General features: G+C 44.7%; 55 protein-coding genes and 2 tRNA genes (2 of these 57 only partly in view). 49 read left to right on the top strand and 8 right to left on the bottom strand.

The annotated features are described in order from the left end of the window. The 9 genes from DWW60_RS02300 to DWW60_RS02260 form a co-directional block, all read left to right on the top strand. Nucleotides 1-15, top strand: the 3' end of a protein-coding gene (locus tag DWW60_RS02300; protein ID WP_055144752.1) for a hypothetical protein. 396 nt of this gene lie to the left of the window's left edge; the window shows 15 of its 411 coding nt (coding positions 397-411); its start codon lies beyond the left edge, outside the window; the stop codon is at nt 13-15. Between the two features lie 20 nt (nt 16-35). Next, nucleotides 36-251, top strand: a complete 216-nt coding sequence (locus DWW60_RS02295) for a hypothetical protein (protein ID WP_055144749.1) — start codon at nt 36-38, stop codon at nt 249-251. A 25-nt stretch (nt 252-276) separates the two neighbouring features. Further along, nucleotides 277-450, top strand: coding sequence for a hypothetical protein (locus DWW60_RS13375; RefSeq protein WP_158565868.1), 174 nt, complete (start codon nt 277-279; stop codon nt 448-450). A gap of 40 nt (nt 451-490) precedes the next feature. Continuing rightward, a complete protein-coding gene (locus DWW60_RS02290; protein ID WP_055144743.1) occupies nt 491-928 on the top strand; it encodes a hypothetical protein in 438 nt (145 codons plus the stop codon). Nucleotides 929-953: 25 nt separating this feature from the next. Further along, complete coding sequence (locus tag DWW60_RS02285; protein WP_055144741.1) at nt 954-1,742, top strand: hypothetical protein; 789 nt, start codon at nt 954-956, stop codon at nt 1,740-1,742. Nucleotides 1,743-1,956: 214 nt separating this feature from the next. Further along, nucleotides 1,957-2,190, top strand: coding sequence for a hypothetical protein (locus tag DWW60_RS02275; RefSeq protein ID WP_055144735.1), 234 nt, complete (start codon nt 1,957-1,959; stop codon nt 2,188-2,190). Nucleotides 2,191-2,225: 35 nt separating this feature from the next. Continuing rightward, nucleotides 2,226-2,945 carry a PoNe immunity protein domain-containing protein gene (locus DWW60_RS02270; RefSeq protein WP_055144732.1) on the top strand — a complete coding sequence of 240 codons (720 nt, stop codon included), beginning with the start codon at nt 2,226-2,228 and terminating at the stop codon, nt 2,943-2,945. Nucleotides 2,946-3,000: 55 nt separating this feature from the next. Continuing rightward, on the top strand, nt 3,001-3,369 hold the full coding sequence (locus tag DWW60_RS02265) for a hypothetical protein (RefSeq protein ID WP_055144730.1): 369 nt from the start codon (nt 3,001-3,003) through the stop codon (nt 3,367-3,369). Nucleotides 3,370-3,398: 29 nt separating this feature from the next. Then, the gene (locus tag DWW60_RS02260; RefSeq protein WP_015534800.1) at nt 3,399-4,253 is read left to right on the top strand and encodes a DUF2262 domain-containing protein; all 855 of its coding nucleotides are present in this window, start codon (nt 3,399-3,401) and stop codon (nt 4,251-4,253) included. Nucleotides 4,254-4,518: 265 nt separating this feature from the next. Here DWW60_RS02260 and DWW60_RS02255 read toward each other — a convergent pair whose 3' ends face one another. Genes DWW60_RS02255 through DWW60_RS02245 form a run of 3 tightly spaced genes read right to left on the bottom strand, consistent with a single transcriptional unit; the run spans nt 4,519 to nt 7,445 of the window. Beyond that, entirely contained in the window at nt 4,519-5,517 is a 999-nt protein-coding gene (locus DWW60_RS02255) for a virulence RhuM family protein (RefSeq protein WP_055144727.1), read from the bottom strand. 13 nt (nt 5,518-5,530) lie between these two features. After that, on the bottom strand, nt 5,531-6,436 hold the full coding sequence (locus tag DWW60_RS02250) for a hypothetical protein (protein WP_055144724.1): 906 nt from the start codon (nt 6,434-6,436) through the stop codon (nt 5,531-5,533). Between the two features lie 55 nt (nt 6,437-6,491). Continuing rightward, nucleotides 6,492-7,445: a hypothetical protein gene (locus tag DWW60_RS02245; protein ID WP_117549080.1), complete on the bottom strand. Its 954-nt coding sequence runs from the start codon at nt 7,443-7,445 to the stop codon at nt 6,492-6,494. Nucleotides 7,446-7,703: 258 nt separating this feature from the next. On the opposite strand from DWW60_RS02245, the gene DWW60_RS02240 reads away from it, so the two are divergent. The 5 genes from DWW60_RS02240 (at nt 7,704) to DWW60_RS02220 (ending at nt 13,118) form a co-directional block, all read left to right on the top strand. Continuing rightward, nucleotides 7,704-7,883 (top strand): helix-turn-helix domain-containing protein, encoded by a 180-nt coding sequence (locus tag DWW60_RS02240; RefSeq protein ID WP_015534801.1) that lies wholly within the window; start codon nt 7,704-7,706, stop codon nt 7,881-7,883. Nucleotides 7,884-8,017: 134 nt separating this feature from the next. After that, nucleotides 8,018-9,160: a tyrosine-type recombinase/integrase gene (locus DWW60_RS02235; RefSeq protein ID WP_117549079.1), complete on the top strand. Its 1,143-nt coding sequence runs from the start codon at nt 8,018-8,020 to the stop codon at nt 9,158-9,160. Between the two features lie 79 nt (nt 9,161-9,239). Continuing rightward, nucleotides 9,240-9,914 carry an orotate phosphoribosyltransferase gene (gene pyrE, locus DWW60_RS02230; protein ID WP_055144715.1) on the top strand — a complete coding sequence of 225 codons (675 nt, stop codon included), beginning with the start codon at nt 9,240-9,242 and terminating at the stop codon, nt 9,912-9,914. Nucleotides 9,915-10,026: 112 nt separating this feature from the next. Further along, nucleotides 10,027-12,132 carry an LTA synthase family protein gene (locus tag DWW60_RS02225; protein WP_117874273.1) on the top strand — a complete coding sequence of 702 codons (2,106 nt, stop codon included), beginning with the start codon at nt 10,027-10,029 and terminating at the stop codon, nt 12,130-12,132. Nucleotides 12,133-12,245: 113 nt separating this feature from the next. Beyond that, entirely contained in the window at nt 12,246-13,118 is an 873-nt protein-coding gene (locus DWW60_RS02220; protein ID WP_015534804.1) for a methionyl aminopeptidase, read from the top strand. A 122-nt stretch (nt 13,119-13,240) separates the two neighbouring features. Here the strand turns inward: DWW60_RS02220 and htpG are convergent, their stop codons facing one another. Then, entirely contained in the window at nt 13,241-15,199 is a 1,959-nt protein-coding gene (gene htpG, locus DWW60_RS02215) for a molecular chaperone HtpG (protein ID WP_015534805.1), read from the bottom strand. Nucleotides 15,200-15,448: 249 nt separating this feature from the next. After that, entirely contained in the window at nt 15,449-15,946 is a 498-nt protein-coding gene (locus tag DWW60_RS02210; RefSeq protein ID WP_015534806.1) for a DUF5721 family protein, read from the bottom strand. Between the two features lie 182 nt (nt 15,947-16,128). Here DWW60_RS02210 and glgA point away from each other — a divergent pair, with 182 nt between their 5' ends. The 16 genes from glgA to DWW60_RS02130 all read left to right on the top strand — a co-directional run bounded on the left by glgA (nt 16,129) and on the right by DWW60_RS02130 (nt 34,478). Beyond that, entirely contained in the window at nt 16,129-17,565 is a 1,437-nt protein-coding gene (glgA, locus tag DWW60_RS02205) for a glycogen synthase GlgA (protein WP_015534807.1), read from the top strand. A gap of 94 nt (nt 17,566-17,659) precedes the next feature. Further along, nucleotides 17,660-19,405, top strand: a complete 1,746-nt coding sequence (locus tag DWW60_RS02200) for an Rqc2 family fibronectin-binding protein (RefSeq protein ID WP_117874328.1) — start codon at nt 17,660-17,662, stop codon at nt 19,403-19,405. 95 nt (nt 19,406-19,500) lie between these two features. Then, a complete protein-coding gene (locus tag DWW60_RS02195) occupies nt 19,501-20,379 on the top strand; it encodes a YicC/YloC family endoribonuclease (protein WP_022216788.1) in 879 nt (292 codons plus the stop codon). 27 nt (nt 20,380-20,406) lie between these two features. Next, entirely contained in the window at nt 20,407-21,045 is a 639-nt protein-coding gene (gene gmk, locus DWW60_RS02190; RefSeq protein ID WP_015534810.1) for a guanylate kinase, read from the top strand. Nucleotides 21,046-21,122: 77 nt separating this feature from the next. Continuing rightward, nucleotides 21,123-21,362, top strand: coding sequence for a DNA-directed RNA polymerase subunit omega (gene rpoZ / locus DWW60_RS02185; RefSeq protein ID WP_015534811.1), 240 nt, complete (start codon nt 21,123-21,125; stop codon nt 21,360-21,362). A 137-nt stretch (nt 21,363-21,499) separates the two neighbouring features. Then, nucleotides 21,500-23,053 (top strand): UDP-N-acetylmuramoyl-L-alanyl-D-glutamate--2,6-diaminopimelate ligase, encoded by a 1,554-nt coding sequence (locus DWW60_RS02180; protein ID WP_070097445.1) that lies wholly within the window; start codon nt 21,500-21,502, stop codon nt 23,051-23,053. Further along, on the top strand, nt 23,022-25,280 hold the full coding sequence (priA, locus tag DWW60_RS02175; protein ID WP_117874272.1) for a replication restart helicase PriA: 2,259 nt from the start codon (nt 23,022-23,024) through the stop codon (nt 25,278-25,280). The genes DWW60_RS02180 and priA overlap by 32 nt, the downstream gene beginning before the upstream one ends. Nucleotides 25,281-25,300: 20 nt before the next feature. After that, nucleotides 25,301-25,768 carry a peptide deformylase gene (gene def, locus DWW60_RS02170; RefSeq protein ID WP_015534815.1) on the top strand — a complete coding sequence of 156 codons (468 nt, stop codon included), beginning with the start codon at nt 25,301-25,303 and terminating at the stop codon, nt 25,766-25,768. A 34-nt stretch (nt 25,769-25,802) separates the two neighbouring features. Next, on the top strand, nt 25,803-26,729 hold the full coding sequence (gene fmt / locus DWW60_RS02165) for a methionyl-tRNA formyltransferase (RefSeq protein WP_117874271.1): 927 nt from the start codon (nt 25,803-25,805) through the stop codon (nt 26,727-26,729). 35 nt (nt 26,730-26,764) lie between these two features. Continuing rightward, entirely contained in the window at nt 26,765-28,102 is a 1,338-nt protein-coding gene (gene rsmB / locus DWW60_RS02160; RefSeq protein ID WP_022216783.1) for a 16S rRNA (cytosine(967)-C(5))-methyltransferase RsmB, read from the top strand. Nucleotides 28,103-28,132: 30 nt separating this feature from the next. After that, entirely contained in the window at nt 28,133-29,209 is a 1,077-nt protein-coding gene (rlmN, locus tag DWW60_RS02155) for a 23S rRNA (adenine(2503)-C(2))-methyltransferase RlmN (RefSeq protein WP_015534818.1), read from the top strand. An 83-nt stretch (nt 29,210-29,292) separates the two neighbouring features. Further along, on the top strand, nt 29,293-30,027 hold the full coding sequence (locus tag DWW60_RS02150) for a Stp1/IreP family PP2C-type Ser/Thr phosphatase (RefSeq protein ID WP_015534819.1): 735 nt from the start codon (nt 29,293-29,295) through the stop codon (nt 30,025-30,027). Nucleotides 30,028-30,033: 6 nt separating this feature from the next. Next, nucleotides 30,034-32,244, top strand: coding sequence for a Stk1 family PASTA domain-containing Ser/Thr kinase (gene pknB / locus DWW60_RS02145; protein WP_117874270.1), 2,211 nt, complete (start codon nt 30,034-30,036; stop codon nt 32,242-32,244). A gap of 14 nt (nt 32,245-32,258) precedes the next feature. After that, nucleotides 32,259-33,131, top strand: coding sequence for a ribosome small subunit-dependent GTPase A (rsgA, locus tag DWW60_RS02140; RefSeq protein ID WP_117549456.1), 873 nt, complete (start codon nt 32,259-32,261; stop codon nt 33,129-33,131). Continuing rightward, on the top strand, nt 33,131-33,793 hold the full coding sequence (rpe, locus tag DWW60_RS02135; RefSeq protein WP_117549067.1) for a ribulose-phosphate 3-epimerase: 663 nt from the start codon (nt 33,131-33,133) through the stop codon (nt 33,791-33,793). The genes rsgA and rpe overlap by 1 nt, the downstream gene beginning before the upstream one ends. Nucleotides 33,794-33,815: 22 nt before the next feature. After that, nucleotides 33,816-34,478 carry a thiamine diphosphokinase gene (locus DWW60_RS02130; protein ID WP_015534822.1) on the top strand — a complete coding sequence of 221 codons (663 nt, stop codon included), beginning with the start codon at nt 33,816-33,818 and terminating at the stop codon, nt 34,476-34,478. A gap of 110 nt (nt 34,479-34,588) precedes the next feature. Here the strand turns inward: DWW60_RS02130 and DWW60_RS02125 are convergent, their stop codons facing one another. Beyond that, a complete protein-coding gene (locus tag DWW60_RS02125; protein ID WP_242992612.1) occupies nt 34,589-36,613 on the bottom strand; it encodes a Na/Pi cotransporter family protein in 2,025 nt (674 codons plus the stop codon). A 272-nt stretch (nt 36,614-36,885) separates the two neighbouring features. Between DWW60_RS02125 and DWW60_RS02120 the strand changes: the two genes are divergently transcribed. Continuing rightward, nucleotides 36,886-38,334: a hypothetical protein gene (locus DWW60_RS02120; protein WP_055224119.1), complete on the top strand. Its 1,449-nt coding sequence runs from the start codon at nt 36,886-36,888 to the stop codon at nt 38,332-38,334. 15 nt (nt 38,335-38,349) lie between these two features. Continuing rightward, on the top strand, nt 38,350-38,805 hold the full coding sequence (locus DWW60_RS02115; RefSeq protein ID WP_015534824.1) for a 23S rRNA (pseudouridine(1915)-N(3))-methyltransferase RlmH: 456 nt from the start codon (nt 38,350-38,352) through the stop codon (nt 38,803-38,805). 6 nt (nt 38,806-38,811) lie between these two features. Here the strand turns inward: DWW60_RS02115 and DWW60_RS02110 are convergent, their stop codons facing one another. Then, nucleotides 38,812-39,210, bottom strand: coding sequence for a 23S rRNA (pseudouridine(1915)-N(3))-methyltransferase RlmH (locus DWW60_RS02110; RefSeq protein ID WP_015534825.1), 399 nt, complete (start codon nt 39,208-39,210; stop codon nt 38,812-38,814). Between the two features lie 122 nt (nt 39,211-39,332). On the opposite strand from DWW60_RS02110, the gene DWW60_RS02105 reads away from it, so the two are divergent. The 12 genes from DWW60_RS02105 (at nt 39,333) to DWW60_RS02050 (ending at nt 53,510) form a co-directional block, all read left to right on the top strand. After that, entirely contained in the window at nt 39,333-40,145 is an 813-nt protein-coding gene (locus DWW60_RS02105; RefSeq protein ID WP_117874269.1) for a Cof-type HAD-IIB family hydrolase, read from the top strand. A 120-nt stretch (nt 40,146-40,265) separates the two neighbouring features. Beyond that, the gene (locus DWW60_RS02100; RefSeq protein ID WP_117874268.1) at nt 40,266-41,678 is read left to right on the top strand and encodes an LCP family protein; all 1,413 of its coding nucleotides are present in this window, start codon (nt 40,266-40,268) and stop codon (nt 41,676-41,678) included. A gap of 250 nt (nt 41,679-41,928) precedes the next feature. Continuing rightward, on the top strand, nt 41,929-42,627 hold the full coding sequence (gene pyrH, locus DWW60_RS02095; protein ID WP_055145001.1) for a UMP kinase: 699 nt from the start codon (nt 41,929-41,931) through the stop codon (nt 42,625-42,627). A 45-nt stretch (nt 42,628-42,672) separates the two neighbouring features. Then, a complete protein-coding gene (frr, locus tag DWW60_RS02090) occupies nt 42,673-43,218 on the top strand; it encodes a ribosome recycling factor (protein ID WP_015534829.1) in 546 nt (181 codons plus the stop codon). Nucleotides 43,219-43,263: 45 nt separating this feature from the next. Then, nucleotides 43,264-43,992, top strand: a complete 729-nt coding sequence (locus DWW60_RS02085) for an isoprenyl transferase (protein ID WP_055224115.1) — start codon at nt 43,264-43,266, stop codon at nt 43,990-43,992. Between the two features lie 21 nt (nt 43,993-44,013). Further along, nucleotides 44,014-44,811, top strand: coding sequence for a phosphatidate cytidylyltransferase (locus tag DWW60_RS02080; RefSeq protein WP_055224113.1), 798 nt, complete (start codon nt 44,014-44,016; stop codon nt 44,809-44,811). Nucleotides 44,812-44,903: 92 nt separating this feature from the next. After that, nucleotides 44,904-46,046, top strand: coding sequence for a 1-deoxy-D-xylulose-5-phosphate reductoisomerase (dxr, locus tag DWW60_RS02075; protein WP_117874267.1), 1,143 nt, complete (start codon nt 44,904-44,906; stop codon nt 46,044-46,046). A gap of 1 nt (nt 46,047) precedes the next feature. Next, nucleotides 46,048-47,145 carry a M50 family metallopeptidase gene (locus tag DWW60_RS02070; protein WP_117874266.1) on the top strand — a complete coding sequence of 366 codons (1,098 nt, stop codon included), beginning with the start codon at nt 46,048-46,050 and terminating at the stop codon, nt 47,143-47,145. Between the two features lie 58 nt (nt 47,146-47,203). Beyond that, nucleotides 47,204-48,253, top strand: coding sequence for a flavodoxin-dependent (E)-4-hydroxy-3-methylbut-2-enyl-diphosphate synthase (ispG, locus tag DWW60_RS02065; RefSeq protein WP_022216771.1), 1,050 nt, complete (start codon nt 47,204-47,206; stop codon nt 48,251-48,253). Nucleotides 48,254-48,300: 47 nt separating this feature from the next. Further along, nucleotides 48,301-53,196, top strand: coding sequence for a PolC-type DNA polymerase III (locus DWW60_RS02060; RefSeq protein ID WP_117874265.1), 4,896 nt, complete (start codon nt 48,301-48,303; stop codon nt 53,194-53,196). Between the two features lie 130 nt (nt 53,197-53,326). Next, a tRNA-Glu gene (locus tag DWW60_RS02055) sits at nt 53,327-53,398 on the top strand. 40 nt (nt 53,399-53,438) lie between these two features. Continuing rightward, a tRNA-Glu gene (locus DWW60_RS02050) sits at nt 53,439-53,510 on the top strand. Nucleotides 53,511-53,576: 66 nt separating this feature from the next. On the opposite strand, the gene DWW60_RS02045 is transcribed toward DWW60_RS02050, so the two are convergent. Further along, the gene (locus tag DWW60_RS02045) at nt 53,577-54,809 is read right to left on the bottom strand and encodes a peptidoglycan-binding domain-containing protein (RefSeq protein WP_117874264.1); all 1,233 of its coding nucleotides are present in this window, start codon (nt 54,807-54,809) and stop codon (nt 53,577-53,579) included. A gap of 99 nt (nt 54,810-54,908) precedes the next feature. Here DWW60_RS02045 and DWW60_RS02040 point away from each other — a divergent pair, with 99 nt between their 5' ends. From DWW60_RS02040 to DWW60_RS02020, 5 genes are all read left to right on the top strand, one after another. Further along, nucleotides 54,909-55,547 carry a precorrin-2 dehydrogenase/sirohydrochlorin ferrochelatase family protein gene (locus DWW60_RS02040; protein WP_055280010.1) on the top strand — a complete coding sequence of 213 codons (639 nt, stop codon included), beginning with the start codon at nt 54,909-54,911 and terminating at the stop codon, nt 55,545-55,547. Nucleotides 55,548-55,731: 184 nt separating this feature from the next. Further along, a complete protein-coding gene (gene rimP, locus DWW60_RS02035; RefSeq protein WP_055144996.1) occupies nt 55,732-56,154 on the top strand; it encodes a ribosome maturation factor RimP in 423 nt (140 codons plus the stop codon). Between the two features lie 12 nt (nt 56,155-56,166). Then, nucleotides 56,167-57,348, top strand: coding sequence for a transcription termination factor NusA (gene nusA, locus DWW60_RS02030; RefSeq protein WP_055144675.1), 1,182 nt, complete (start codon nt 56,167-56,169; stop codon nt 57,346-57,348). Between the two features lie 49 nt (nt 57,349-57,397). After that, nucleotides 57,398-57,667 (top strand): RNase P modulator RnpM, encoded by a 270-nt coding sequence (gene rnpM, locus DWW60_RS02025; protein ID WP_055144672.1) that lies wholly within the window; start codon nt 57,398-57,400, stop codon nt 57,665-57,667. After that, nucleotides 57,651-57,671: the start of a L7Ae/L30e/S12e/Gadd45 family ribosomal protein gene (locus DWW60_RS02020; protein ID WP_082418050.1), read on the top strand. The gene runs 309 nt beyond the window's last position; 21 of the gene's 330 nt are visible here — the first part of the coding sequence; its start codon is at nt 57,651-57,653; its stop codon lies off the right edge, out of view. The genes rnpM and DWW60_RS02020 overlap by 17 nt, the downstream gene beginning before the upstream one ends.

Below are 57,671 nucleotides of genomic sequence, written 5' to 3'. Positions count from 1 at the left end.
AAAAAAATGGTTTAATAGGATTGGTGGTTTTGAGTATGGTTGCAAAGAAAGGGAAAAGAAAAATAGAATATGAAGGAAATATATTCTATTGGTTTGTGCGTGCTGATGATAATGGAAGATTAAGAATTCACATTTTGTCAGAAGATAAGAAGATAAATCTGGAATATCCACCGTTTGATTCGGAAGTACCTGTGACACCATCCTATATTAGAAGGCTATTGGATAATTATTTCATGAAAAGTATAAGGTGAGACTCATATACGAAGGGAGAATCTTATGAAAAAAGATAATGTGCCATTCCTTAAACCCGGATCGCCGTTTATTTTTGTTGAAAAACTTACAGAGGCTAATGTCCGCATGCTGGTGGAGGCATTAATGGAGGAAGATGCACAACTTATCCGTATGTATGGAGAGGATGTTTACTTGACGGATACAGAGAGAATGTTTTAATTCTATGTTTATAACATAGATGATAGTGGGTGGATTTAACATGGCGATATGGCAGTTTCAATGCAATATTATACCGGCAAGATTAAATTTTGATAGATTAAGTCATGATGAAATGATTTCGTGGAAAGGGATACCTCAACCACCGCATAATCTTAAGTTTCTTGAACAGGAGGATAGTTGGTCAAAAGACATTATCCAGTATGGAAAATCGGATGAAACGTGTATAGAGTTCATATACATTGATAACATATTAGATGAAATAAGCTGTCGATTGGATTTGCGAAGTCTTACGAAAACCAACTTAATTTCAGTGATTGAATATGTACAAGAAATCGGTGCAATGTTTCTTGTGGGAGATAAGATTTACTCACCACGAATGGAAGAGATAATTGGGGTTATGAAAAAATCAAGAGCAAATCGGTTTTGCAAAAATCCAGTGGAGTACATTTTATCTCAAAATGAAAAATTAGAAATTTAGCAACACAATGCCGGGAGGGATCGATATGTATTTGAAACTGAATAATTATGAATATAAAATCACTGCTGCTAATGTAGGTTTTGAGATGTCAGAAGATAACAAATCATTAATCATGTTTCTGGATATAGACGGAAGCTATGAGGGTGAAGATTTGGATTATGAGCTTAGAACCATTAGATTGTATCATAATAATGGTTTTCATATCGGAGTAAAAGAACCAAATAAATTAATAGGAAAAAGCTTTGAATGGAATGAGGCTTATAATAACAAGGGCGAAGAGGCAGGAACTTTGTATGTGCTAGAGCACGAGGATGTCACATCAGGAAAAATTGATATTTTAGATGTTACGCAGGATTTGATTAAGGTAAAATGGTCCGGTCAGGCGAATGTGTTTTGGAATGAGGAATGTGGAGAAAACGTTTCTTTTGAAGCAGAAGTAGAAGCAAAAGTGCCATCTGTTCCAAAGGTAAAGGTGATAAATGGCTTTAAGAAGACAAAATTAAAAATAGATAAAAATACAGAAATCGAGCTGTTGAATTTTTCGGATATGGTAATGGAAGCAGAAAGGTGCAAGGAGTCATATCTGAAAAATGATTCGAATGCATGGTCTACTTTTGATAAAGCATTAAAGCTGAAGCTTACATATATGAAAAAGGAATATTACGGAGAGGCTGTATATCAGGGCTCGGGAACGAAATGTTATACGGTATTTGATGACCAGTGCCCTTTAAATGTGCAAATTACAAAGACTTCCATGTGGATTGAGAACGAGGAATATAAGTTTTATATTTTGGTAGAGGCTAAAATTGAGTAATATGGTTGAACAAAAAATAGTAAGGATGTAAAAAAATGATTGTAGAATTTCATGGCATGAAGTGTCGCTGCAGCACATACCGAACAAATGGAGAAGATAAGAATATTTTAACGCTTTTGAATGCAAAGGATTGGGAGAAATCATTGCAATATGATTTTACGGAGCCGCAATACGGTTTGTGGTGTCATTTCTTGACGGAAGAGGAAATGATGCTGTGAAAAACAGTTCTGTCAGACCGACTTTTGAGTATAATGGACAGTATTATAGAGTGGATGAAGTTTGTTTTTCGGATAAACCATTTATTGTGATAGAGTATGGAACATATGATGAACTTATGAATAATGCTATGGAGGATGCAGAGCCTTTTCCGTATAACTTAACTGAGGAAGAGCTATTGAATGAGGTAAAATATTCGTTGGGAATAGAAGTATGTCCGGGAGAGTATTAAGAAAAATTTATTAGTCGGAATGAAGGGATAAAATTATGAATAGAATAAAAGATGATTTTAAGTCAAAGGAATACTATCAGAAAGAATTAGAAAATCTTGAAAAAAGAATTAATCGATATAAAGATAATCTTAACCAAGAGAATGCCTCAAGACTTCATATTGCAATAGGCTTAAAGCTATTATCTGTTATTTTGATTAAATATCAATTGGGGTATGAAATTGATGAGATAAAGCATGATGTTTTGGAATATATAGAAAATGATAAACAGAAGGTTCTGTACTGTGAAGGGAACCTAACATATGACGATGTGGCTAATTTACTCTCATTAGCATATTTGTTTGATGTTGATTCTGAGCAAGTGGATTTTATTAAAACAAAAATGGTTGAAGAAAAATACATAGATATTCGTCTGGATATTATCCGTAATCTATATTTTGAAGGAAAGTGTTATTCTTCCAAAGGTTTTTATTATAGGGATAAGGGGTATTTCGGAGATTTTAGTAAAGAAAATGGAGGGATTGTAGATGTTTACAATGCTCCTGATGCAGAAAGAACTGACTTGTTTTTAAGACATTTGAACACTGTAAAGGACAAGCATCACAGAAAGCTTGTAAAGTATTATGAGTCATTAGCGGAAGACAGATATACATATACCGGTGCTACTGATATTGTGCTGACAGCAGTTGCAAAAGCGCTAGCGCTTGATATGTCTGCACTATGCGATTCGAAATATATCGCCTCCGATTTATTGTAAGGAACTACAGGTTGGGTATGTTGCAGTGTTGTGATTTATGGATTGGAGTGATTAAATGTTCGGAATAGAATTTGGTAATCTTGCCTTTAATTGCGAGGTTTCAGAACAGACTTTATGTATAGTAGTTGCAGGAAAAAATGAAACATCAAGCATTGATGAATTTATTCAAAAAGCTTTGGACTATCAGATAAAGAATGATTTTTCTTGTGATGCTGAAGAATATAAAAACTGTGTTTTTGTAGATGCTACAGACGATGTTGTAAAATGGCTACATGAAATTATTGAGGGAATGAATCGAAAAGTATCCTTTGAAATAGGAGAACCCATAAAAACCTTAACAGGTACTATAACAGATTTTGACAATGCTTGGGTTATAGAAACAAAGGAAATGTTTTATTATATATTTTGGTGTACAACGGCATAAATAGATTTGATTATTGTGGAGGAGCGACTATGGATATACATGAAATCTATCAGGAAGATAATAAATTTGAGGGTGAGGAGAGCATATATTACGTTCTTGTTGGAAAAGGTGACTCGTCCAGATGGGACAAGAGTCACAAGTATTATATTATTACACGTTCTGCTGTTGCAATCTATGATATAAACGCTGCCAGTATGGTGAAGAAGATAAAGGTTATGACATGGCCTATACCTAACGAGGAACATGATGCACAGGAGAAAAACAGCGGATATTTTAACAGATTTAAAGAGGGTGTCATTTATAAGGTGGCAGGAAGATTACAGTATAGTTACTTCGGAGAACTTGCATTTCTGTACATCAGAGAGGTTTTGGAAGAAAATGCATCCGGAACAAAGCTTGATAAAAATCAGGAAAAGTATCTGGCACCAATTGTCTTAGAGGATGAGGTGCTGGGGAAATTAGTGTTAGAAAAATCGGAAGGTCTGTTTGAAGGTAAGTATGATTTTGCAGGTAATGACATCACAATTTATATTGAGGTAGAGTGGGACAGTAAGGCAACTTGGAAAAAGCCTTTGACTGTTGCCAGAGATTTTGCAGAGCATATTGCTTCAAAGGATGAGGTGTTTAGATCGTATATTGCATCTGATGAGGATCTGTATGATGCTGCATTGGAGTGCGTGGAAGAATATGAAGATGAATGCGAAATTCATTTTTCTACACCGGAAGAATTTGCAGACGCATTAAAGGGTCGAATGAAATATATATTTGTGAATCAGAATGGCTCTTATACTGTAGGATACGATGATGGTTATGTATTTGGTGGACATGAGATAGATGTGGATGTAAATTCTAAGGGTGAAATGGTGTGTGCCGAGATGAGATAAAACATAGGAGCATGAGAAATAAGATGAGTGAAAAATCTGTTTTTATAAACCATTGGTTATATTCAAAGCCTAATCCGGAACCAAATAAAGCTGGAAATGTTGTTAGACGTGATTAATTCCGAGATTCAGAAATTTAATGAATGCGGATTGGCTGAATGGAGCGGAATCTTGGATGAAGCGATTGCTAAATTTGATTTAGGAAATCCAAGAAGTTGATTTTGTTGCAAGCGGGCTGTTTAGGCCCGCCTGAAGTATTTTTGGGTATTTATTTCTTGTCGGAATCTGCAATCTCTTCCAATGTACCAATGCTTTTGATAAAGTCCTGTTCAACTGGGGAAATGGTGTTTTCCAAGCGGTTCTTGTACTTGGTGTATTCGGCATGAGCCTTATCAAGTGCCTGCTTGTGGCTGATGTGACCGCTACTGGTAAGAATATCACGGCGGGTCATTTTCAGGTAATCGTCAATGGTTTCCAGCCAGTCCTTCATATACATTGGTTCCTGATTGAGAGCGTGTACCTCGGCGATATCGAGATAGGCTGTAACTATCTTGTTTAAAGCATCCAATTCCTGCTGGGTAAGATAGTTTTTTGCAATTTCTACATCGGGGCGACGGATGGTGTCACTAGCCCATGAGGTAAGTCCCATATTATCTTTTTCAGCATCGGCACGCTGGTAAATAACTTCTGCAGCTGTGTGCTTGTGTGCTGCCCAGTGCATCTTATTCTGCACCTGCTTAAAGAATAGGATGGAGCTTTCTGCACTAGGATCGTAATCGATGCTGGTAGCATAGATTTCCAGAACTTTTCTCCAAAATACCTTTTCAGAGGAGCGGATGTCTCTGATACGGGCAAGCAATTCGTCAAAGTAATTGCCGCCGCCAAGTCTTTTTAAGCGGTCATCATCTAATGCAAATCCTTTTTTCATGTATTCTTTTAATATTCTCATAGCCCAGATACGGAACTGTGTACCACGGTGGGATTTTACACGATAGCCTACGGAGATGATTACATCGAGATTGTAGTAATCGACATTGTAGGTTTTTCCGTCGGCGGCAGTTGTTGCAAAATTTGCAACAACTGAAATGCGCTGTAATTCTCCCTCTTCAAAAATATTTTTGATGTGACGTGATATCGTTGATTTGTCACGCTGAAACAGCTCTGCCATTTGGTCAATGGAAAGCCACACAGTATCATCCTCAAAGGTAGTTTCTATTTTCGTCAAACCGTCTTCGGTTGTGTACATAATAATATTGGAATGATTCATATACGCAGTCCTCCTATGTTGGTGTATCGTTCTTTTTGGCTCTGCTTTTATACACATTGTATTGGTTTTTACACTGTGGTGAGCAGAATTCCATATTCGGTCTGGTGGCAACAAATGCTTTGCCGCAGTGCTTACATACCTTCATGGTGGAGTTTTCATCCGTCAGCATAAAGGAAAACATCATCTGTACACATAACAATAAGGAATTGAAGTCCCAGACAATGGTAGGGCGTTCCCGCAATTCTATGCGGTAGGTAGGTGCCACACCGCCGAAAGCAGCCATTCCCTGACGGTATAGGTTACGTTCATTCTTATCCAGTCTGTCGTAGTCCAGATAATAAAGAAAGCTGGAGAAGAAGGTAAATGCCCAGTCACGGAATACTTCCACAAGCCATTCATAGGGCTCGGCATATTCATTCTGAAAACTCATCATAACAGCCTGCGGCTTATTCTTCATGGTCATAATTAAAGCAATCATCTCTACGCAGTCAGTACTCCAACTTGATTCCACACTTTTCTTGCGAAAATCAATCTTGTCAAAAGGGAAAAAGTAGGACAGATACTTCTCTGTAGAGATGCTTCCTTCCTTGATAAAATGATTCTTTGGCAGATAGACTGCCTCATATGTAATAAAATCCGGTGTGGTAGGCAGGGCAGTCATTAGTCCCAGCATACCGTATTCGGATACAAAGCTCATAATGGCTTCTTTTAATTCAACTTCACTTGCCTTGTTCATGGCAGTAGTACCGATGTTAATTGCGGTCAGCACCAGCTTCTCATAATCCTTGATAGGATTGTAGATGGATGGCTTGGCATCCGCAGAAGGTGTAATATAACACTTTCCGTTTGCGGCTGTTCGCCATTCGTATTTATCATATTTCACCCAGTTGGAACTGGATTTCTGAAAGATATTCTTCATAGTAATTCCTTTCTGTGCAAAAACTATTACTATCATAGCACGTCTGTATGCATATTTAAACTTTTTTTTTACGATCCGATCGATTATTTTTCTTGCGTTTCTTGGTTTCTTCCTTTGCCTGGTTTTCCTGTTCTCTGGCAATTCTTCTTACCACTACACCGATTTCCTTTAGTAGAGCCAGCTTTTCTTTATCCAGTTTTTCCATAGTAGCCGGGATCTCTTCTTCATGTCTTAATAGGAAGTCCAGTTCTTCCATGGTAAGATTACCATTGGTAGAAGGAAAATCCTCTCCCTGCCTGTCCACCAGTATCATAAGAACCTTTTTCTCAATCTGACCAAGAATAGTAGAGCGGACACCACGGATATTTCTGTCGCTCTGATTACGTAAAGCAGCAAGCTGACTGGTAGTGAAATCTCTAAGATATAGGAAGTATATCAACTCCTTATGGTCGTCCTTTAAGTCATAAATAATCTTGGAATAGTCCTCATCGGAAAGGGAGTTGTGCATCTCAAAAGGACAGTTAGAGATAATGTCTATATAGTCCCCTTTCATAAGCTGTCGCCAGTAAGCATGATTGATGGGAGCCGGGATAACAATGGCAAGTGGTGCCACATCCTTCTTGCTGTCTAGGTTTTCTCTGCCGATTTCGTGATATCGCTCCTTGCGTTCTCTGTTGGAATCTAATAGGTCCCATTCCCTTATCACTTCCTCAAAATCCGAAACAGTGCGGGCACCGTCCTCCAGTCGCTTTAAAGCAATGGCACGAAGCTCCTTTTTTAACATGGTCTTATTGGGGTGCTCATCCTTCGGCTGGAAATTATCATCTTTTATGGGATGTAATTCCTGTTCCAAATCCATTTCATTAAAATGCTCTAATTCAATTTGTAATTCCTGCTGGGATGCCTCAAAGGTAATATCCTCATCTATGGAAAAGGCTCCGTCTTCGCTGTCGAAGTTATGAGAATATTCCCAGAAGTCCATCAATTCCTGATGTTTTCTAATGTTCATTTATCCGTAAAACCTGCCTTGTATATACATATTTAAAATTTTTTGCAACTTTTTTTAAAAACACTTCCGCAAAACCCCTTCTAAATCTCCTATAAGTGAGAGAGTAATAGTTTTTGATAAGAAACGATTACTTTTGAAAAGAAATGGTATGCGCATAACCATTATAACATGACACAAACAAATGTTCTGTATTTTTGGAGAAAAAACAGAAATTTATTTGTGTTTGGCTTAGAAATAGGATTTTGAGGAGGTAGAAGAATGAAGGATAAGGCTTTATTGACTGTAAAAGAGTTTTGCTCTTATTTGGGGATTGGTCAGACAAAGGCACGTGAGTTGTTGGCTGAAAATGCTGATGTATTCGCGGTTCGCATCGGAAACAGACTGTATGCTCACAAGGGCAAGCTGGATGAATGGCTTTTGAATCAGATTGGATGCTAGGAAATTTGATTCATAAAAAGACAATGAATTTATTAAATAACCATGAAACTAATTGAAAATTAAGTGTGTATATGCTACAATTGGGTGGACTGATGGTTCCTTTCAACGTATATACACGCTGGAAGGAGGCAGATATGGGTAAATCCATAAAAGGTAAAGAACTTGGTAAAGGCATTACACAGAGAAAGAGTGATGGACTTTATCAGGGACGATTTGTGAATCGTTTCGGCAAGACGCAGACCATATACGCAAGCAATCTGAATGAACTTCGTAAAAGGATGCGTGAGGAACAGTATGAGGATGAGAAGGCACTGAATGTTGTCACCAAGGATGTAACCCTTGATGAGTGGTATGAGATTTGGATGAATACCTGTAAGAAGAATTGCAGGAATTCCACTAGGGAATCCTATGCCACACATTATAAGCGGATACAGAAGGAGCTTGGGTGGCGTAAGCTGACATCATTGAACCTGATTATCATGCAGAATGCACTCAATGAGCTTGTTTCTGATAATGCCAGAAAGAACACGAAAAAGATTCTGGTGGATATGCTGGAAAAAGCAATCGACTCTGATTTACTTACAAAAAATGTTGCAAAGCAATTAAACACGGTGATTTCCAAGGAAGATAAGAAGGAAAGACGTGTACTGACAGTAAGTGAAGCAGAGTTGTTTTTAGGTGAGGCACAGAGTAGTTTCTACTATAATCTGTTTGTGCTTGCCATAGAAACCGGAATGCGTATTGGAGAGCTTTGTGGTGTTCAGTGGAAGGACATTGATTTTGACAAGAAGGTACTGTATGTGCGTCACACATTGTGCTATTTTCAAAAAGATGGTAAGTACATTTTTGAGATGCATGATGCAAAGACCAAGAATGGAAGACGAACGATTCCATTAACCACGAGGGCGTTGGAGGCATTGAAACGACAGCGCATTCAAAAACAGAAGATTCTCTTTAAGGGAATCGAAACAGAGGAACAGTACAGGGACTTGGTGTTTGTTACGAAAAACAACAGACCTACACAACAGTTCATAGTGCAGGAGGCAATCGGTGCCATTGTAAACCGGATTCGAAAAGAGCATCCTGACTATGAGATGTTTTCACCACATTGCTTAAGACATACTTTTGCAACCAGAGCAATTGAGAACGGAATGCAGCCAAAGACATTACAGAAGATTCTCGGACATGGCTCCTTGCAGATGACAATGGATTTGTATTGTCATGTGACAGAGGATACACTGTTTACAGAGATGATGAAGATGGAAAAGGCTGTGTAAGCTCAAAAGTGTGTAGTAAGGCTATTTTGAGAATAAGGGGTTCCCCGGAACCCCTGTAAATACAGGAGGTTTTATTAAAATGGAAGCATATAAGCAGGAATTTATCGAATTTATGATTGACTGTAACGTACTCAAGTTTGGAGATTTCGTTACAAAGAGTGGAAGAAAGACACCATTTTTTGTCAATACAGGCTTTTACAGAACAGGTGCTCAGCTCAAGAGACTTGGCGAGTATTATGCTGAGGCTATAAATGCAGAGTTTGGTCTGGACTTTGATGTGTTATTTGGTCCTGCATACAAGGGAATACCTCTCACAGTTGCGACAACTATGTCCATAGCAGAGATGTACGATGAGGACATCAAGTATTGCTCAAACAGAAAAGAGGTAAAGGATCACGGCGACAAGGGAATACTCCTTGGAAGTCCTATAGAGGATGGCGATAAGGTTGTCATCATCGAGGATGTCACAACAGCCGGAACATCTATTCAGGAGACACTTCCTATCATCAAGGCACAGGGCGACGTGGATGTCATGGGTCTTGTGGTTTCAGTAGACAGAATGGAGAGAGGCCAGGGCGAGAAGAGTGCGCTGACAGAGATCGAGGAGAACTACGGAATCAAGACAACAGCTATCGTAACAATGGCAGAGGTAGTGGAGCATCTTTACAACAGAGAGTATAAGGGAAGAGTTATCATAGATGACACCCTTAAGGCCGCTATCGACGCTTACTACGATCAGTACGGTGTAAAGTAGATATAATATATCTTAAAATATTGTAAAAAGTCTTAAAATATTATATAAAATAAAGATATGGAGTTAAGGGCCATATCTTTATTTTTTTTGTTTATATGGGAGATTTCAACGTATGATAAAGTTTTTTAAGGCGATGTTTGGGGATGTAAGGGAATATTTCAGAGAATGGTCGGGGTGGATACTGTTCACTGTGTTGATCCTGTATTATGAATTGCTGTTTCACGGCATGAATTTCAGCCTGGATGATGGAAACATAGCCGCTATAATAGCATTTGCGGTGGTGGTTGGAGGCGTGTTCGGCGTGCTGACAGGATTTTTTCCGCCGGTCATCAATAAGATACTTGCAACGCTGTTCACGTTGTTTACGGGTGTGATCTTCATCGCCCAGTACGTATATCATTCGGTCTTCAACAACTATCTGTCTGTTATTGGAACCATAAAATTCGGCAATCAGGCTGTGGACAATGCGGACACGGTCATATCCAATATAAAGGCACAGATAGTGGACGTTATTCTTCTGGCTGTCCCGGTGCTCATAATGATCGTGTGCATATGGACATTTATGGCATTTGACAGGAGAAGGTGGTGGGTGAACCTCATAGGTGCCGCCGGAACAGCTCTAGTGTATGCCACAACACTGTTTGTGATGTGGGCTGTGGACTCGGATGTGTACAGTCCGTACAATTTATACAAGGAATATACATCGGTTGATCTCTCTATTGAAAAGCTCGGCGTCATGGAGAGTTTTGTGGTGGATGTCAGAGAGGGTATCGCAGGCAAGAGCTCAGCACAGAGCAGGATAAACTTTGCCTCGGGTGGTGAGGTCGATATCGACTCACTTGCCTCCACAGAGAGCACAACGATGCAGGAGATTACCACCGAGACGGTGGATGTCGCGGAAGCGACCACAGAGGAGGTTGTGATCGACATATCCCCGAATGTCCTGGATCTGGATTTTGATGCCATAAATGACCTTGCGGGAAATGATGCGGTTTCATCGCTCAGCGAATATTTTGCAAATATACCCCCGACAAATAAGAATGAATATACAGGTATGTTCGAGGGCTATAATGTCATATGGATAACTGCGGAGGGGTTCTCAGGCTATGCGCTTGATTCCGGTCTGTTCCCTACACTGTCAAAACTTGCGGACGAGGGCTTTGTCTTTGAAAATTACTATCAGCCGCTATGGTACGGTTCAACATTAGGCGGAGAGTATGCAAACCTGATGGGAAGCCCGACTAAGAACGGTTCATACCTCAGTATGTGCAGGGCTGCCGACAATGAGAATGGCATGCTGTTTTCCATGGCGAATACGCTCAAGAGACTCGGCTATAGCTGTTACGGATTCCATGACAACGACTATACATATTATGACAGGAATATCACCCATCCGGCGCTGGGATACGAGTGGATAGCCAGCGGTAATGGGCTTGAGTACCAGACTGACGAGAACGGGCAGGACATGTGGCCTCAGTCGGATCTTGTCATGATGGAGGAGACATTTGACAAGTATACAGAGACGCAGCCGTTCCACCTGTACTACCTGACGGTCAGCGGTCATGTGCCATATGGATACGGTGCGGCAAATGCCATGGCGGAGAAGAACAAGGCTGTGGTCAGTGACCTTAACTATGTCCTGGATACGACGAAGGCATATCTGGCATCCCAGTACGAAATGGAAAAGATGCTTGAATATATGATGAAGAGACTTGAGAAGAAGGGGCTGCTAGACAATACTGTTATCGTCCTGGCGGGGGATCATGTACCGTATGACAATATGGACGTTGTGGATGAACTGGCAGGGGAGAACTTTGGAAACAGTCTTGAGGCGTACAGGAGCAGACTTGTCATATGGTCGGCGTCGATGGAGAAGCCGGTGAGAGTTGACAAGGTGTGCAGCAGTATAGATATCCTGCCGACCATGCTCAATCTCATGGGAGTGGATTATGATTCGAGGCTCATCATAGGAAGGGATATCCTGTCAGACAGTACAGGACTGGTGCTGTTCCCGGACAGAAGCTTTATAACGGATGCATTTGAATATAACGCAGTCACGGACACGCTGACATCCCACACGGGTGCGGAGGTATCGGATGACAGTTTCATTGCGATGCAGCTATATGTCGCGGATAAATTTACAGCAGCTGACAACATAACAGAGTCGGGGTATTATACATATGTTGCCAGGTATCTGGGGATAGACGAGGATAATTGACAATATTTATCATATTAAAATGTGGAATTATTCTCAAAAACGTATTATAGTATTTGTGGCTAATACCATAGGTATGTAATGAAAATATTATGCAATAAAGAAAGAGGTTAATTATGAAACTTGGTAGAAATGATATGTGCTGGTGCGGAAGTGGTAAGAAATACAAGACCTGTCACCTGGCTCTTGACGATAAGCTTGAGGATATGAAGAACAGAGGATTCAAGATCCCTACACATGCGATGATCAAGAACGCAGAGCAGATCGAGGGAATCAGGGAGGCTTCAAAGGTCAACACATCTGTGCTCGACTACATAACTCCATTTGTCAAGATAGGAGTGTCTACCAGAGAGCTGGATGACCTTATCTATAACTATACAAAGTCCATAGACGCTATTCCTGCATGTCTTGGATATGAGGGATATCCTAAGAGTGTGTGTATATCGGTAAATGATGTGGTATGCCACGGCATTCCAAGTGATGACATTATTCTCCAGGATGGAGATATAGTTAATATCGACTGTACAACAGAGTACAAGGGATATTTCGGAGACTCATCAAGAATGTTCATGCTGGGAAATGTTGATCCCGCATGGAAGAAGCTTGTAGAGGATACAAAGAAGGCTCTTGATATAGGTGTTGAGGTGTGCAGCAAGCCATATGTGACCATAGGAGATATAGGATATGCCATCAACAAATTTGCACAGGAGCAGGGCTATTCGGTTGTCCGTGAGATAGGCGGCCATGGAGTAGGTCTTGCAATTCATGAGGAGCCTTATGTAAGTCATATAGGACAGCCTGGCAAGGATTATGTGCTTGCTCCGGGAATGGTGTTTACCATTGAGCCTATGATCAACATGGGCGGCCCTGATGTATATCAGGATGCAGATGACGGCTGGACTATCTACACGGAGGATGGCTCACCATCGGCACAGTGGGAGTACACACTGGTTATGACAGAACATGGAGTGGAGATACTTGCCCACTAGGGAGTGGAATAGAATAAAAGAGCAGCAGCCTGATATGCTATCAAAGACATATCGGGCTGCTGCTTTTTGTTGTGTTAGTTATCCATTAAGATCTGCTGCCGTAAACCGGCAGACAGATTATATTACTTTGTAAGTATTCCAAGGATCTCGTTGCTTCTTGCGATGAACTTGGTCATTGCCTCTGCTGACAGTGGACGGTTGGCAAGTACGGCCAGATCATATAACTGGCAGCAGATCGTAGCTGTGTTGTCGCTGTCAGGGTTGTCCAGAACGTATTTAACAAGCTTGTTGTTGCTGTTCAGGATGAGTGTCTCTCCCTCGCCTTGACCGAACATTGATGGATCCATACCGGCCATGCCGTACATCTTCATCATTTCCTGCATACGTCTTGTCTCCTCAGGCTGGGTGAGGATAGAAGATGTATTCTCATCCTTCAGGGATTCAACCTTTACATTCAGGTTCTTCATGTCGAGAGCCTTCTCAAATGTAGCTGTGAGCTTATCCTTGTATTCCTTTGCAGTCTCCTCGGAGAGCTCCTCGCCGACAAAGTTGTCAGAGAGCTCAGCGTCTATTCTGTAGAAGTGAACATTCTCATTCTTCTGCTCAAGCAGTGTGATGAATGGGCTGTCGATGGTCTGTGTCATGATCAGCGCGTCCATGCCCTCAGCCTTGAACATATTGATGTACTGTGACTGAGCCTGCTCATCGGTTACATAGAATACCTTGTTCTCATACTTTTCCTTTCCTGCCTCAAGATACTCAGGGAGAGTTATATATTTGCCCTCGAGATTCTTGTATATACAGAAGTCCTTCATCTTGTCGAGAAACTTGAGATCCTTCAGACAACCAAACTTGATAAATGGGTTGATGTCATCCCAGTACTTCTCGTAGTCCTCTCTGTGTGTCTTGTACATGCCGGACAGCTTGTCTGCAACCTTCTTGGTGATGTAGTCTGAGATCTTCTTGACAAATCCGTCATTCTGAAGCGCACTACGTGATACGTTCAGTGGAAGATCAGGACAGTCGATACATCCCTTTAAGAGCATGAGAAACTCAGGAATTACTTCCTTGATATTGTCGGCGACGAATACCTGGTTGTTGTACAGCTTGATCGTTCCCTCAAGGTTGTCATACTGTGTATTGATCTTAGGGAAGTACAGGATACCTTTCAGGTTGAATGGGTAGTCCATGTTCAGGTGTATCCAGAACAGAGGCTCCTTGTAGTCGTGGAATACCTTTCTGTAGAACTCCTTGTATTCCTCGTCGGTGCAGTCGTTTGGATGCTTTGCCCACAGTGGGGTAGTGGTGTTGAGTGGCTTAGGAGCTTCAGGCTTCTTCTCCTCGGCCTTTGTATCGTCTGCGTCTGGGCCCTTGCTGTCCTCAGCATTATCTGCTGTGTCGCTGACTTCCTTTGCATCCACGTCTACAGTAGCATCCTTAGGATCTTCCTGTGGCTCGTCTGCGTTGGTGTAGTAGATCTCAACAGGCATGAACGAACAATACTTGTCGATGACCTCCTTGATCCTGTATTCATTTGCAAATTCATAGCTGTCCTCGTTCAGATAAAGGGTGATGGTAGTACCTCGGTCAGCCTTAATGCACTTCTTCATGGAGTATTCAAGGCCGTCCTCGCACTCCCAGTATACAGCGTCCTCGCCGTCCTTGTATGACTTTGTCTCGATGGTGACCTTGTCGGCAACCATGAATGCGGAGTAGAAGCCCAGTCCGAAGTGGCCGATGATCTGTTCCTCTGTTGCCTTGTCCTTGTACTGCTCAAGGAATGCCTCGGCTCCTGAGAAAGCAATCTGGTTGATATATTTCTCAACCTCCTCCTCAGTCATACCGATACCGTTATCGGTAAATGTGATGGTCTTGTCGTTGGCACTTGTGGTCACATCTATACGATATGGCTCATCCGGCTCGTCAAATTCGCCCATGAGAGACAGCTTCTTAAGCTTTGTCACGGCATCACAGCCGTTTGATATAAGCTCCCTGACAAATATATCGTGGTCTGAATACAGCCACTTCTTGATGACAGGGAAAATGTTTTCACTGTTGATCGATAAATTTCCGTTCTTCATAATTGTATACATCTCCTTAAAATATAATGGTTTTCAATGAAAGATGTGTCATCCCCGATCTGTGTTCAATCTTAATAGAAATGTACACTGACACATCAGGCTAAAAGGTATGATAAATCAGCTGGGAACTAAAGTCAAGAAAAAATTAGCACTCAGACAAAATGAGTGCTAACAGGGGCGGCGCGTAAAAAATCCGGCATCAGATGAGGTGCCGGATCTTCAAAAATCATATTAAATTTCTTCAAAAAATCAGCTTTCGGTGAAATATATTCCGGCAGTCTTCAGGAAATCCTTGATCTCCGCATCCCACACATGCTCAAGGGTCTTATCCATGGTGAATATGTTCTGGGTCGCCATGGATGTGAGTTGTATGCTCATGCCGTCATAGTAGACGTTCAAGGTGAGATTTGCCACATCGGATACCGGTATGGTGAGATGGTTCTTCTCAAGCATATCCATGATGTCCGGCTGGGAGAGCACGAGCACTATCTTGAAGCTCAGTGGCAGCTTCTTTCCTCTTATAACATTATATACATGTGGTTTTATGGACTCCCATGAGGCGTAGGATGTGGAAGCCATGAGCTCCAGCTCCTCCTTGTCATAGAAATCCTTGTTTACCCTTCCGTCAAAGCTGTATGTTATCCCGCTTTTTACAAATGCCTCCATGGCGAGAAAACGGTCAAATGTATTGTCCATCAGAAGCTTCTTCACGAAGTCCCTGGTCTCGGTGATGGTGATGTCTAACATTGAAAATCTCCTGTTTTCTGGATTGTGATCCAGCCGTATCTGCGTGCGGCTGCATGCTAAAAGTATATCAGCGGAATGTGGCAAATGCAACAATATAGATACACTGATTTATTGAATTATGGATACCCGTGTGATATAATGTACAAGGATTTAATGTCTAAATGTTATGGAGGGTTTATTTGATGAAGAAGGTTGCATATATAGCATCAGAGTGTGTGCCATTTATAAAGACGGGTGGTCTTGCGGATGTAGTTGGAACACTGCCAAAGATATTTGATAAGAACGAGTATGATGTGAGAGTCATCATGCCGAATTATCTCTGTATTCCGAACAAGTACAGGGAGAAGATGCAGTATATAACGCATTTTTATATGGACATCGGTTACAAGAATGATTATGTTGGCGTTATGTATCTGGAGTATGAGGGTGTCAAGGTATATTTCATAGATAACGAGTATTACTTTAACGGATTTACACCTTATGGTGATGTAAAGTGGGATATCGAGAAGTTCTGTTATTTCTCAAAGGCAGCGCTTTCGATCCTTCCATCGATCGGTTTCCAGCCGGATATACTTCACTGTCATGACTGGCAGGCAGGACTTGTGCCTGTATATCTCAAGACTCTGTTTGCAGGAGATATGTTCTATACAAGCATGAAGTCTGTTATGACTATTCATAATCTCCAGTTCCAGGGCAAGTGGGATATAAAGACCATTCAGGAGTATTCAGGACTCCCTGATTATGTATTTACACCGGACAAGCTGGAGATCCAGAAGGATGCTTCCATGCTTAAGGGCGGACTTGTATATGCAGATAAGATAACAACGGTAAGCAACACATATGCCAAGGAGATACAGACTCCATATTATGGAGAGGGACTTGACGGGCTCTTAAGTGCCAGATGGCAGTCACTCTGGGGCATTGTCAACGGTATAGATTACGAGGTATGGAATCCTGCAACAGATCCACAGGTATATAAGAACTACAGCGTGGATAACTTCAGACAGCTCAAGAAGATCAACAAGATCGAACTGCAGAAGGAATGTGGACTTCCTCAGGATGAGAATCAGTTTGTAATAGGAATCATATCCAGACTCACAGACCAGAAGGGTCTTGATCTGGTTGACAGGATCATGAACGATATATGCTGTGACGGAGTACAGTTCATCGTCCTCGGAACCGGTGACGGCAAGTACGAGAACATGTTCAAGTATTATCAGGGAATACATCCTGCAAAGGTATCAGCGAACATCTATTATTCAGATGAGAGATCTCATAAGATGTATGCAGGCTGCGATGTGATGCTCGTGCCTTCAAGATTTGAGCCATGTGGACTCACACAGCTCATGGCACTCAGATATGGCACAGTTCCAGTAGTAAGAGAGACAGGTGGTCTTGCAGATACTGTTGAGGCTTATAATCAGTTCGAGGGTACAGGAACAGGATTCTCATTTGCTAATTATGATGCATATGAGCTCCTCAATGCCATAAACTATGCAAAGGAAGTGTACTATAACAACAAAGAGGCATGGTATGGAATCCAGGAGCGTGGCATGAGACAGGATTACTCATGGTATAACTCGGCGAATATATATAAGGATCTCTACAATTCACTGTAGGATCAGGATAGCAGTAATGTGGTAGTAGATATGGAAGAGGCAGAGAATGAATTTGCATTTTCTGCCTTTTTTCAGGGATATAGGAGAGACAGATATGGCGTTTGACGGAATAGTGATATCCAATGTGGTAAGAGACATGAAGGAGAAACTCATCGACGGAAGGATATATAAGATATATCAGCCGGAGAAGGACGAGCTCAACATAGTAATAAAGAATAACAGGGAGAATTACAGGTTGCTCATGTCTGCGGATGCAAGCCTCCCGCTTATATACTTTCAGCAGTCCGCCAAGGAGAATCCTATGACAGCGCCGAATTTCTGTATGCTCCTCAGGAAGCATATCAACAACGGAAGGATAGTTGATGTGTATCAGCCGGGATTTGAGAGAATAGTTGTCATGGTCATCGAGCATCTGGACGAGCTTGGAGATCTAAAGAGAAAGAAACTCATCATAGAGATCATGGGTAAGCACAGCAATATCATATTTGCCACGGATGAGAATGTCATCATCGACAGCATAAAGCATATATCCCATATGGTGAGCTCAGTGAGGGAGGTTCTTCCGGGCAGGACTTATGAGTATCCTCCGGCGGGAGGAAAGGTATCCCCGCTTGAGATAGAGCGCGGGGACTTCATAGAGCGTGTGAGCTCGAGCCCTACGAATATCATAAAGGCGATATACCAGAACATAACCGGATTTTCACCGGTTGTGGCGAGTGAGATAACCTACAGGGCAGGACTTGACGGCAACATGCCTGTGGACAGCATGAGCGAGGCGGATGTCGCAAGGCTTTATGATGAATTTGCCGGGATAGTATCTGATATAAGGAACGGGAACTATACTCCTGAGATCATACTGGACGGTTACACTCCAGTGGAGTTCTCGTCGGTGCATCTGTCGATGTACAGCGACAAGGCCATAGAATCAAGGGACGACATTTCAAAGGTGCTTGATGAGTATTTCTACAGAAAGAGTGCGGTCACAAGGATAAGACAGAAGTCATCGGATCTTAGAAAGATCGTCTCGAATGCCATTGAGAGAACGAGCAAGAAGTACGACCTGCAGCTCGCTCAGTTAAAGGACACTGAATCCAGGGAAAAGTACCGTGTGTACGGAGAACTGATCAACACATATGGTTACAATATAGAACAGGGAGCGGACAGTTTTGAGGCTCTCAACTACTATACTAACGAGATGATAAAGATCCCGCTTGACAAGACCATATCTGTTATGGACAACTCCAAGAGATATTTTGCGAGATACAACAAGCTCAAGAGGACTTATGAGGCACTTACACAGCTCACTGTCGAGACGAAGAGTGAGCTGGAGCATCTTCAGTCGGTACAGACGTTCCTTGATATGGCGATAGATGAGAATTCACTGGCACAGGTCAAGGAGGAGCTCGTAGCCTGCGGATATGTAAAGGGACATTACGGACGCAAGGGCGACAGGAAAAAGGCAAAGTCAAAACCGCTGCACTACATATCCAGCGATGGATTCCATATGTATGTGGGCAAGAATAATATCCAGAACGATGAGCTCACATTTAAATTCGCAAATGGTGGGGATATGTGGTTCCATGCTAAGAAGATGCCGGGTTCCCATGTCATCGTGAGACTTGAGGGTGCGGGAGAACTTCCTGATTCTACATATGAGGAGGCGGCAAGACTTGCAGCGTATTATTCGTCTGGAAGGACGGCACCGAAGGTGGAGATAGACTATACCGAGCGCAGAAATATCAAAAAGCCTGCGGGGGCAAAGCCTGGATTTGTAATATATCATACGAATTACTCGATGATTGCAGAGCCGAGGATTGCGGGAATAGAGGAAGTACAATAAATAATTTGATTTTTAAACAGGTGTGAAGTATAATATATTATCTGTTATCAGGTAATTGAAAACAACATATAACCTGGGAATATTAGGAGACAGATATGGTAAAAAGCATGACAGGATTTGGCCGCAGCGAGAGGGTGACTGATGCATACAAGATAGTTGTAGAGATGAAGTCAGTCAATCACAGATTCTGCGACATCAATATAAAGCTCCCGAAGAAGATAAGTTTCTTTGAGACAAACATAAGAACATATCTCAAAAAATATATTGAGAGAGGAAAGGTTGACGTGTTCATCACATACGAGGATTTCTCGGATGACAATGTCAAGCTGAAGTACAACAAGGACGTTGCCGAGAAGTACATGGGATATTTCGAGGAGATGTCCAAGGATTTTGGAATTGAGAACAGCATAACACCTGCACAGCTTGGAGGCTTCCCTGACGTGTTCACGGTTGAGGAGCAGGCGGTCGACCAGGATGAGCTGTGGAAGATAATAGAGACATCCCTTGACGAGGCTGCGAAGATGTTCGTGCAGTCGAGGATAACAGAGGGAGAGAACCTTAAGAAGGACATGATCGACAAGCTTGACGGAATGAGAGCTGCCGTTGATTATATAGAGGAGATATCACCTGAACTTGTGGAGGAGTACAGACGCAAGCTCACGGACAAGATCACAGAAGTTCTTGACAATCCTGTTATAGATGAGAACAGGATCGCCACAGAGGTCGTTATATATGCGGACAAGATATGTGTGGACGAGGAGACTGTAAGGCTTAAGAGCCATATCAGCAGCACGAAGAAGATTCTGGAGGATGGCGGAAGCGTCGGCAGGAAGCTGGACTTCATCGCACAGGAGATGAACAGAGAGGCGAACACGATACTTTCAAAGGCCAATTCACTTGATGTGTCAGACAAGGCGATACAGCTCAAGACTGACATAGAGAAGGTCAGAGAGCAGATACAGAATCTGGAATAGAATACATAATTTTTAGAGGTAATGATGATGGCAGATAAGAATACAAAGCGTGGATCGCTCATAGTCATATCCGGTTTTTCAGGAGTTGGAAAGGGCACAGTTGTCAAGAGACTTGTGTCGGATTTTGGATATAACCTTTCAGTGTCGGCGACGACAAGATCACCGAGAGAGGGTGAGGTCGATGGAAGAGAGTATTATTTCATGGATCGCAAGGATTTTGAGAATCTCATTGACTACGGCGGATTTATCGAGTGGACACAGTATGTAGAGAATTATTATGGAACTCCAAAGAAGTATGTTGAGGAGAAGCTTGCTGATGGCAAGGACGTCATACTCGAGATAGAGGTCATGGGTGCACTCAATGTCAAGAAGCAGTTCCCTGATGCGCTTCTCATATTTATATCAGCTCCAAGCATAAGCGAGCTTAAGAGCAGACTGGCAGGAAGAGGAACAGAGTCGGAGGAGACCATAATCAAGAGACTCCGAAAGGCCACAGAGGAAGCTGAGGACATGGACAAGTACGACTACATCATAGTCAACGATGATCTGGACGAGTGTATACACACCGTGGATTCAGTCATCAGAAGCTATGGCTGCAGAAGAGATAATCAGCTTGGATATATAGCCGGAATAAAAGAAGAGCTTGCAGAGATAAAGAAACTCTGATAAATTAGACTGGATAACAGTGGACAGCAGTTTAGAAGAATATTTCAATAATCATATAAGAAAGGGGATATAATATCATGTTACATCCATCATACACAGACTTAATGTCAGTAGTAAATGCAGAGGTTGAGCCAGGTGAGCAGCCTGTAGTAAACAGCAGATATTCAATCGTTCTTGCAACAGCAAAGAGAGCAAGAGAGATCATTGATGGTCAGGAGCCTATGGTGGCAGCAGACCCAAAGAAGAAGCCATTATCCATCGCTGTAGATGAAGTTTACCATGGAAAGGTAAAGATCGTCGGAGCAGACGAGGATTAACAGACCGGAATATATAGCGGTAAGTGAGAAGAATGGAGGTTGGAGCTTTTAGCACAGCCTCCTATTTTTCTGATACACAACTGTGTCGGATGTGGCATATTCTAAATAAACAGGAATATGTCGACGGGAGGTGTATCATGAGGGCGTCAGATGTTCTAAAAGGCACGGTCTATGAGATCCTGGCAGGGGACATTGACTGTCAGATTACGGATCTGGCAGATGATTCCAGAGATGTCACACAGGGAACTCTTTTTGTGTGCCGGAGAGGTGCGAGAACAGATGGACATCGCTATATAGATGATGCCGTGGCAAGGGGCGCAGCGTGTATAGTCATGACAGATGATATCGGCATACCTGCGGAGCGGTCAGCCGGACGCTGGGGGGATACCGATGGTGTACTGATCGTGAGACTGTATGACTATCGCCACGGTATAGGAATGATATGTAATAATTTCTGGAATTTTCCGTCACGAAGTATGAAGGTTATAGGTGTGACCGGGACAAAGGGAAAGACCACGGTCGCATGTATGATAAAGTCTATGCTGGACAGATGGGGGCGTAGAACCGGTCTTGTGGGAACCATAGAGATCGATGACTGTATTCGGAAGATACCATCTGTGAACACCACTCCGGGAACGATATATCTCCATCGCAAGCTTGCAGACATGGTGGCAAATGGTGCGGAATACTGCGTCATGGAGGTATCGTCACAGGGGCTTATGCACAGCCGTGTGTCGGGGGTAGAATTTGATATATGCGTATATACAAATCTTGCTCCGGATCACATTGGGCGGAATGAACACCGCACATTTGCCGAGTATGGGAGATGGAAGAGAAGCCTGTTCTCAAAGTGTAAGACTGCGGTGATAAATGCAGATGACATGTATTCTGGGTGTATTGCTGCCGAGGCTGTGAATGCAGGGGCTGAAGTGGTATATTATGGTGTGAGGAATCACACTGCAGCCGGGGATGGCAATGTGTGTATGGCGGGAGCAATACACAGGCTCATTCTCCATAGAGTTATGGGGATAGGCTATGAGTGTGAGAGAACGGACGGGGAGAGCACTTACATGACTGTTGGCATACCGGGAGAGTTCAATGTGTACAATTCTCTTGCTGCGGTAACCACTTGCGGGATCATCGGGATACCGATGGAGGTAATGCAGGATTCGCAGTCGGATATGAAGGTGAGGGGCAGACTCGAGCCGGTGGAGATTCCGGGATACGCAAGGATATTCATCGATTATGCCCACAATGCCGTGAGCCTGGAAAATGTACTGACCACCCTCAGACAGTACAGGCCGAAGAGGCTTATATGTCTGTTCGGATGCGGCGGCAATAGATCAGCCGGGCGCAGAAAAGGCATGGGATTTGTGTCGGGCAGGCTGGCGGATATGACGGTCATAACAAGTGATAACCCGAGATTTGAATCCCCGGAGGCGATAATGACGGATATTGAGACCGGGGTTCTCGAGGGCGGAGGAGAATATGTAAAGATATGCAGCCGTCTGGATGCTATAAGATACGCTCTGGAGATTTCGGACAGGGATGATATAGTCCTTCTGGCCGGCAAAGGCCATGAGACATATCAGGATATAGAGGGACGCAGGACACAAATGGACGAGAGAGAAATGATACGGCAGATATTGGAGGAGAAAAATGCGGGGATTGTACGCAGATGTGATAATTGATATATCCCATGAGGCGATAGACAGAACATTTCAATATGCTATTCCTGACGATATTGCCGGCAGGATACAGATAGGAAGTCAGGTCAACATTCCATTTGGCAAGGGAAATAATCTGAGAAAAGGCTATGTCATAGGGATATCGGATTCCACGGAATATGATGAGAGCAGGATAAAGTCTATAGATTCTCTGTGCGAGGACGGCGTGGCAGCTCCGGGAAGGCTCCTTGCCCTTGCGGCGTGGATAAAGGAGAACTACGGCTCCACCATGATAAATGCCATCCAGACGGTGATGCCGGTGAAAAAAACGGTTAAGTCCGTGGTGGTCAGATATGTTGTCCTTTCATGCGAGGATGTGGACACATGGGAATACAGATATATGAAGAAGAATGCCAGGGCAAAGCTCAGGCTCCTCCGCGAGCTTATGGTGAGACATGAGCTCCCAATGACGGAGGCCACCGGGACTTTGAATGTGTCATATCAGGCGGTTAAGGCCATGGAGGACGAAGGTGTCGTTCGTATCGTTGAGGACAGCAGATACCGGGATGTGGTGTCTGACGCGGTGAGGCAGCAGGCATTTGAGGCTCCTGATATAGAGCTTAACAGTGACCAGCAGAGGATAGTCGATGATTTCGTAAGTGATGCAGATCAGGGTATACACAGGACATATCTTCTTCATGGCGTGACGGGAAGCGGCAAGACTGAGGTGTATGTGAGATGTATCCGTGAAGTCGTCCGCGCGGGCAGACAGGCGATCGTGCTGATACCTGAGATAGCACTCACGTATCAGACACTGACATATTTCTCCAGATACTTTGGTGACCGTGTAACCATGGTCAACTCAAAGCTCAGCAGCGGGGAGAAGTATGATCAGTTTGAGCGCGCAAGGAAGGGCGATGTGGATGTGGTGATAGGCCCGAGGTCTGCGCTGTTTACCCCATTTGAGAAGCTGGGACTTATAATAATAGATGAGGAGCATGAGAGCAGCTATAAGAGTGACAGCCCGCCAAAATATCACGCAAGGGAGACTGCCATAGAACGTGCAAGGCTTGAGGGGGCGAGTGTCATACTCGGTTCCGCAACTCCTTCTGTGGAGAGCTACAAGCGTGCACTGGCGGGTGAGTACAGGCTGTGGACCATGGACAGCCGTGTTGAGGGCAGAGCCATGGCAGAGACAAGCATAGTAGATCTCAGGGATGAACTCCACCGGGGCAACAGATCCATAATAAGCGACGAGCTTGCAAATGATATAGCGGACAGGCTCAGCAAGCGGGAACAGATCATGCTGTTCATCAACAAGCGGGGATATAACAGCTTTGTATCCTGCAGGAGCTGCGGAGAGGCAGTGAAATGCCCGCACTGTGACGTGTCCATGGCACTGCACTCTGGAAATAATACACAGAAGGGCGTGCTTGTGTGCCACTACTGCGGATTCAGAATGCCGGAGCCGGACAAATGTCCGGCGTGCGGTTCAAAGCTCATAGGAGGCTATGGAGTCGGAACCGAGAAGGTCGAGCAGGAGGTACACAGGTTGTTCCCGGAGGCCAGGACCTTAAGGATGGACAGGGATACGACCTCGAAGAAGAATTCTCATGAGCAGATACTTGAGAGCTTCGGAAGAGGCGATGCGGACATACTCATAGGAACCCAGATGATAGTCAAGGGACATGACTTTTCCAGAGTGACACTTGTGGGTGTGCTGCTGGCGGATCTCACACTGTTCAGCGGAGACTACAGAGCCGGTGAGAGGACATTTGACCTGCTGACCCAGGCTGCGGGAAGAGCCGGAAGAGGTGATGTGCCCGGAAAGGTTGTGATACAGACCTACAAGCCGGACAACTACGCCATAACTGCGGCAGCGTCCCAGGATTACAGGGCATTCTACGATATCGAGGAGGCGTACAGATCACTCATGAGGTATCCGCCGGAGTGGAATATGATGGTCATAATGGGCACGGGCATGGACGAAGAACAGCTTGCCAATATAATGGATAGGATGTATTCTCTTATAAGGGGAAAATATATAAATGCAGGACATCTGTCTGTGATCGGTCCTTCGGAACCGGCCATATCAAAGATAAAGGATGTGTACAGGCGGGTGTTGTATATAAAACACCGGGATTACAGGATGCTGGTGGATGTCAAGGATTATGTCGAGGAATGGCTTAAGGAGAACGGAGATAGCGATGTGAGCGTATTCTTTGACATGAATCCGGTAAATATGTATTAGTGAAAAGGAGATTTGTGGACATGGCGATAAGAAATATAAGATATGACGGAGATGACATACTCAGAAAGGTGTGCAGACCGGTTGAGAAGATGGATGACAGAACACTTACACTCATAGATGACATGTTTGATACCATGTATGAGGCAAATGGAGTTGGACTTGCCGCACCTCAGGTTGGAATACTCAAGAGGATAGTTGTTATTGATGTCGGCGATGACAATCCACTCTGTCTTATAAATCCTGTGATAACAGAATCAGACGGAGAGCAGACAGGTGAGGAGGGATGCCTCAGCCTTCCTGGAAAATTTGGAACAGTTACAAGACCTATGCATGTAATATGCAAGGCATTTGACGAGAATATGGAGGAGTTTACAGTCGAGGGAGAGGGACTTCTGGCGAGAGCTATCTGCCACGAGCTTGATCATCTTGACGGAAAGCTCTACAAGGATCTTGTCGAGGATGGCCTTCACGAGGTAGAGCAGAATTAAGAGATACTTAACCTATAACAAGGAGGACATGCAGATGAGAGTTATATATATGGGAACCCCTGATTTTGCCGTGCACGCACTTGTATCCATAGTGGAAGTGGGACATGACGTTGTGGCATGCTTTACGCAGCCGGACAAGGCAAAGGGAAGGAGCAAAAAGCTTCAACCGACACCGGTGAAGGTACAGGCAATGGAATATGATATTCCGGTATATCAGCCGGTGAAGCTCCGTGAGCAGGAGAACGTGGACATCATCAGAGAGTATGCACCTGATGTGATAGTTGTGGCAGCATATGGCCAGATACTTCCTGAGAGCATACTCAATATTCCGAAGTACGGATGTGTCAATATCCATGCATCGCTGCTCCCGAAGTACCGCGGTGCGGCGCCTATCGAGTGGGCGATCATTGACGGCGAGAAGGAGACCGGAGTCACCACCATGTACATGGCAAAGGGACTTGATACCGGAGATATGATAGAACATTCGATTGTGTCTATCGGTGACGATGACACTGGAGAGACATTGACGGACAAGCTTGCGGCAAGCGGTGCGCAGCTTATACTGTCAACCCTTGAAAAGCTTGAGAATGGAACTGCGGTCCGGACACCTCAGGATGACAGCCTGAGCTGTTACGCTTCCATGTTGAACAAGGGTATGGGAGATATAGATTTCAGTGAGCCGGCAGAGAAGATAGAGAGACTTGTGAGAGGCCTTCAGCCATGGCCTTGTGCATACACAAGGATAGGCGGCAAGAATGTCAAGATATATGGGGCAAAGGTAGTGAGCCGTGAGGATGGCATTGCACCTGGTGAGATAACCATGGTGACCAAGAAGACATTTGCCATAGCGTGTGGACAGGATGCACTCCAGATAACAAGATTGCAGCCTGAGGGCAAGAAGCCTATGGATGCGGTGGCGTTCCTTGCGGGCAATAAACTCACAGCTGGAGAGCACATCTGATCAAATATATCTGATGAAGAATGGACAGAGGTAGAATGGATACAAAGACTCGAGAGGTGGTTCTGACCACATTACTGGACATAGAGAAAAATCATACATTTTCAAATATAGCACTTGGAACGGCACTCCGGGCCAACCAGTTCATGAGCAAACAGGACAGGGCGTACATCACGAGAATGGTCGAGGGAGTCACAGAGCAGAGGATAAAGCTGGACTACATAATAAACCAGTTCTCCAAAACAAAGGTGAACAAGTGCAAGCCGCTCATAAGATGCGTCCTCAGGATGGGAACTTACGAGCTGTTCTTTATGGACTCTGTTCCGGATTCGGCTGCCTGCAACCTGTCGGTGAAGCTGGCGGTGGATCATGGATTTGGAAGCCTCAGAGGCTTTGTCAACGGAGTGCTCAGAAATATCGCAAGAAACAGGGATGGTATAAAATACCCTGATAAGAACACATCACCTTTGGAATATTATTCGGTTGAATATTCAGTTCCTGTGGAGCTTGTGGAGATACTGCTGCAGGACTATGACAGCGAAACGGTGGACAGGATACTCGGAAGCAGCTACGAAATGCGTCCGACATCCATAAGGGTGAATACAGACAGGATAAGCGTTGATGAAGTCGAGAGGAAGCTGGAGACCGCTGGAATAGAGACAGTGCGAGGAAGCCTGAATGACACATCACTTCTTATAAAGGGATATGATTATGTCAGAAGGATCCCAGGATTCATGGATGGAGAATTTGTTGTACAGGATCAGAGTTCGTGTCTGGCTGTAAGGGCAGCAGGTATACAGAATGGAGATCTGGTGGTGGATGTGTGTGCAGCACCGGGTGGCAAAACCATGTATGCCGCAAGTCTTGCGGGACAGACAGGAAGGGTTATCTCAAGGGATCTCACCGAGAACAAGACGGAGCTCATAGAGGAGAACGTGGACAGACTTGGACTGGCAAATGTCACTGTCGAGGCATGGGATGCGAGAGAACTTGATGAGAACCTTGTCGGAAAGGCTGATGTGGTAATAGCAGACCTTCCGTGTTCGGGACTTGGCATAATGGGCAGGAAGAACGATATCAAGTACAATGTGACAGGTGGCAGCATAGACGAGCTGGCACAGCTTCAAAGGGATATTCTTGACACTGTATCCAGATATGTGAAAACGGGTGGAACACTGGTGTATTCGACATGTACTATAGACAGCAGGGAGAATCAGAACAATGTTAAGTGGTTTGTGGAAAATCATGATTTTGAGACTGTGAGTATAGATGAGATCGTACCGGGGCACGGCGGCGATAAAGGATATGTAACTCTGTTACAGGGAGTAGATGAGTGTGATGGATTTTTCATATCGAAGTTCGTGCGTATAAAATAGATAGAACATGTATAAAAGATTGGACAGAGTATGGAAGTAAAGGATAGAGAAGATAAGGATATTAGACAGCCGGATCTGAAATCAATGAATATGGAAGAACTCAGGAACTGGGTCACCGGTGCCGGTCAGCCGGCATTCAGGGCGAAGCAGATATATCAGTGGTTTCATGTGAAGCTTGCGGACGGAACGGAGGAGATGACCAATCTGCCGAAAAGCCTCAGAGAGAAGATGGATGAATATGGAATATATGGTGTGAGCGTTGTCACCAGACTCATTTCAGAGGATGACGGCACAAATAAATTCCTGTTCAGACTCCATGATGGGAATGTAATAGAGAGCGTGCTCATGAAGTACAAGCATGGCAATTCCGTGTGCATATCATCCCAGGTGGGCTGCCGTATGGGCTGCAGGTTCTGTGCATCGACCATAGGCGGGCTGGTGAGGAATCTCACAGCGTCCGAGATGCTGTCACAGATATACAGCATCCAGAAGATAACAGGTGAGCGTGTGTCAAATGTGGTCGTGATGGGAACAGGAGAGCCGCTGGATAACTTTGACAATCTTGTCAGGTTCATAGAGATGCTGACGGACGAGAATGGACTGAACATAAGCCAGAGAAATGTCACAGTGTCGAGCTGCGGTTTAGTGCCTGAGATAAAGAGGCTTGCGGATATGGGGCTTTCCATTACATTTGCATTGTCGCTTCACGCGCCAAATGACGAGGACAGAAGGGCACTCATGCCGATAGCCAACAGATACAGCATTGCAGAGGTTCTGGACGCCTGTGATTATTACTTTGATAGGACGGGCAGGAGGATAACATTTGAGTATTCTCTTGTAAAAGGGCAGAATGACAGCCCTGAGAAGGCATGCGAGTTGGCGCGTCTCATAAGGGGAAGAAACTGCCATGTGAACCTCATCCCCGTAAATCCGATCAAGGAGAGGGATTACGAGAGGGCGGATAACAGCGCCATTGAGAATTTCAAAAATATTCTGGAGAGAAACCAGATAACAGCTACGGTGCGAAGAAGCATGGGGCGTGACATAGACGCAGCGTGCGGACAGCTCCGCCGTAAATATGAGGAGGAGAACAAGACGGATAAATAGTTCGTCTTGTTCTTTTTTATGTGTTGTGCTAAAATAGGCAAGGTGGCGTATCAGATAATATTTTAGGCTGATGGAGAGAATATATGAAATCATTTGGAATAACAGATGTTGGAAAAAAGCGTTCCATGAATCAGGACAGCATATTTTATACAGATGAGCCAATAGGGGCTATCAGCAATCTGTACATAGTTGCGGATGGCATGGGCGGTCATAAGGCCGGGGACGTTGCATCCAGAACGGCGATTGAAGCCGCAGTTGAATATATAAGTGAAAGCGAGATAAGCAATCCTGTATCGCTGCTCAAGAGGGCGATAATATATGCCAATGACAAGGTGTATAAGCTTGCGCTCAGCAATCCGGAGGATTACGCAGGTATGGGAACGACATTTGTAGCTGCAGTGATCGATGATGGAATCATGTATGTCGCGAATATAGGTGACAGTAGATTATATATAGTTAACAATGAGATAAGACAGGTCACACTTGATCACTCATTGGTTGAGGAGCTGATAAGGAATGGTCAGCTCGACAGGAATAAGGGACGGAATCATCCAGAGAAGAACATTATAACCCGAGCACTTGGAATAGGTGATGATGTGGTTCCGGATTTCTTTGAAGTAGAACTTTCAGCGGATGATAAGATCCTTCTATGTTCTGATGGTTTGTCGAACATGATAGAGGACGACGAGATTCGGGACATTGTATCAGAGTCGGATGATCTTAAGACAGTCGGTGAGAAGCTGGTGGAGAGAGCGAATTACTACGGCGGCAAGGACAATATATCTGCCGTTGTAGCTGCGATAGATTGGGAGGAATAAATTGGTATGTTAAATCCGGGAACGATGCTCAGCGGTCGTTATGAGATCATAGAATTGGTTGGATCTGGCGGTATGTCAGAGGTATATAAGGCAAAATGTCATGTGTTAAACAGATATGTTGCCATAAAGGTGCTTAAGCCTGAGTTCAGCTCAGACGTTAATTTTGTTACAAAGTTCAGGATAGAAGCCCAGTCTGCGGCGGGGCTGTCACATCCTAATATTGTGAATGTATACGATGTCGGTGAGGACAACGGAATATATTATATAGTAATGGAGCTTGTGGAGGGAACCACCCTCAAGGAATATATACAGGCCCACGGCAGAATAGAGCCTATGCAGGCGATCGATTTTGCCATACAGATAGCCCAGGGACTTCAGGCGGCCCATGAGCATCACACGATACACAGAGATATAAAGCCTCAGAACATCATCATGTCGAACAACGGCACGCTGAAGGTTACTGATTTCGGAATCGCAAGAGCCGCATCGTCAAGCACGACCACGACAAATGCGATGGGCAGTGTTCACTACATATCACCGGAGCAGGCAAGGGGCGGATTCTCAGATGAGAGAAGTGATATTTATTCACTAGGTATCACCATGTATGAGATGCTCACAGGACATGTTCCATTTGAAGGCGAGAACAATGTGGCTATAGCGCTGATGCACATTCAGGGCGAGATGGTATCACCTAGGGAGTATTACCCGGATATACCTACAAGCCTTGAGAAGATCATAAGAAAGTGTACACAGAAGAAGCCGGAGAGACGATATCTCACAGCAAATGCGCTTATAGCTGATCTCAACAGAGTAAAAGAGAATCCTAATATAGATTGTATAGTGGTGCCTAAGACCAGCGTTCCTACATCCCCTACCATTGAGATGACAAAGCAGGAGATGGAGATGATCAAGACCGGAAGACAGGTCGATAAGGCAGATACTACGGAGATTCCACCTGTAAGTCCGAGAACGTCAGAGATCAAGGCTAACGTGCCAGTTATGCCGCCGTCACAGTTCGACGATCTGTTCCCAGATGACGACGATGAAGAGGATGATACGGACGAGTCAGTGGCAGATGATGGAGAACAGGAGCAGGAATACGATGGAGAAGAGGAGCTTGATCCAAGACTTAAGAAGATAATCATGGTATCAAGTATTGCTATCGCGGTGGTTCTTGCCATACTTGCCATACTTCTCATAGGCAAGATAGCCGGCTGGAATATTCTGGGCGGTAAGGGTAAGACGGAGGAAAGCACCGATGTCATAACCACAGAGGGAACGAACGACACAACTGCACAGGAGACAGTACCTATGGTCAATGTAGTAGGTCTGTATAAGACTGCGGCTGAGGAGCAGATGAAGAAGAATGGCTTCACCAACTATACATTTGTGGAGAAGACAGATGCCACAGTTGAGAAGGGCTATGTAATATCACAGAGTATAGATGATGGAACATCCATAACAAAGGATACACAGATAACTATTTACGTGTCATCGGGCAAGGAAAAGACCAAGGTGCCGGATGTTTTCGGATATGAGGACAGTCAGGCCACAACATTGCTCGAGGAGGCAGGACTTAAGGTAACACATGGCTATGCGTACGATGATAATGTTGAGAAGGATCATGTAATATCCTCAGATCCTGTTGCCGGAACAGAGGTTGAGGAGGGCTCAACAGTCAAGATAATCATCAGTAACGGTAAGGAGACGAAGAAGATCGCAGTTCCTAACCTCAAGGGTATGTCTGAGGCAGATGCAGCAGATAAGCTTCAGGAGGTCAACCTGGTAGGCAATCCAAGCTATGAGTACAGCGATGATGTGAAGGAAGGCCAGGTAATATCACAGGATCCTGAGGTCAACACTGAGGTTGACGAGGGAACTACCGTGTCATATGTTGTCAGTAAGGGACCTCAGAAGGTTACATACTCTGTATCTTTCAGCGGTTCAATATCGAATATAGAGTTTGATTTTGATACATTTGGAAGTGTGACAGTTGACATCTCATACACAATAGGCAGACAGACATTCTCTGTATACAGCGGCAAGGCTGGTGCAGGAGACTTCCCTATCAATATAGATGGAGTTGAGGGTCCTACAGGACTTGAGAGCAACCAGGGATCATTCTCTGTGACCATCACGGATTCAGAGGGAATAGATGTCACATCAAGCTTTAACACGGGCGGTTTGTCCGCTACATTTACACAGGAGAGTAATTAGTAGTGGCAGAGATCATATCAGGAAAGATAATCAAAGGAATCGGTGGATTCTATTATATAGACGCCGAGGATGGACATTTGTACGAATGTAAGGCGAAGGGCATCTTCAGAAACAAAAAGATCAAGCCCCTTGTCGGAGATAATGTGAATATAGAGATACTTGATCCTGAGAACAATCTAGGTAATATCGTTGAGATATTGCCTAGATTTAACTCTTTAATAAGACCTGCTGTGGCAAATGTGGATCAGACGATCATAATATTTGCCGTGAGCGAGCCTGAGCCGAACTTTAACCTGCTTGACAGATTCCTTGTCAGCATGGAGAAAAGCGGTGTTGAGACTATCATTTGTTTTAACAAGACGGATCTTTCGCCGGACAATATGGAGGCTTGCAGATCATACAGCAAGAGCGGGTATGAGACAATCTTTATAAGCGCCAGGGAAGGCGAGGGCATAGACAGGCTCAGGGAGATCATAAAAGACCGCACAACGGTGTTTGCGGGGCCATCGGGAGTCGGCAAGTCGTCTACTCTCAATGCGATCAAGCCAGAGGCGGAGGCCCAGACAGGCGCTATAAGTGACAAGATAAAGCGTGGCAAGCACACCACGAGACATTCTGAGCTCATGCACATTGGCGGCAGGACATATATTATGGACACCCCGGGCTTTTCATCGCTCTATGTTGATTCCATAGAGGCGGAGGATCTCAAGGAGTATTTCCCGGATATTGCGGCATATACGGGAGAGTGCAGATTCAACATGTGCAATCATGTCAGTGAGCCGGATTGTCTGGTAAAGCAGGCGGTTGCGGACGGAGAGATAAGCCGTATAAGATACGAAGATTATGTAATGATATATAACGACTTAAAAGAAAAGAGGAAATGGTAATGATAATTCTTTCACCTTCATTATTGTCAGTTGATTTTGCACATATTGCGGACGGCATTGCGGAGCTTGACAGAGCGAAAGTTCCTGCGCTGCACCTTGACGTTATGGACGGTGCGTTTGTTCCGAACATATCATTTGGTGCGCCTGTCATAAAGTGTCTCAGAAAAGAGACGAACATGATATTTGACGTGCATCTCATGATAGAGGAGCCGGACAGATATCTTGAGGATTTCAAGAAGGCAGGTGCTGACTGGGTAACCGTACATGCAGAGAGCTGTAAGCATCTGCACAGAACCGTTGCCAGGATACATGAGCTTGGAATGAAGGCCGGAGTGGCACTCAATCCGGCAACTCCTGTATCAGTGCTTGACTATGTGATAGACGATCTGGATATGGTACTTGTTATGAGTGTCAATCCGGGATTCGGCGGACAGTCATTTATTCCTTCAGCACTCAGAAAGGTGGCTGAGGTCAGAAAAATGGCAGATGACAGAGGCCTTGAGCTCAATATAGAGGTGGATGGTGGAGTCAATCTGAAGAATGTGGGTGACGTCATAGAAGCCGGTGCAAATGTCATAGTTGCCGGTTCTGCGGTATTTGGCGGAGATGCTTATGAGAACAGCTGCAGCTTTCTCAAAGTATTTGAGAAATATGAGGCATAGATAATAAAGGGCAAATAGTGATATGAAGAGTTATATTATAATATCCGGAGGCAGAGTTGATCTGTATTCACTTCAGGAAATCATGGACAGACACCTTGAAAGCAGCAGAGTGATAGCTGTGGACAAGGGTATAGAGACCTGCAATAAGATAGGAATAGTACCAGATGTGATCGTGGGTGACTTCGATTCAGCCAGCAAGGTGACTGTGGGCGTGTACAGGAAGATGGCTAAAAAGATGCACTCCATACAGTTTGTTGATCTGGACACACACAAGGACTTCACGGATACTCATGTAGCCATCATGCATGCCATGGAGGAAGGTGCTACGGATATTTATATATCGGGGGCCACAGGAACAAGACTTGATCACACAATGGCAAACATAGGACTGCTCAAGGAGTGTGCAGATAAAGGCGTAAATGCGTATATAGAGGATGACCATAATGTAATAACCATGATAAATTCCAGTGCCGGAATAAGCCGGCTGGAGGGATACGATTATATATCTTTTATACCGTACGGTGGATGCGTCACGGGGGTAACACTTACAGGGTTTGAATACAACGTGGAGAATCGTACATTTGAGATAGGAGACAGCCTTGGAGTGAGCAACCGGGTTGTATCGGAGGATGCAAGGATAGAGATAGAAGATGGCTATATGATCGTCAATTACAGCCGTGACTGATATGGTTTAAAAGACCAGGCATATAAACTACAATATAAATATAACGAAAAAGCTCTGCACAGTGTATTATCTGTGCAGAGCTTTTTCACATAGCAGTTTGTTATATTCCTTTACTTTTTCTTGGAGTTCTTTTTACCCTTTTCAGGATATTTCTCATTTATCTTTTCTTTTATCTTTTCGTGCCTGTCGGCTACTTTGTTTTTTGCTGATGACTTTTTCTTCAGGTCGGACTTCTGGTTGTTCCTTGACTCATTCTTTTGCTCGTCGCCGGAAACCTTAGCTTTGTTATCAGGTTCATCAGGTGTTGTTAACTCACGGAGTTCGCGGATGCTTGCATCAAAGCCTTCTGTTATCGGATCGGCATACATGGATGAATAATATGCATACAGAGCCTTGTATTCCTCAGATGTCTTGTATCCGGTGATGTAGATGTGTCCGTGCATCTCGTCCATATGGATACCCCTGATCTTCTTGGCAATGTGAAGGCCGATGTTCTTACAGTGGCTTCCGATCCTGTCAAGACTTGTGAGAATGTCAACCAGTGCAAATCCTCCAGGGATACCACATTCGCCCATCTGAAGTCTCACAACGTGGTGATCCTTTATAAGCTCTGTTATCTCGCTGATGGTCTGTGCAAGTGGCTCTATTCTTGATATTGCCTGAAGATCGTCCTCCTTGAAGGCGTTCAGAGTCATATCAATAATATTGTTAGTCGCCTTGAGCGCTGTATGGATCTCCTTCATTCCCTGATCTGAGAAGTTTATCTTCTGATCTATTATATTTCTCGATACAACGAGAAGATTCTCACAGTGGTCACCAATCCTTTCCATATCACTCAGACTGTTCAGAAGCTCAGACACATCAAGTCGTTCGGATCTGGACATGTTGTTCTGTGATGTTACCTTGAGGAGGAAGTTGTTGAGTGAGCTCTCACATTTGTCTATGAAATCCTCATTCTCCTCGAGTTTGGCGGCATCTTCTTCATTGAAATCACTGATGAGTCTGCATGCTATTGCAAAGTTCTCTCTTATGCAGTCAGCCATGGCAAACATGACATTTCTTGCCTGTGAAATAGCGATGGAAGGGGTAGCGATAAGTCTCGGATCCAGTGTGGCGAGCTCTTTGTCGATCTTGGACTCCTCGTCGTCCCTGATGATCTTTCCTGTAAGTTTTGCCACCTGATTGGAGAATGGCAGAAGTATCAGGCTTATGATAAAGTTGAACAGGAAGTGGACGTTTGCAATGTTACCACGGTTTACGACCTTGTCCATGAAAGGCATGTCTATGAAAAGCTGAAGTCCGTATATGACAATAACAAAGAACACAGCTCCGAATATGTTAAAGAGAAGATATGAGAGAGAAACTCTCTTTGCCTTCTTGTTCGCACCGATTCCCCCGAGGATAATGGTCATACACTTACCGATGTTCTGACCGATAATGATAGGAATGGCTGTTCCGTATGTAACGACGCCTGTGGACGAAATGGCCTGGAGTATACCTACTGATGCAGATGAACTCTGTATGATGGCTGTGAGCACAAGTCCTATTAAAATACCAAGTAATGGGTTATTAAACGATGTGAACAGATTCTGGAAGCTCTCTGATTCCTTGAGTGGCGCAAATACACCCTCCATGGTATTCATGCCGAGAAAGAGGATTCCAAGACCAACAAGAATACTTGCAATATCACGTTTCTTGTTGTTATTTGTAAATAGTATGATAAATGCACCTATACATATAAGGATAGGAGCAAATGATGACGGTTTTAAAAGTTTAAGAAGAATATTAGTCTCCGCAAGATCTCCGAGACGAAGGATCTGTGCGGTCGCGGTACTACCGATGTTGGCACCAAACACGACAGGTATGGCCTGCCCAAGCTTCATGATTCCGGCATTTACAAAGCCGATGAGCATGATGGTCGTTGCTGCCGAACTCTGAATGATGGCTGTTACGGCTGTACCGAGTGTAAAACCCTTGATAGTTCCCGTGAACTGATTTTTTCCGGTTGTAAGTTTCTCAAGAACCTTTTCCAGACTGCCACCGGCGAGATTCTTCAGCGAGGCACCCATGAGATTCATTCCGAACAGAAATAAACCTACGCCTCCGAGCAATGTTAAAATAGAAAATAAATCCAAAATTATAGCCCTCCTGAGTAAAATGAATTTTACCTGTGTTTCTGACAGGTAAAAAATATGTAATAAATATGTAAAATCCCATACGATTCAGATTATAACACATCACTAGTTTTTGTACTATTGAAAAAATAATGCAATTGATGGTAACATTTCGGCAAATGTCACAATAAATATGATGGTGGCGGCAAAACTTCAACTGTGGTAGAATGAGCAGGGTATATTATATAAAAATGATAACGAAGATTCAGATAAAAGAATGGAGTGGCTGATACATGTCTGTTTTTAGTGATAAGAGAGTATTTGGAATCAAAAGGCAGAACTGTGGCGGTGTGTCCACCGCAGGGCAGGTATGCGCCAATGATGTAATATTGTGGGTCATATTTCTGCTGCCTATTAATATAGTAATACATGGTGCAGGACAGTGCCTTGTGGCCATGGGATTGTTCGTGGGCAATGTTGTCGGATGGATATTTCTGTCAAAGCGTATGAATTCGTATGCTGAGATATCCCCTAAAAAGATACACAATGCTCCGGAGCTGTTCGCAGCAAGATATGGGTCATGGAAGTTGAAAGATCTGGTGTCCGTCATATGGATAGTGACGCTTGGCCTGATACTGGTGTCTGTTCTCAAGGTTATCGTATCGGTTGTCGCCTATTTTATGGACATGCCGGAGAGCATAAGCCTTGCCATCATAGTGTCATTTCTCATCCTTGCCACCATACTGGTTGACAATAAGCTGATGGGAATAATCAAGACAATAGTGTTCATAATGGTTATAATCGTATGTCTGACGATGATCGGACTGGTATTTTACAGGATGGATGCGAGGGAGATACTTGACAATTACAGGAGATCAAGGCTTGCAGGGGGAACCAGCATTTATCTGAATATACTGTATTACGATGGCAAAACAGTGGATATAGGAAGTGCGATATCCATGACGGGAGTAGGACTTGGATGTATAGCCATGCCGCTGATGTACAAGGGTGTCTTAAATATCCGGGATAACAAGGAGCTCGATGTCGGAAGAATATGGGCTGTAATCTTTGAAGGGTTCACAATACTTTCAAGCTGTATACTGGCACTTCTGGTCGTACCGGTGCTCTATCCTGAGAAGGCATGGGCAAATATGAACTCATTCCAGGTGTACAACCTGATGCTCAAGAAGCTGCTTGGAACGGGAACCTATGCGTATGTGTTCAGATTTGCCGCGCTTATGGTGTTTATAGCGGCGGTTGTCGTAATGCTGGAATCGTTCATGAGAAATATATGCGAACATATAAGAGGGCTTGTTCCGGCAATCTCAAGAGCCGGTGGAATCGCAAAGCTTCTTATAGATATAGGTGTTGTTGTGCTGACCGGATGCTGCATTTTCCTGGTGGCAGAGTTTGTTGAATTCAACAGAGAGCATATGATCGCCGAAAACTGGGGATTGTGTGCGGCGGCACTTGCGGCTCCTCTTTTCTGTACACTGACGTACAGGCATGCGACCGGAAAAGGCATGTATGCTGGAATAATAGCAGGAATACTCACATTTGTTATGTGGAAATATCTCCCGTTTGTGAACGGAGGCAGCCTGGCGGCATACTCGGGTATCAGCGGTGACGTGGTTGGATTTGCAGTGAGTCTGCTGTTCACCATTGGAGTAAGTGTGTGCACGCAGAAAAATACAGAGGAAGAACTGAAGATATTTGACAGGATGAGGGCTGATCAGGCCTGATCTGAAGGAGTTCATATGATATACAGGATTGCCTGCGTCGGCAGGATAAAGGAACAGCATTTTACGCAGATGTTAAATGAATATAAGAAGGAGATCGACAAGAGAGGGCGTCTGGAGATATGCGAGGTTCCTGACGAGAGGATACCTCAGAAGGCTGGCGACAAGGTAAATGCCATGATCATTGAGGCCGAGGCGGACAGGCTGAGACATGTGATCGGGAGAGACGACTATGTTATCGCACTGTGTATAGAAGGAAAGAAGACGACCACGGAAGGACTTGCCGATCAGGTCCGCAGGGCATCGGAGCGCGGACATGACACGGTTACATTTGTGATAGGGGGATCTCTTGGACTTGCTGCAGATATAGTGAGGAGGGCTGATTACAGGATGAGCGTGTCGGATATGACATTTCCGCATCAGCTCATAAGGGTGACGCTGGCGGAGCAGCTTGCGATCATAAGCCGGAGCTGACAGGGATTATTTGTGGTAGGTTATGTTGTTCAGGATAGTGTATGCCCTGTAGGTCTGCTCGGACAGCAGGAGGGCAGTCATCTCGGCGGACGGCTGTACTGAACAGAGAGAGAAATTTTCCATATCAGCTGTGAGTGATTCATCGTACCCTATGTAGAAGTTTATCTTTGAGGTACCGCTTGAAGTCAGACTGTTGATGCGGGCTGCGTAGTCCTCAGATGAGATGGTATCGGAGCCGGATATGCAGTAGTTTGTGGTGTTTTTCCCTGAGGTGCATTTAATTTTCCCTGCAACACATACTATAGACAGAGTACAGTATGGAGAAAGTCTCTTGACGTACTCGGCGATGGCTTTCTGATACAAAGGGTTGATTTTTTTCTGATTAACGTATATGTTTATATCCATGTGATTTCTCCTAAAGTCAGAAATGGGCGGCAGGATGGCGTAACGGCATCCTAACTCTGACATTATATAGCATCAAGGAGAAAATATATAGCAAATTATGTTATAACATTATGGAGGATAAAATGAGTAAAAAATTACTGGCACTTGATATTGACGGAACGCTGACAAATACTCAGAAGGATATTACTCCGGCAACGCTGGAGAAAATAATAGAGGCACAGGAGAAGGGGCATATCGTTGCGATAGCATCGGGACGTCCACTGCCTGGAATAAGGAAGATAGCAGACACCATAGAGCTTGACAGATTTGGCGGATATGTGCTTGCTTTCAACGGCGGAAGGATCGTCGATTACAGTACCGGCGAGGTGGTATATCAGGCTGTGCTTGACAATGATGTGGTGAGGGATATATATGATTACTGTCTGAAAGCGGGCTGCGGAATGGTGACATACGATGGAGACCGAGTTATAACCGGAACTGATATAGACGGATACATGACATTTGAGGCAAGTATCAATCATATGGAGATCATGAGGATAGATAACTTCAGGGAATATATCGATTTTCCTCTCAACAAATGTCTTCTTACCGCAGATCCTGACAAGGCGGAGAAGATAGAGCAGGAGCTTGCAGAAAAGTTCGGTGATCAGCTTAACATATTCCGCTCGGAGCCATATTTTGTGGAGATCATGCCGCCAAATGTTCACAAGGCAACATCCCTTGAGAAGCTTCTTGAGGCCCTTGATATGGACAGAAAGGATCTTGTGGCGTGCGGTGACGGATATAATGACCTCACGATGATAGAGTATGCCGGGGTGGGAGTCGCCATGGCAAATGCACAGGACATAGTGAAGGAACATGCCGATTATATAACATTGTCAAATGACGAGGACGGACTTGTGCCGGTGGTGGACAAGTTTATCCTGGTTGACTGATCAAGTATAAAAAATGTGTGAATTATGTGTATCCCGTTGAATTGATGAGATATTTGTAGTAAAATGTATTGCTATATGAGTTAAATTTTGACAGATACATTCGATATTTAGGAGAAAAATATGGGAAATAAAATGAGTGGTCATGATGACGATGATATGAAGCGTGTTAAGGGCAGATATGCCGGAGAGATGCTTTTTGACGATGAAGATGATTACGATGACGATGCCGACGATTATTCAGATGATCATGGCAGAACCGGTATTGCAAAGGATGATTATTCCGACAGCGCATTTGGACCGGGCGCAGATGATGAAGCGGATGCGGCATCAGAAGAGGAAGCTTATACATCGGATGATGAATATTATGAAGATGAATATGCGGAAGAAGAGCAGGATATGAAGGATCAGAAGAGAAAGAAAAAGAACAGAGTATGGGGAATCATACTTGCAATCGAGGTTGTTGCAGCCATAGTCATAGGCGTTCTGTTTGTGAAGGCGTACATCAACAACACATATAACAAGATGCAGTACAAAGAGCTGAAGGACACTCATATAAATGAGGATCTGGATGAAGAAACAGTCAAGAAGATGACAGGATACACCAACATCGCATTGTTTGGTATAGATACCAGAGATGCAGGCATGGTTGACGAAGGAGTGCGTTCAGACAGTATAATCATCTGCAGCATCAACAATGATACACAGGAGGTCAAGCTTCTCTCACTGTACAGAGATACTTACCTTGAGCTCTGTAATGACAGCCAGTCATACGAGAAGGCGGCTCATGCATACGCATACGGCGGAGCACAGGGCGCTGTCAATATGATAAATAAGAACCTTGACCTGAATATAACAGATTACGTTGCAGTCAATTTCACAGCCCTCACAGAAGCCATCGATGCCCTGGGTGGAATTGATATAGAGCTGAAGGAGGAGGAGCTTTATAAGCTCAACCAGTGTATTGACGAGCAGATGGGTGTAAATGGTATTTATTCAGATTATGTATATGACACAGGTGTCGTTCATCTGAACGGTGTGCAGGCTACAGCATACTCCAGAATCAGAAGTACAGATGAGGGTGATATAACAAGAACATGGAGACAGAGAACAGTTATCTCTAAGATGATAGAGGCGGCAAAGACAGCAGGAATCTCCAAGCTGCTTGATTGTATCAACGTGGTTGTGGATGATGTTGCATCAAGCCTTACAGAGGAAGAGATCATTGATATGGCAAAATCCTGCTTCAACTACAAGCTGTCTACTACAACAGGATTCCCGTTTACCATCGCCAGTCCTACCATGGATGAGGTGAGCTATGTCGTTGCCTGTGATCTCGCAACGAATGCCACAGCACTTCACAGATTCCTGTTCGACGACATGAATTATACACCGTCAGCTACCGTACAGAATATAAGCTACAACATCATCAATGATTCAGGCTGTGAGAATCAGCTCGATCTTGATACATTTACAGTTCAGGATGATGTGGATTCCATTGTATCGACGGAGTCAGATTATTCTGATGGCTATTGATGATATCTGGGATCTGAAAGCAGGATGTCGGGTGACATATAACAGAAATAAGCATAACAGCAAGGCACATATCATATGCACGTGTACACAGTGATATGTGCCTTTCTTTTTTACTTTGAAATGTAAAGGGTATGTGCTATAATGAATCAGGTCGTCAGGCAGATGTCTGCATGGGTTATCATGCCAGGATATGACGATATATAATATGAATAATAAAATATGAACACAAAGGATGGATCGCGATATGAAGATGGACAGAATTCTGCTCAAGATGAGCGGTGAAGCTCTTGCCGGTGATAAGAAACATGGTTTTGACGAGGAGACAGTCAGAGATGTGTCCAATCAGGTAAAGCAGATAGTAGACAAGGGAATACAGGTATGTGTAGTAATAGGAGGAGGAAACTTCTGGAGAGGAAGAACCTCAGACAACATGGACAGAGTTAAGGCGGATTCCATAGGAATGTTGGCAACTGTCATGAACTGTATCTACACAGCGGACAGCTTCAGAAGCTGCGGAATAAAGACACACATCATGACACCATTTGTATGTGGTAATATGACTGAGCTTTTTGACAAGGACAAGGCAATCGCATATATGGAGCAGGGAGATGTCGTATTTTTTGCAGGTGGAATCGGCCATCCATATTTCTCAACAGATATGGCGACAGTGCTTATGGCAATAGAGGTTCAGGCAGATGTCATTCTTTCAGGTAAGGCCATCGATGGAGTATATGACAGTGATCCTAAGACCAATCCGAACGCTAAGAAGTATGACAGCATGAAGATGAGCGATATAGTAGACAACAAGCTCGGAGTAATAGATCTTGCCTCAGCAGTTCTTGCCATGGAGAACAAGATGCCTATGATGCTGTTTGGCCTGAATGATGAGAACAGCATAGTGAAAGCCGTTACAGGCGGTTTCACCGGAACATATGTGAATGCGGAATAAAAGGGAAAATAATAAGAAAAATATATAATCCAGGAGGAATGAATCATGTTAACACAGTACGAAGAGAAGATGCAGAAGTCAGTTGAGAATCTTGAGGCTGAGTATGCTACAATCAGAGCAGGAAGAGCGAACCCTAACATCCTCAACAAGATCAAGGTTGAGTATTATGGAGTTCCAACACCTATGCAGCAGCTTGCAAATATAACTGTTCCAGAGGCCAGAACACTGGTCATCGCACCATGGGAGCCATCACTTGTCAAGGAGATAGAGAAGGCTATCATGAATTCTGATCTTGGAATCACACCTAACAACGATGGAAGAAACATCATCCTCAACTTCCCAGAGCTCACAGAGGACAGAAGAAAAGAGCTCGTCAAGGATATCAAGAAGAAGGGTGAGGGCGCAAAGGTCGCTATAAGAAATATCAGACGTGATGCCAACGATGCCATCAAGAAGATGGAGAAGAACGGAGACATAAGCGAGGACGAGCTCAAGGACAACGAGGACAAGATCCAGAAGCTCACAGATAAGTACGTTGGTCAGATCGACAAGGCTGTTGAGTCAAAATCCAAGGAGATCATGACAGTATAATAATCATGGATATGATGTATCCCTCAAATGGAATGCGGAGAGAATATGAAGAGAGAAATTAACGGAGAATTACTTAATGTGCCGGAGCACGTGGCTGTGATCATGGATGGAAATGGCAGATGGGCAAAGAAGAGATTTCTTCCCAGAAACTATGGACACGCAGAGGGTGCGAAGGCTCTAGAGGCTATATGTGAAAATTGCGATAAGCTTGGAATAAAGTATCTTACAGTGTATGCTTTTTCCACGGAGAACTGGAAGAGGTCTGTTGAGGAAGTCACAGGTATCATGAATCTTTTCAGAAAGTACCTGGTTGACAGTATAGAGAGATCTAACAACTCCAACATGAAGGTTAACCTCATAGGTAAGCGAGAGGGCCTCCCGGAGGATATAGTTCAGAAGATGGATGAGCTGGAGAGGGAGACTGCGGGGAATACAGGACTTCAGTTCCATATAGCGATAAACTACGGTGGACGTGATGAGATTGTCAGGGCGGTGAAGAAGATCATGAAGGATGCCGATGCGGGAAAGATCAGTGCGGATGACATTGACGAGAGCCTGTTTGCGGAATATCTCGACACAAAGGGTGTGCCTGATCCTGATCTGCTAATAAGGACAAGCGGTGAGGAGAGAACATCCAACTTCCTCCCATGGCAGCTTGCATATTCTGAGTTTTATTTCACAGATACACTGTGGCCTGATTTTGACATGGATTCTCTGATAGAAGCCGTGAGGTACTACAATAAGAGAGAGAGAAGATTCGGAGATGCAAAATAGTTATCCGGAGGATATTAGTTAATGAAACAGAGAGTGATAAGTGGTGCGGTTCTGGTAGTGATACTGGCCATCACATTATATTTTGGAGGGATAGTAACATGCGGCCTTATGGCTCTGGTATCCCTTGTGGGCAATATGGAGCTGCTCAGAGTATACGGAGTGAACAAGAAGACTCCGGGAATCGTGTGTTACCTGGCGACAGTTCTGTATTATATAGCCATATACCTGGATCGTATGGACATTATTGTTCCTATGATGGTCGTATATTTATTGGTTATGCTTGCTGTGTATGTGCTGACATTCCCAACATACAGCGATAAACAGATCATGGCGGCATTTATGGATTTCTTCTATGTAAGTGTCATGCTGTCATTTGTATATCTCATAAGAAACATGGAGCATGGACTGGTACTTGTCCTGCTGATATTTGTCAGCTCATGGATAAATGATACATGTGCTTACTTCGTGGGAAGAGCCCTCGGAAAGCACAAGATGGCACCTGTGCTCAGCCCTAAGAAGAGCATAGAGGGTCTTATCGGCGGTATCGTTGGAGCAGGTGTATTCGGAGCAGTGTTTGGCATACTGTTTGATAAGTATGTAGACACCATGAACTATGCGCCATTACTTTTTGCAGTTGTCGGCGCTGTCGGTGCACTTCCGGCGGTTATTGGAGATCTGGCAGCATCTGCGATAAAGAGAAATAACGACATCAAGGACTACGGAAAGCTGATTCCGGGTCACGGAGGAATATTGGACAGATTTGACAGCATAATATTTACAGCACCGATAATTTATTATCTGCTTGTATATCTGCTGTAGGATACATGATGGGCAGTGCCCAGTGGGTTCACTGGATACTGCCTATTATATTCGGATAGATGATCCGGTAAATCCGGATACAGGAGGATAACATGAAGAATGTAGCGATAATTGGCTCTACAGGTTCAATTGGAACACAGACCCTTGAGATAGTTAGGGTTCAGGAAGATCTGAATATAGTGGCGCTTGCCGCCGGAAGTAATATAGATCTCCTGGAAAAACAGGCGAGGGAGTTTTCGCCTGAGGTTGTGGGAATATGGAGCGAAGAGAATGCTGCGAGACTCAGAGAGTGCCTTGCGGACACTGACATAAGAGTTGTTGCGGGCATGGACGGATTGATAGAGATAGCAGAGCTTTCGTCATCAGACATCCTTGTCACGGCAATAGTTGGTATGATCGGAATAAGACCGACTATAGCAGCCATAAATGCGGGAAAGGACATAGCACTTGCCAATAAAGAGACTCTGGTGACAGCGGGACATATCATCATGCCGCTGGCGGCGGAGAAGAATGTAGCGATACTGCCTGTTGACAGCGAACATTCCGCTATATTCCAGTCCCTTCAGGGAAATGTGCACGGCGATGTGGAGAAGATACTGCTCACAGCGTCAGGTGGGCCTTTCAGGGGAAAGGATACCGCATTTCTTGAGAATGTTCAGGTGGAGGATGCGCTCAAGCATCCAAACTGGAGTATGGGAAGAAAGATAACAATAGATTCAGCAACCATGGTCAACAAGGGACTTGAGGTTATAGAGGCAAAGTGGCTCTTTGATGTGAAGCCGGAGAATATCCAGGTGGTAGTCCAGCCACAGAGCATAATCCACTCGATGGTTGAGTACAGGGATGGCGCAGTCATAGCACAGCTTGGAACTCCGGACATGAAGCTTCCGATACAGTACGCTTTGTGTTATCCGGAGAGAAGATACATGGCCGGTGACAGACTGGACTTCTGGACTATGAACTCGATTCTTCTTGAGAAGCCGGACATGGATACATTTAAGGGATTAAAGTATGCGTATTCTGCCATAGCAGATGGCGGTTCAATGCCGACTGTATTCAATGCGGCAAATGAGTGCGCAGTGGCAAAATTCCTTGACAGGAAGATACGCTTCCTCGATATATACAGGATAATAGAGGAGTGTATGGCGAGTCATACAGTTATAGAAAACCCTGACGTGTCACAGATACTTGACACTGAGCGCTGGGTATATGATTTTGTAGAAAGCAGGTGGTAGATTGAACATAATTCTCATAATTCTAGTATTTGGTGTGATAATATTTTTTCATGAGCTTGGACATTTTATTGTCGCAAAGATCAATCATATATCGGTAATTGAGTTTTCCATGGGACTTGGCCCAAAGCTCTTCTCGTTTACCAAGAAGGATACACAGTATTCACTGAGACTCATACCTCTGGGCGGTTATTGTATGCTGCTAAGCGAAGGCGAGGAAGGTCATGAGGATGACGAGAACGCATTTGAGAAGAAGTCCATATGGGTGCGTATGGCGGAGGTTCTTGCCGGTCCGTTCATGAACATAGTTATAGCATTTATCTTTTCAGCGGTCATAATCCACTTCTGTGGTACAGATCCTGCGACTATCGGCAGGGTGTACGACAGCGAGATGGCGAAGGAAAGCGAGTATGCGGATGTTGTCAAGGAGTTCAATGGAGTTTATCCTGCGGAGCAGGCCGGGATAGAGGATGGAGATACCGTCCTTGAGATCGGCGGAAGCAAGATCAAGAACTTCAGGGAGCTTCAGATATATCTTGAGATATACGGGGACGGTTCTCCTATAGACCTCAAGATGCAGAAGAAGGATGGCACGGTGTACGATACGACTGTATATCCGGTGAAGACAAGTGCAGGTTATAAGGTGGGAATCGTAAGCTGCGGTTATGTCTTGCCACAGAATTTTGGCGAGCTGATGAAGTATTCTGCCTATGAGGTCAGATACTGGGTCAAGGCCACGTTCCTGAGCCTTAAGCTCATAGTCACCAGACAGGTCAGCTCAGATGAGGTGTCCGGCCCTGTGGGTGTGGCAAAGTCCATGAACGATACGTTCAATGAGGCTGCAAAGGTCGATGTCCTTACGGTTCTCCTCAACTGGATGAACTATATAGTGCTTCTCTCGGCCAACCTTGGAATCATGAATATGCTTCCGATACCGGGACTTGACGGAGGACGTTTCCTGTTCCTGCTGATCGAGCTTATAACCAGGAGGAAGGTTCCGAAGGACAAGGAAAACATAGTCACATTTGTGGGATTTGTGCTGGTCATGATCCTCATGGTCGTAATATTGTTCAATGATATAAAGAATGTATTTTTCAGTTAAAGGCAATTAAAGAAGGAGGAAAGGCGCCAGTGCTTATGTACTGGCGCTGTGAGTATATATGAAGACAAGAGAGATCCATATAGGTGACAGGGTTATAGGCGGAGGCAATCCGATACTTATACAGTCCATGACCAACACAAAGACGAGCGATGTGGAGGCTACGGTTGCACAGATACTCCAGCTTGAGAAGGCCGGATGTGACATAATCAGATGTACGATAAACGATGAGGCTGCAGCAGATGCAATCCCGGCTATAAAGAAACAGATCCACATTCCGCTTGTGGGCGACATACATTTTGACTACAGGCTTGCCATAAAGGCCATAGAAAATGGTGTGGACAAGATCAGGATAAATCCGGGAAATATTGGAGGACAGGAGAAGCTGGCAAAGGTAGTCGAGGCTGCCAGAAAGAGAAATATTCCTATAAGGGTCGGTGTAAACAGTGGTTCTCTGGAGAAGAATCTCGTGGAGAAGTACGGCGGAGTGACCGCAGAGGGAATAGTTGAGAGCGCTCTTGACAAGGTGCGCATGATCGAGGAGCTTGACTATCACAACATAGTCATAAGCATCAAGTCGTCTGATGTTATGATGTGCGTGAGAGCCCATGAGCTCATCGCGGACAAGACAGATTACCCTCTGCATGTGGGAATCACGGAGTCAGGAACCGTCACAAGAGGAAATATCAAATCATCGGTGGGACTTGGAATCATACTCCATGAGGGAATAGGCGATACGATAAGAGTGTCCCTGACAGGAGATCCGGTGGATGAGATCCTGTCGGCAAAGCTTATTCTCAAGGCTCTTGGACTCAGAAAGGGTGGAGTAGAGCTTGTGTCATGTCCGACCTGTGGACGTACTGAGATTGACCTTATCGGACTTGCAAACAAGGTTGAAAAGCTTGTGTCAGACTATGACCATCTCAATATTAAAGTCGCAGTTATGGGGTGTGTGGTGAACGGCCCGGGAGAGGCCAAGGAGGCAGATCTTGGTATTGCAGGAGGCAAGGGCTGCGGACTGCTCATCAAAAAGGGTGAGATAGTTGGCAAACTCAGTGAGGATGAATTTATACCGGCGCTGAAGCGCGAGTTAGATAATTGGAGTGAATAGGATTGAACAACGAAGATCGTATTTTGGAACAAGAGAATATAGATCAGATGTATGCCGATGAGATGCAGACTCAGATGGATTATGAAGCCCAGATGGCTGAACAGGAGATGTATGAGAGCCAGATGTATGCTGATATGCAGCAGGAGAGCGCATCGTACACCCAGGCGGATGTTCACGACTCGGACTGGCATATCGCAGATGATATGGAGGAGGATGCCGAGGACGAAGACGTGGTCAGTGATGGCACTGGTGGCGATATGGTCGAGGGGGGCGAGGCTGATGCTGATACACCGGAAGGCTCAGTGAGTGGAAATGAGAGTAATGATGACTCTGCAACGGCGGTTTCAGATGCCGGAAATGGGCAGGCGGAGCTCTTCATGACGGTGTTCCCCGGAGTGGAGATGACTAAGGAGCTTGCAGGTCTGTTCACCGAGGTGTATGTGACAAAAGTCACGATATATGACAGTAAAAATATCCTGCAGGTTGACATAAGATCGAGACATATAATAAGCAGACCGAATATAGAAAAGGCGGAGGAGTGTATCCGTAAGTTTGTATTTGGCAATAAAAGGTATACGGTCCAGATACGGGAACACTATACACTTTCTACACAGTACAATCTCGAAGCAATAGTCAAAGCATATCAGGACAGCATACTCTACGATATAAGATCATTCAGCAATGTGGGCTACAGGCTTATATCCAGATCGATAGGAGAACTGTACTGTGACGGAGACGCGATAACCATAGCTATAGAGGACAGTAAGATAGCGCATATACACGCTGAGAAAATAAAGGCGTATATGGAGAAGATGTTCCAGGAGAGATTTGACCTGAATGTCAATGTTGCATTTGAGTACAGTGAGGCGGACAAGGAGAAGCTGAGGAGAGCCAGTGCACTTGTTGAGCAGCAGAAGATAGATGCCATATTGAACAACCTCAGGGATCATGGCGACATCATCGTGGATGGAAAGGCCGTGGACAAGGATAAGCTCGGAGTGTCGAAGAAGGAAGATAAGAAGAGCGAGGGACACAAGCCTGATGAGAAGAAGGCTGCTCCTGCATCCTCCGGCGGCGATTCAGGCCAGAAAAATGGCGGTGAAAAGGAGAAGTTCGGAAGAAGGCGAAGATATTCAGATGATCCAGAGGTGTTCATAGGAAGAGATGTGGAGGGCAAGCTGCTTGAGATATCCAGCATCAACGATGGTATCGGAGAGGTCGTCATCCACGGACAGATCATGAGCACTGAGGAGAGAGAGCTCCGAAATGGCAAGATCATACTGACGGGATATATAACAGATTTCACAGACACCATAGGCTTCAAGATGTTCTGCAGTCCTGAGGATATGGAGGTCTACCGCGAGGAGATACAGAAGGGTAAGTTCTATAGGATGAAGGGCCTTGCCGAGTTCGACTCGTATGCCAAGGAGGTTATGATATGCCGAGTGCTCGGTATGAAGCACATTCAGGACTTCCGTGTACCTCGTATGGATACATATCCTGAGAAGCGTGTCGAGCTTCACATGCATACCAAGATGAGCGAGATGGACAGCGTGGTCGATATAGAGACCATCGTGAAGCGTGCCAGCGACTGGGGACACCCTGCCATAGCGATCACGGATCACGGTGTTGTTCAGGCTTTCCCTATAGCAAACCATACAAAGGGACTCAGAAAAGATTTCAAGATCATATATGGTGTCGAGGGTTACTTTGTCGATGACCTGAAGGATCTGGTCAAGAACTCAAGGAATCAGAGCCTTGATTCGGAATACGTGGTATTTGATATAGAGACAACGGGACTTTCCAAGAAGCACAACAAGATCATAGAGATCGGTGCGGTCAAGGTGAAGGACGGAGAGGTCGTAGATACATTCTCGGAATTTATAAATCCGGGTGTGCCTATCCCATACCAGATAGAACAGCTTACATCCATCAATGATGATATGGTAAAGGATGCGCCGATGTTCGATGTGATCGTGCCGAGATTTGTGGAGTTCTGCGGTGACGATATCGTGGTTGCCCACAATGCGTCATTTGATACGGGATTTGTGAGAATGAATGCGGAGGAGCTTGGACTTAAGTTCGACAACACGGTTCTGGATACCATGACGCTCAGCCATATACTGCTGCCGGAGCTCGGAAAATTTACTCTGGACAGAGTGTGTAAGGAACTCAAAGTCGTGAATGCGCATCACCACAGAGCCATAGACGATGCGGAGGCCACGGCGAAAGTATTCTTCAAGCTGCTCGACATGCTGAAGGAGAGAGATGTTAAGACCATGGATGATCTAAATGTCCTTGGAAGCACCTCACCTGATGCGATCAAGAAGGATAAGACATATCACGGAATCATCCTGGCAAAGAACGAGATAGGAAGAGTCAATTTGTACAGGCTCATATCTGAGTCTCATCTGACATATTTTGCGCGAAGGCCGCGTATGCCGATGAGTCTCATCAACAAATACAGAGAGGGTCTGATAATAGGCTCTGCCTGTGAGGCGGGAGAGCTGTTCCGTGCCATAGTTGATGATGCGTCGGATGAGGAGATAGTGAGACTGGTCAACTGGTTTGACTACCTTGAGATACAGCCGCTTGGCAACAATGAATTCATGACGAGGGATACAAGGAATCCAAAGACCATGGACGATCTGATCGGATACAACAAGAGGATCGTGGAGCTCGGAGAGATGTTCAACAAGCCAGTGGTCGCAACCTGTGATGTGCATTTCCTTGATCCTGAGGATTATATATACAGGGCGATCATCATGAAGAGCAAGGGCTTTGACGATGCTGATATGCAGCCACCGCTGTATTTCCGTACCACGGAGGAGATGCTGGCAGAGTTCCAGTATCTTGGAAGTGACAAGGCCAAGGAGGTCGTCATCACAAACACGAATATGATAGCGGACATGATAGAGAGGATAGAGCCGGTCAGACCGGACAAGGCGCCTCCTATCATCGAGAATTCGGATCAGACACTTACGGATATATGTTATACCAAGGCACATGAGATATATGGCCCAGACCTGCCACCTCAGGTTCAGGAGAGACTTGACAGGGAGCTGCACTCCATCATTTCAAATGGATTTGCGGTTATGTACATCATCGCACAGAAGCTTGTGTGGGATTCCAATGACCACGGATATCTGGTTGGTTCCCGAGGTTCGGTTGGATCTTCATTTGTCGCAACAATGGCCGGTATCACGGAGGTAAATCCGCTGTCGGCTCACTATATCTGTCCGAAATGCCACTTTGTGGATTTTGATTCAGAGCTTGTAAAGTCGTATTCGGGAATGAGCGGATGTGATATGCCGGACAGAGACTGTCCGAATTGTGGAACACCGCTTATAAAGGAAGGACACGATATACCATTCGAGACATTCCTTGGATTCAACGGAGACAAGGAGCCTGATATCGATCTGAACTTCTCGGGTGAGTATCAGTCGAAGGCACATGCATACACCGAGGTACTCTTCGGCAAGGGCAAGGCATTCAAGGCGGGAACCGTAGGTGGTGTTGCGGAAAAGACAGCATTTGGTTATGTGTATAATTACTTCAAGGATCACTCCAAAGAGGAGCTTATGGCGGAGGCCAAGGCATCCGGAATGGATGAGAAATCCGCGAAGAAGTACGCTGAGGAGAATGCAACAGTCACAAAGAGAAGGTGTGAGATGGAGCGTCTGGCCCTGGGATGTACCGGTGTCAGGAGAACCACGGGGCAGCATCCGGGTGGTATGATAGTTCTTCCGAGACATGAGGAGATATATTCATTTACACCTATACAGCACCCGGCAAATGATGTGACGTCGGATATTATCACATCGCACTTTGAGTACCATTCAATCGATCATAACCTGCTGAAGCTTGATATTCTCGGCCATGATGATCCTACCATGATAAGACGTCTGGAGGATCTGACGGGACTTGACGCCACGAAGATAAGGCTTGATGACAAGGATGTCATGGAACTGTTCCACAGCACAAAGTCGCTGGGGATCACTCCGGAGGACATCAACGGAATACCGCTTGGAAGTCTGGGTGTGCCGGAGTTCGGAACGGACTTTGCTATGCAGATGCTTATAGATGCCAAGCCGACATGTTTCTCAGATCTTGTGCGAATAGCGGGTCTGGCGCATGGAACCGATGTATGGCTGGGCAATGCGCAGGAGCTCATCAAGTCGGGCAAGTGTACCATATCGACAGCCATTTGTTGTCGTGACGATATTATGGTTTATCTGATACACATGGGACTTGATGCCGGACTTGCCTTCAACATCATGGAGAAGGTTCGTAAGGGAATAGTTGCCAAGGGCAAATGTGACAAATGGGATGACTGGAAGGCGGAGATGGCTGCCCACGGAGTACCGGACTGGTACGTATGGTCATGCCAGAAGATTAAGTACATGTTCCCAAAGGCCCATGCGGCGGCTTATGTCATGATGGCGTGGAGAATTGCCTGGTTCAAGGTCAATTATCCGCTTGAATACTATACAGCATTCTTCAGTATCAGAGCTGATGATTTCAGCTACGAGATGATGTGCTTTGGCAAGGAGAGAGTTCTCTTCCATATCAATGAGATAAGCAAGGTGGACAAGAACAAGAGATCAGCCAAGGACGAGGGCAAGCTCAAGGATCTGAAGATAGTTCTCGAGATGTACGCAAGAGGCTACGACTTTGTTCCAATAGATATATATAAGGCAAAGGCTGACAGGTTCCAGATAATAGACGGCAAGATCATGCCATCCTTCGCATCCATAGAAGGAATGGGAGAGAAGGCTGCACAGCAGCTCTACGATGCCGCCCAGAAAGGACCGTTCCTCTCCAAAGAGGAGATAAATGAGCGTGCCAAGATTGGCAAGGGAACCATCGAGAAGATGAGTGAGCTGGGCATCCTGGACGGAATGCCGGAGACAAATCAGCTTTCGCTGTTTGACTTTATGTAGGCTGGCGGAACAAATTAAGTCAATAATCTGAAAAAAGTTTGCAATTTTATAAAAAAAGTGCTTGCATTCTGCTTTCGTTTCTGTTATATTAAACAGGTCGCAAGCGAAGCGGCAGGATACAAGCACTTATGGTTCGTTGGTCAAGCGGCTAAGACGTCGCCCTCTCACGGCGAAAACAGGGGTTCGATTCCCCTACGAACTGCTAGAATCGAAAGATTCAATAATTAAATAACAAGACTTATGGTTCGTTGGTCAAGCGGCTAAGACGTCGCCCTCTCACGGCGAAAACAGGGGTTCGATTCCCCTACGAACTGCTAAAAGCTGAAATCATTAAGATTTCAGCTTTTTTGTGTTTTCATGCCATAGTGTGTGAAGCGGTGCTACACATTCTCCGCAATCTTCGTAACTCCCACATATATCTGTGAAATTTTATACCACGTTTTATAGTCGGTGACTCCGGTAACCGGAAGATTGAATATCTGCTGGAACTTTCTCACAGCATCAGCGGTTTCCTGACCATATACGCCGTCGACGGTTACGGTACCGATGGCGGGATAGTTGAGTGCGATCCTGGCGAGCTGCCTCTGGAGCTGGGAGACCTTGTCGCCGCTTGAGCCGATGGTCAGCTCGTAGCCCGGATATGATGAAGGTATACCGGATATGGTCTCCGAGGTGTTGATGTATATTGTATCCCCGTAATAGTATCTGAGAATCTGGATGGCGGTGAGACCGTCGTCTGCCAGGGATTTTGACCCCCACTGGGTCATCCAGCCCGGACAGGATACACGTTTGCCATCGCAATATTGGGTGAATAGTGGCTGTGTAACGTTGGGCTTTGAGAGATAGTTGGCGAACATCTCATCGACGATCTGGGAGACATTTTCAAATATGGTTGCATTGTAGACCCACTTCTGGTCGAACGCGGTATTGCTCGTGATAGTAAAGTCGTATCCTTTTCCCCTGTACCACTCGGTATAGACCCTATTAAGGGTAAATGACTGTATCGCCAGTACATTTGCACGGATGGCTGCATCAGGCCAGGTGGAATATATCTCGTTGCAGGCAACATTCTTTATGTAATCCTTATATGGAACATAGTAGTCCCTGGCGGTGGAGTCCGCCGGGGCGCCGTCATGGACAACTATGGTCTCAGGTACAACGACGCGGCTCAACACTATGCCGCCTGATGGATTCACCGGTTTTATCATGTCCTCGGCGATCTTGGGTGGATACTGCTCCCAGAGGGTGTGGGCGTCGAGAACGGTAGGGTTCGTATCGCTTCCATCGGATGGCGTCAGCTCTATGTTCTGGATCCCGTTCTCACCGGAGAATATCTGAACCCCGGAGATGAAGCGCTCGTTGTATCCGGGAGCGTTCACAAGCACGTTGTATTCCGAGTATGGCTGGTTGTCGCCAGGCTCCAGACTGTAGGCGACATCGGGGGCGGGAAGCTCTTCGTCGATGACGATACCATTTTCATCGGTGACAAATTCCTCTGAGGTGGAATCGGGTATTCCCGTAGGGCTTATGTATACGGAAGCACCCTCGACGGGAAAGAAATTGTTGTTCGTTATCTGAATTTTTAGTGAACCAACGTTATTTGTAATTGCCATTTCTTAATTCCTCATTTATAATTTGCTGTGAAAGTTTTTTAAGCAGCTTTCACAGTAAGTATATGACTAGATTTATAGAATATTCGGAGGAGATAAGATATGGCATACTTTCCAATGTACATCGATCTTGAGGGCAAGAAAGTAATAGTTGTAGGTGGAGGTAAGGCAGCACTTAGAAAGATCAATTCGCTGCTGTATTTCGGAGCGAAGATAGCGGTCATTGCGCCGAAGGTGTGCGATGATATAAAAGCGATAAAGGGAATAAATGTACATGAGAGCAACGTGGCACTTGACATACTGCAGAATGCAGACATTGTTGTGGCGGCAACCAGGCGCCCGGAGATCAATGCCAAGATAGGTACATATTGTAATGACAGGGGCATCATGGTAAATGTGGCTGATAACAAGGAGCTCAGCAGCTTCCTGTTTCCAGGCGTTATCGTCCGCGGAGATCTTGTGGTGGGAGTCACAACAGGCGGCAACAGCCAGGCGGTATCCAAGCAGATCAGGAATATGATAGACAGGATGCTTCCAGAGGAGTACGAGACGCTCACAAGAAAGATGGGAGCGTACACAGAGCTTGCAAATGTCAACATCAAGAGCACGGCACTTAGGGAGGAAGCACTGGATGAACTCGTCAAGGTTGCACTGTCCAACAAATGCGTTCTTGACGACAAGAAGGCGAACAAGGTGCTTGACAAATATTACCGTGAGGACGCAGCCAGAAGAAACGCATAAATATTTGTTAATATTTGTACTTGAATTATTTGATAATTATGATACAATAAGTGAGATTGTTATAGATTACAGCATGAGAGTGGGCCTTGGCCCACTCTCAATTGTTGTGGGGATAATATTTTACAGAAAGGTGGTCGTATTTACGAAGAGAGCGGATATTGAAGCAAAGACGGAGGCACTTGTGATGCCGATCATTGAGGCGAACAATCTGGAGCTTGTTGATGTGGAGTACGTCAAGGAAGGCAGTGATTATTACCTCAGAGTGTATGCGGACAAGGAAGGTGGCATCACGATCGGTGATTGCGAGATAGTGAACAGAGCACTTGGAGACCTGCTTGACCAGGATGATTATATAGGAGATGCCTATATACTGGAGGTCAGCTCACCGGGGCTTACGAGACCACTGAAGAAAGAGAAGGATTTCAAGAGAAGCATAGGTAAGGTCGTGGAGATCAAGACATTTGCCAAGGTGAATGGTGCAAAGGAATTCGAGGGTGTGCTCAAGGCATATGATGAGAATACAGTCACCATTGAGCTTGAGGATGAGACAGAGATAACGATAACGAGAAAAGATATTTCCATGATACGATTAGCATTTATATATTAGGAGGATAAAAAGGTGTCAGAGATCATTGAAGCATTGAATCAGCTTGAGAAGGAGAGAAACATTAGCAAGGATGTTCTGCTTGAGGCTATAGAGAGATCACTCAAGACAGCCTGCAAGAAGGATTTCAATACAGACGAGAACATTACAGTTTCACTGGACAGAGAGACTGGTGAGTGCCATGTATATGCAGCCAAAGAGGTTGTTGAGGAAGTTGAGAATCCTGCATGCCAGATAACACTGGAGCAGGCCAAGATGATAAGCAGCAAGTACGAGATAGGTGATACAGTAAATATAGAGATCACAACTAAGAACTTTGGAAGAATAGCAGCCCAGCGTGCGAGAAATGTCATCGTTCAGGCTATCAATGAGAATGAGAGAGCAGCTATATACGATCACTTCCATATGAAGGAGAAGGATATCGTAACAGGAATCGTTCAGAGACAGGTTGGAGACAGCGTGAATGTGAGCCTTGATGACAAGACAGAGGCACTCTTAAAGCCGTCAGAGATGATCGAGGGAGAGAGCTACGAGAGAGGCGACAGAATAAAGCTTTATATCACAGAGGTCAAGAAGACAAACAGAGGACCAAGGATCACTGTATCAAGAACTCATCCAGAGCTCGTCAAGAGACTTTTTGAGAAGGAAGTAACAGAGATCGCAGACGGAACAGTTGAGATCAAGAGCTTCTGCAGAGAGGCAGGATCAAGATCTAAGATCGCAGTATGGTCAAACGATGAGAACGTCGATGCAGTTGGAGCATGCGTAGGAATCAATGGTGACAGAGTAAATGCTGTCGTTGCAGATCTGAACGGTGAAAAGATCGACATCATTCCTTGGAGTGAGAACCCTGCTGAGTTTATTTACAATGCGCTCAGTCCTTCAGATGTTGAGGACGTATCAGTTGATCTTGATGAGAAGACAGCATTTGTCGTAGTACCTGATACACAGCTTTCACTTGCAATCGGTAAGAAGGGTCAGAATGCCCGCCTTGCAGCCAAGCTGACAGGATACAAGATCGATATTAAGAGCCATTCAAAGGCCGAGGAGATGGGTTACTTTGATGAGCAGCCAGAGGATGAGAACTTTGATCCTTATAACGAAGATGAATATTATGATGAAGTAAGCGAAGATAAAGATGCCGATGCTGCTTCATTTGACATAGATGAAACAGTAGACACAAACGACGAAGAGTAATCATTTGCATTGATGTAGTGGCACATGATAGAGAATAGGGAGTGATGAGATGGCAAAGAAGGTACCTCTGAGGCAATGCCTTGGATGCCGTGAGATGATGCCGAAGAGTGAGCTGATAAGGATAGTCCGAAGCAATGACGGGCAGTTCGCAGTTGATGCAACCGGCAAGCTCAACGGAAGAGGCGCTTATATATGCAAGAAATCCGAGTGCCTTAAGAAGGCGGTTGGAAGCAAAGCACTTGAGAAGGCTTTCAAGGTCAGCATACCTGCTGAGGTGTATGAACAATTAGACAAGGAGCTGCGTGACATTGAAGAATAACAAG

This window comes from Coprococcus sp. AF16-22 (assembly GCF_003461545.1).
Taxonomy (GTDB): Bacteria; Bacillota; Clostridia; order Lachnospirales; family Lachnospiraceae; genus Coprococcus; species Coprococcus aceti.
This window is presented reverse-complemented; position numbering and strand designations above follow the sequence as displayed.

What these genes read in the sequence shown, in the direction of transcription:
- DWW60_RS02295 (WP_055144749.1), top strand. Translation starts at nt 36, where the DNA reads ATGGTTGCAAAGAAAGGGAAAAGAAAAATAGAATATGAAGGAAATATA.
- DWW60_RS13375 (WP_158565868.1), top strand. Translation starts at nt 277, where the DNA reads ATGAAAAAAGATAATGTGCCATTCCTTAAACCCGGATCGCCGTTTATT.
- DWW60_RS02290 (WP_055144743.1), top strand. Translation starts at nt 491, where the DNA reads ATGGCGATATGGCAGTTTCAATGCAATATTATACCGGCAAGATTAAAT.
- DWW60_RS02285 (WP_055144741.1), top strand. Translation starts at nt 954, where the DNA reads ATGTATTTGAAACTGAATAATTATGAATATAAAATCACTGCTGCTAAT.
- DWW60_RS02270 (WP_055144732.1), top strand. Translation starts at nt 2,226, where the DNA reads ATGAATAGAATAAAAGATGATTTTAAGTCAAAGGAATACTATCAGAAA.
- DWW60_RS02265 (WP_055144730.1), top strand. Translation starts at nt 3,001, where the DNA reads ATGTTCGGAATAGAATTTGGTAATCTTGCCTTTAATTGCGAGGTTTCA.
- DWW60_RS02260 (WP_015534800.1), top strand. Translation starts at nt 3,399, where the DNA reads ATGGATATACATGAAATCTATCAGGAAGATAATAAATTTGAGGGTGAG.
- DWW60_RS02255 (WP_055144727.1), bottom strand. Translation starts at nt 5,517, where the DNA reads ATGAATCATTCCAATATTATTATGTACACAACCGAAGACGGTTTGACG.
- DWW60_RS02250 (WP_055144724.1), bottom strand. Translation starts at nt 6,436, where the DNA reads ATGAAGAATATCTTTCAGAAATCCAGTTCCAACTGGGTGAAATATGAT.
- DWW60_RS02245 (WP_117549080.1), bottom strand. Translation starts at nt 7,445, where the DNA reads ATGAACATTAGAAAACATCAGGAATTGATGGACTTCTGGGAATATTCT.
- DWW60_RS02240 (WP_015534801.1), top strand. Translation starts at nt 7,704, where the DNA reads ATGAAGGATAAGGCTTTATTGACTGTAAAAGAGTTTTGCTCTTATTTG.
- DWW60_RS02235 (WP_117549079.1), top strand. Translation starts at nt 8,018, where the DNA reads ATGGGTAAATCCATAAAAGGTAAAGAACTTGGTAAAGGCATTACACAG.
- pyrE (WP_055144715.1), top strand. Translation starts at nt 9,240, where the DNA reads ATGGAAGCATATAAGCAGGAATTTATCGAATTTATGATTGACTGTAAC.
- DWW60_RS02225 (WP_117874273.1), top strand. Translation starts at nt 10,027, where the DNA reads ATGATAAAGTTTTTTAAGGCGATGTTTGGGGATGTAAGGGAATATTTC.
- DWW60_RS02220 (WP_015534804.1), top strand. Translation starts at nt 12,246, where the DNA reads ATGAAACTTGGTAGAAATGATATGTGCTGGTGCGGAAGTGGTAAGAAA.
- htpG (WP_015534805.1), bottom strand. Translation starts at nt 15,199, where the DNA reads ATGAAGAACGGAAATTTATCGATCAACAGTGAAAACATTTTCCCTGTC.
- DWW60_RS02210 (WP_015534806.1), bottom strand. Translation starts at nt 15,946, where the DNA reads ATGTTAGACATCACCATCACCGAGACCAGGGACTTCGTGAAGAAGCTT.
- glgA (WP_015534807.1), top strand. Translation starts at nt 16,129, where the DNA reads ATGAAGAAGGTTGCATATATAGCATCAGAGTGTGTGCCATTTATAAAG.
- DWW60_RS02200 (WP_117874328.1), top strand. Translation starts at nt 17,660, where the DNA reads ATGGCGTTTGACGGAATAGTGATATCCAATGTGGTAAGAGACATGAAG.
- DWW60_RS02195 (WP_022216788.1), top strand. Translation starts at nt 19,501, where the DNA reads ATGGTAAAAAGCATGACAGGATTTGGCCGCAGCGAGAGGGTGACTGAT.
- gmk (WP_015534810.1), top strand. Translation starts at nt 20,407, where the DNA reads ATGGCAGATAAGAATACAAAGCGTGGATCGCTCATAGTCATATCCGGT.
- rpoZ (WP_015534811.1), top strand. Translation starts at nt 21,123, where the DNA reads ATGTTACATCCATCATACACAGACTTAATGTCAGTAGTAAATGCAGAG.
- DWW60_RS02180 (WP_070097445.1), top strand. Translation starts at nt 21,500, where the DNA reads ATGAGGGCGTCAGATGTTCTAAAAGGCACGGTCTATGAGATCCTGGCA.
- priA (WP_117874272.1), top strand. Translation starts at nt 23,022, where the DNA reads ATGCGGGGATTGTACGCAGATGTGATAATTGATATATCCCATGAGGCG.
- def (WP_015534815.1), top strand. Translation starts at nt 25,301, where the DNA reads ATGGCGATAAGAAATATAAGATATGACGGAGATGACATACTCAGAAAG.
- fmt (WP_117874271.1), top strand. Translation starts at nt 25,803, where the DNA reads ATGAGAGTTATATATATGGGAACCCCTGATTTTGCCGTGCACGCACTT.
- rsmB (WP_022216783.1), top strand. Translation starts at nt 26,765, where the DNA reads ATGGATACAAAGACTCGAGAGGTGGTTCTGACCACATTACTGGACATA.
- rlmN (WP_015534818.1), top strand. Translation starts at nt 28,133, where the DNA reads ATGGAAGTAAAGGATAGAGAAGATAAGGATATTAGACAGCCGGATCTG.
- DWW60_RS02150 (WP_015534819.1), top strand. Translation starts at nt 29,293, where the DNA reads ATGAAATCATTTGGAATAACAGATGTTGGAAAAAAGCGTTCCATGAAT.
- pknB (WP_117874270.1), top strand. Translation starts at nt 30,034, where the DNA reads ATGTTAAATCCGGGAACGATGCTCAGCGGTCGTTATGAGATCATAGAA.
- rpe (WP_117549067.1), top strand. Translation starts at nt 33,131, where the DNA reads ATGATAATTCTTTCACCTTCATTATTGTCAGTTGATTTTGCACATATT.
- DWW60_RS02130 (WP_015534822.1), top strand. Translation starts at nt 33,816, where the DNA reads ATGAAGAGTTATATTATAATATCCGGAGGCAGAGTTGATCTGTATTCA.
- DWW60_RS02120 (WP_055224119.1), top strand. Translation starts at nt 36,886, where the DNA reads ATGTCTGTTTTTAGTGATAAGAGAGTATTTGGAATCAAAAGGCAGAAC.
- DWW60_RS02115 (WP_015534824.1), top strand. Translation starts at nt 38,350, where the DNA reads ATGATATACAGGATTGCCTGCGTCGGCAGGATAAAGGAACAGCATTTT.
- DWW60_RS02110 (WP_015534825.1), bottom strand. Translation starts at nt 39,210, where the DNA reads ATGGATATAAACATATACGTTAATCAGAAAAAAATCAACCCTTTGTAT.
- DWW60_RS02105 (WP_117874269.1), top strand. Translation starts at nt 39,333, where the DNA reads ATGAGTAAAAAATTACTGGCACTTGATATTGACGGAACGCTGACAAAT.
- DWW60_RS02100 (WP_117874268.1), top strand. Translation starts at nt 40,266, where the DNA reads ATGGGAAATAAAATGAGTGGTCATGATGACGATGATATGAAGCGTGTT.
- pyrH (WP_055145001.1), top strand. Translation starts at nt 41,929, where the DNA reads ATGGACAGAATTCTGCTCAAGATGAGCGGTGAAGCTCTTGCCGGTGAT.
- frr (WP_015534829.1), top strand. Translation starts at nt 42,673, where the DNA reads ATGTTAACACAGTACGAAGAGAAGATGCAGAAGTCAGTTGAGAATCTT.
- DWW60_RS02085 (WP_055224115.1), top strand. Translation starts at nt 43,264, where the DNA reads ATGAAGAGAGAAATTAACGGAGAATTACTTAATGTGCCGGAGCACGTG.
- DWW60_RS02080 (WP_055224113.1), top strand. Translation starts at nt 44,014, where the DNA reads ATGAAACAGAGAGTGATAAGTGGTGCGGTTCTGGTAGTGATACTGGCC.
- dxr (WP_117874267.1), top strand. Translation starts at nt 44,904, where the DNA reads ATGAAGAATGTAGCGATAATTGGCTCTACAGGTTCAATTGGAACACAG.
- ispG (WP_022216771.1), top strand. Translation starts at nt 47,204, where the DNA reads ATGAAGACAAGAGAGATCCATATAGGTGACAGGGTTATAGGCGGAGGC.
- DWW60_RS02060 (WP_117874265.1), top strand. Translation starts at nt 48,301, where the DNA reads ATGTATGCCGATGAGATGCAGACTCAGATGGATTATGAAGCCCAGATG.
- DWW60_RS02045 (WP_117874264.1), bottom strand. Translation starts at nt 54,809, where the DNA reads ATGGCAATTACAAATAACGTTGGTTCACTAAAAATTCAGATAACGAAC.
- DWW60_RS02040 (WP_055280010.1), top strand. Translation starts at nt 54,909, where the DNA reads ATGGCATACTTTCCAATGTACATCGATCTTGAGGGCAAGAAAGTAATA.
- rimP (WP_055144996.1), top strand. Translation starts at nt 55,732, where the DNA reads ATGCCGATCATTGAGGCGAACAATCTGGAGCTTGTTGATGTGGAGTAC.
- rnpM (WP_055144672.1), top strand. Translation starts at nt 57,398, where the DNA reads ATGGCAAAGAAGGTACCTCTGAGGCAATGCCTTGGATGCCGTGAGATG.